The organism is Acinetobacter guillouiae (genome assembly GCF_002370525.2).
Lineage (GTDB): Bacteria > Pseudomonadota > Gammaproteobacteria > Pseudomonadales > Moraxellaceae > Acinetobacter > Acinetobacter guillouiae.
In genome coordinates this window covers 1,038,087-1,095,757 of sequence record NZ_AP014630.1, presented here as the reverse complement: position 1 = coordinate 1,095,757, position 57,671 = coordinate 1,038,087, and the positions used below count along the sequence as shown (strand labels likewise).

The window sequence follows — 57,671 nt, the reverse complement described above, 5'->3', positions numbered from 1 at the left end:
GTATGGCCATAACCTGAATGATAAACAACAGCGATTTTTGACATGATAAGTCCTCTGATCTAGATGATAGGTATATTAATGTTTGATATAACTTGGAGGGGTTGCAGTTAATCCTTGTTTGAGTTGTTGGGTAGATTCCCCAACCAACACTTCAAAGGCATTTTGTTGAATTCCATCAAATACGTGTTGAGCCACTGTATGTGGAGAAATTTTGGCAATATCCAGTGATTGGGTTAAATCTGTGTCGATAAAACCAACATGTACCCCCATCACATGAACATTGGCTTTTGCTAACCATTGCCGAGTTGAATTGGTAAATGACCATGCTGCCGCTTTAGAAATCGCATAACTGGCTAACATCGTGCTGGGTTCCCAAGACACATCCGATAAAATATTGACGATATAACTTTCAGCATGGCTTGCTAAAATTGGAGAGAATTGCTGAGTGGTATTGATCACACCATAAAGATTGGTGTCTAAAACCGTCCGTGTCACTGCTGCAATATTTGCATCTACAGGACTTTCATTTAAGCGTGCAATACCTGCATTGTTGATTAATAGATTGACATCACCACATTCTGCAACAGCTTTCTGAATAGATACGGGATCTGTGACATCTATAACAATTGGAATAATACCCTGTTGATTAAAATCTTGAAGATTACGCATACCTGCATAAACTTTCTTGGCACCACGTTGTATCGCTTGCTGGGCAAGTGCCAAACCGAGACCACGATTTGCACCTGTAATAAAAACGACCGCATCTGTTATTTTCATTAAAACTACGCTCATAAATATAAAATGGTCTTTCAACGCTATCAATCAGCAGAAGTTTTATTGACCTGATTAATTTCTGATATACTTTTGAAATCTAGTATCAATTAGTTACTACATGGTAACTGGTCTATTTTTTAAAATCCATTTACAAAATTAAGGTATATATTGATGACTAATGTATTCAATTTTAATATTTTTCATCCAAATTGCCCGGCACGATCTTTTTTTGAAAAATTTGCAGATAAGTGGGTTTTGATGATTATTTATCGACTTCATCAGCACTCTCAACACTTCAATGAACTGAAAAAAAACTTAACAGGCATCTCCCCTAAAGTACTTTCTCAGAAATTAAAAATTCTAGAAAGAGATGGGTTTATCACTCGTACAATTCATGAAAACAATGTGATTCGTGTTGAATATGCCTTGACCTCTCTGGGTTTTGAGTTTGCACAAACTGCTTTATCATTTAAACTCTGGGCTGAGGGTAATGTGCAACATGTGATTCGTGCACAAAAACAATTTGATGCAATTCAAGCAAAAAATGAGCCAGCACTGTTGCAGGAAGCATAAACTTTAATACTCTCAATATGCCTTATATTCAGCTCAATTTGTTGTAAGCCTGATATAAACTCAGCATTATTTGAATAAAAACATATCAAAAGGGAAAAAATAATGAGAATTCCACTGCTCTTTATCCTAACAATCCTCAGCCATAGTGCTTTTGCGTCCTATGAAAATTCTTGTGATTTAGAGGTTAAACTTTTAGAAAACACGTCTACACGTACGTTATATATCAATAAAGATGGCTTAGGTGAAATCGAGGAAACAGCACTGCTTATAAAGGGCATTGTAAAAAAAGCACAAGCCGCTGGCCGAGCAGATAGTGGTTGTCAACACTATATCGGCAAAGTCATAGAAGAAAATTTAAGAGATTTCCCAAATCGCTCAGAATTTAAAAAAGGACAAAAAATTAAACTGAATATCTTAATCACAGATTACAAAGGTATACCAAAATCTGAAACGGTGACCTATTTAGGACCGAATAAATAATTAATCAGCTCTGCTATGAAATCAGTCTGATACAAGCTGTGACCCTTGCAACAAAGACACTTTGATACAATTTAAGCAGCAAAGCGTCATTACTTTGGTATGAATCATCAATTCCAATGCTATAAGTACAATGTGTACTCAACTAAAAATTTTACCTAATGCAATACACTGAGCATCTTATAAATAAAACATGTTAAATGGAAAAAATAATGAAAATACTATTCCTCTTTATCCTAATACTATGCAGCCATCGTGCATTTGCTTCTTATGAAAACTCTTGTGATTTGGTTGTTAAACTTTTAGAGAATACTTATACACATACTTTTCCCATCGATAGAGGTAAAGAGCTACTCAGGGGGGAAATACATTTTATTTATTTTAAAGGCCTTGTAAAAAAAGTACAGGCTTCTGGTCGGGCTGATACAGGCTGTCAACACTATTTAGGAACGGTTATAGAAGATAGGATCATCTTAAACATTCGATACTCAGCAAAGAAAGGCAGAAAAATTAAAATAAATATTCTGATTCAGGATTTTAAAGGTAAATCCCAAACAGATGAGGTCGCTTATTCAAAGCAAATTACCTTGCTCCCTCCACAAAGGAAATTATAAATTAATAAGAGTAAAAACCCATCTATGCGATGGGTTATGATTTTTATTTTAATTCTTTAAATCCTTGCTGACGCCATGCTTCATATAGAATTACTGCGGTGGCATTTGATAAATTCAGACTACGTGAATTCGGTGCCATAGGTAAACGAATCCAATGCGCCTGAGGGAACAGCATACGAACATCTTCTGGTAAACCACGTGTTTCTGGCCCCATCAGTAAAGCCACAGGTCGATTTAAATCTGAGGTATGTGGGGTTTCAGTGCCTTTGGTGGTTAAAGGATAGATCGCATCAAGATCAATCCCCTGTGCTTTTAAATGAGCCAAACACTCAGCAAAGTTTTCCCAAACTTTCATATGTGCCCATTCATGATAATCCAATCCCGCACGGCGCAACTTCTTATCATCCAGTTCAAAACCTAAAGGCTTGACTAGATGTAATTGTGCACCAGTATTGGCACATAAACGAATGATATTCCCTGTATTTGCAGGAATTTCAGGCTCGTATAAAACAACATGAATCACGGGAGATCTCTACTTATCAGAATACAACCTAAGTACTTTAAAAAAGACCATGTCTGTTTTTTAAAGAAAAATTTAGGCAGATATTATTGCCACTGTAACTGTTCGCGTAAACTCACCACTTCACCAATAATAGTTAAAGTAGGTGCTTGAATATGGTTTTCTTCCACTTTTGATGCAATGTCTGCCAAAGTTCCAATCACCACCTTTTGATCAGGGGTTGTTCCTTTGGAAATCAAAGCCACTGGCATATTTGGACGTTGACCATGTGATATTAGATTTTCACAAATTTTTTCTAGTCCCACCAAGCCCATATATAAAACCAGTGTCTGATTTTCATAAACTAGCTCATTCCATGGTAACTCAGGTGAACCTTCTTTTAAATGCCCGGTCAAAAAACGCACGCTTTGTGCATAATCACGATGTGTAAGTGGAATCCCAGCATAGGCTGAACAACCTGATGCAGCGGTAATACCCGGAACAACTTGGAATGTAATATTGGCGGCAAAAAGCTCTTGTATTTCTTCACCACCGCGACCAAAAATAAATGGATCCCCACCTTTTAGACGGCAGACACGTTTGCCTTCGGTGGCATATTTGACCAGTAGTGCATTGATCCCATCTTGTGGTACAGAATGATTTGAACGTGCTTTACCCACATAGATTTTTTCAGCATCACGGCGACACAACTCTAAAATCGCGGGGGACACCAAGCGATCGTAAATCACCACATCCGCTTGCTGCATCAGTCTAAGTGCTTTTAAGGTTAATAGCTCAGGATCACCTGGCCCTGCACCAACCAAATAAACTTCACCTTTTGGTTTTTGCCATTTTGTTAAAGCTTGTTCAATTAAACGATCCGCCTCTATCAGGTTGTCATTAAATACCTGCTCTTTTAAAGGGCTGGCATATAAATCTTCCCAAAAGATTCGACGTTCATCAGGATTGCTAATCTGTTCTTTAACTGCTTTACGCCATTTCCCAGAAAAATCAGCAAGTTTACCCATTCCATGTGGAATAGACGCTTCAAGCTGAGTACGAATCTGACGAGATAAAACAGGAGAAGCGCCATTGGTGGCAATTGAAACCACCAGTGGTGAACGATCAATAATCGCAGGCACCATAAAACGACAATGTGGAGGATCATCAACACTGTTGACCAATACATTTAAATCTTCACAAGCTTCAAAAACAGCTTGATTGACAGCTTTATCATTGGTTGCAGCAATCACCAAACGATAGCTACTTAGGCTAATTTGAGGATCAAATTTATCTGGATGATATTGCCCATGGGTTGAATGGACAATATCTAAGAGATTTTGCTCTATATCTGGTGCAACCACATGAATCACTGCACCTGCTTTTGCAAGTAATACTGCTTTGCGGTAAGCAATATGCCCACCACCCACAATCAGACAAGGTTGCCCTTGTAGTTTTAATGAAATTGGGAAAATTTCCACAGTGTTCCTCAAAAGTTCAAATCTGATTGTACTAAGCAATATTTATGCACAAAACTAAACCAAATATCGAGTTTTCGACATTTAGTCGATGAATGTTGCACCAGCCATGTACGGGCGTAACACTTCTGGCACTTCAATAGAGCCATCTGCACGTTGGTAGTTTTCCATCACAGCCAATAAAGTACGACCTACCGCCAAGCCTGAACCATTCAAGGTATGTACCAGCTCAGTTTTCTTTTGGTCTGCACGATAACGCGCCATCATACGGCGTGCTTGGAAATCGCCCATATTTGAACATGAAGAAATCTCACGATATGTATCTTGGCTTGGTACCCAAACTTCTAAATCATAAGTTTTGCACGCACCAAAGCCTATATCGCCACCACATAAAACGATTTTACGATATGGTAAACCCAAAGCTTGTAAGATCCCTTCTGCATGACCTGTCAATGCTTCCAAAGCATCCATTGAGTCTTCAGGTTTTACGATTTGAACCATTTCAACTTTGTCGAATTGGTGTTGGCGGATTAAACCACGCGTATCACGACCATAAGAACCCGCCTCACTACGGAAACATGGCGTATGTGCAGCATATTTCAACGGTAAACGGTCAGCATCGATGATTTCATTACGGACAAAGTTCGTCACTGGAACTTCAGCAGTTGGAATCAAATAGTATTCTTTTTCGCCTTGTAATTTAAACAAATCTTCTTCAAATTTAGGCAGTTGACCTGTACCACGCAATGAGTCTGCATTAACAAGATAAGGGACATATGCTTCGGTATAACCATTTTTCAAGGTATGGGTATCCAGCATGAATTGGGTCAATGCACGTTGTAAACGCGCCAATGGGCCTTTCAATACGCTGAAACGCGTGCCCGTTAACTTGGTTGCAGTTTCAAACTCCAAACCACCCATCATTTCGCCAAGGTCAGTATGGTCTTTGATTTCGAAATCAAATTGGCGCGGTGTGCCCCATTTTAATACTTCAACATTATCACTTTCATCTTTCCCTTCTGGTACAGACTCATGTGGCATGTTTGGGATTGAGAGTAGTTTTGCTTCTAATTCAGCTTGAAGTTCATTCAATTCAACTTCAGCAGCTTTAATTTCATCACCAATCGCACCCATACGTGCCATGATTTCTGAAGCATCGCCACCAGATTTTTTGATTTGACCAACTTGTTTCGCACCCGAATTACGCTCTGCCTGTAAGTTTTCAGTTCTAGACTGAATTTCTTTACGGCGAGCTTCTAGTGATGCCCATTCTTCAACGTTGAGTTGTACACCACGTTTGGCTAAGGCTAAGTTTACAGCCTCGATATTATTTCTGATTAATTTCGGGTCGATCATAGTCAATCTAAAGGGTGAGAAAAAAACTGACTATAGTGTAAGCTCTTCACTGTAAAAAATACAGTGACAGAGCATTAGACATACATGAATTGTATGATTTGAAGACAATTAAGGTGTAACAGGTTTTTCTACAGTCGCTTCGACTTGAGGTAGACTTGGTAAATACTCAGCTTTAATCAAATCTTTTGCCACTTGATACGGCAGCTTTAACTCAGGCATACCTTCTGCATAAGAAGTAAGTTCATACAACGGATAAACAAAAACCAGACCATTTACACCATAATAATAATTATCGCTTAACTGTAATTTATCACGCGTAATATCTTTTTGAATCAACCAATTCGCATTGGCATCATAAAGCTGTTCAGCAACTTTTGCTTCCACGTTTGGTTTTAAAATATCAGTTAAGGCGAGGCGCTTTTGCGTGCTTAGATCGAATGTCACATATTCATTGTGATACATCCCATGTGCTGCACCTGCCGCATAGGTATAAGTCTGGATCACAAAAGTGGCTAAATTATTTTGTTGTGAAATAAAACGAACATAGATTGAATTTTGATTTAAACCTTTAGGTGAAGATTGTGCTTCACTTTCAGCTTGGGCATGATTTTGATCTTTCTCAAATGCCCCAGGTACATCTTTTTTAATGCGATTTAGAAAATACTCATCTAGCCAAGGCACATTACTTTTAACAGTCTGCAAATCATATTGGGTACAACCATCTTCATCACAAAACTGTTTTTTTACTACATTGACGCGTTCAACTTTGGCTTGAATCAGTGGTATTTGTGCAGTTTTAGTCGATGATACATTTGCTTGTTCTATTTGTGACTCGGGTTTCTCTTGACAACCAGACATTATCAAGACGGTTAAAAATAGTCCAGATGCTAATAAGCTTGATTTTAAATTCACATGCATGATCATGTCTTTCAAACAATTATTACGATAAAGCTATCATAAATCTTGTCAGTCAAAATAAACATTATGAATTGTTAATTCAAATTTTTACTTTCCTTATTCTTTTATTTAATCATACCAATTTCTTTAACAAAACAAAAAACGAAATCAATCTAAAACATTGGGTTTTAGCCGTTGCATTACTTTCCTTAATATTTAGCTTAAAAATTGTACTCAATATTTCACCATGCAATATTTTAATTTTTAAGGAAGTTTATACCCCCATCAAAAATAAAACCTATAAAAGTTGGATTTATGTACAAATTTTAGCTTATTATAAAATATCAACTTACAATAATGAAAACAATCAAGGATGAGGCCATGCAAGCTATTTCACACAACATTCCAATACAACACGATCAAATTCAAGCTGACCTATATGTGAATGACCATCCCAATACCGCAACTATCGTCATGGCACATGGGCTTGGTGGAGAAAAACTTTGTGGATTAGCTGATTTTGCTGAGCATTATCATAAACTTGGCTTTCAAGTTTGTGTTTTTGACCATCGCGGTTTTGGACAAAGCACAGGAAAAATTAAAAACTTAGTCGATAAGAATAGTCAATTACAGGACTGGAAAGCTGTTATCGATTTTTTTAAGACCCACTACAATTTAAAAGATGATCAGTTAATCTTATGGGGCTATTCATTTAGTGGTGCGCATGTCCTTACACTTGGTAGTACAGCAACTTATAAAGGCATTATTGCTAATTTCCCACATGTAGATGGTTTAGCAAGTTTGACGCTTTATCCAAAAAAGTATTTACTTTTAGCTTTATTGAAAGCAATACAAGACTTGATTTATATTCCCTTTGGTAAAGTCAAAACCATGCCTGTGGTTTCTGAAAATCGCTTTGCAATATTAGCTGGTGAAGACTGTCATGATGGCTATCATTCAATTATTCCAAATGATGTAACTTGGGAAAATGCAGTACCAGCACGCATTGTTGCTACAATTGGATTTTACCGCCCAACAACTGTTGCTCATAAAATAAAATCTCCAACATTGGTGATTGGTGCAGAGAATGATTCACTTATTCCAATAAAATCAACACGAAAGCTTGCTCAAAAAATTCAAAATAGACAATATCATGAAGAAAATTGTGGTCATTTTGAGTTATTTCACGAACCTTATAAAAATCGTATTTTAGTGATACATACAACTTTTCTGAAAAGTCTATAATCAGAAAAATCATCAAATCAATCAATTTTATGACCTTTACTTTTTAAATACATATGACAAAGATCCACCACCTCTTTCTGAATATCAGTTGTAATATATTGATATTTATAAAAACTATGCTTCATTAAAGAAAAAATCATTTCGGTTAGATATACCATTTCTTCAGGTTTTGCAAACAATAAAGGCTCGGTTTTATTCTTAAGTAATTCAATAATATCGTAGGCAATTTTCTCAATGACAATTTCAAGCATATTAAAGCCATCCACATTAACTGGACCACCAAGAATTAAAATACTGGCCGCTTTATTGCTGTTATAAAACAAAGAGGCTTGTAGTATCAAATCTTGGGTAATTTCCTTAGTATTCCAATTCTGATAACGATTGTTCCGAATATTGATAAATTTCTGCAAACTGTCTAAATATTGCTTAATAATCAAAATAAAAAGATGATTTACTGTTGGAAAATATTGATAAATGTGAGCTTTTGGGACATCAGATTGTACCGATACCTCTGGAATCGTACATACATGAAATCCCTGACGCTCTAAAATTGAAATCGCCGTTTCAATTACTTTTTCGAGCCGTTGTTGACTTCTTTTTTGTACAGGGAGTTTGATCTCATCCAGTAACATTTTTATCGTCCCACATACTTGATGGTTAAAAATAAATCTATTATATTTAAATAAAACCAACTGTAGTTGGATTTTATAAAAATAATTTCCGAGGATAGTATTATGAAAACAGTATGTATCATAGGTGCAGGACCATCAGGAATTTCCGCAGCAAAAAACTGTAAACAAAATGACATTGCTTTTGACTTGTATGAAAAGAATGACAAAGTTGGTGGCAACTGGGTGTTTAACTCGGCAACAGAACACTCATCGGTTTATGAAAACACACATATTATCAGTTCAAAAACCATGTCTGAGTTTGAAGATTTCCCAATGCCAGATGACTATCCAGACTACCCTCGACATGATCAATTACAAAAGTATTTTGAAGATTATTCCAAACATTTTGAAGTATACGATCAAATCAAGTTTCATCATACTATTGACCATATTAAAAAAAATGATCGAGGTTTATGGTCGGTAGACTATACTGATGCCGAAGGCAATAAGAACAATAAAATCTATGACTACCTCATGGTCTGTAATGGACACCATTGGTTCCCTAAATATCCGACTTATGATGGTGAATTTACAGGGAAATGGATGCACTCGCACGACTTTAAACGTGTCACAGATGATTGGCGTGAAAAGAAAATTTTGGTAGTTGGTGCTGGAAATTCAGGTTGTGATGTTGCTGTTGAATCTACTCGAGTCACCAAAGATGTTTATATCTCTATGCGTAGCCCACAATGGTTTGTACCTAAGTTTATGCTTGGACATCCTGCAGATATTTTAGTTAAGGCTGTTGCAAAATTTTCACCAAGAATACGTCAAAAAATACTAACAAAAATGGTCAAAGCTTTCACTGGAAACTATGCAGACTTTGGGTTACCTGTAAATAATAAACCAATACTTTCACAACACCCGACTGCAAATTCAGATTTTATTGACTATGTCCGTCATGGCAAAATCAAACCCAAGCCCAGTATCAAACACCTAAATGGACATGAAGTAGAGTTTAGTGATGGTACTAAAGCTGAATTTGACATTATCTGTTGTTGTACTGGATTCTGGACTGTATTCCCATTCTTTAACAAAGACTTTATTGACTTCCAGCATGCAGCAAAAATTCCGCTTTATCGTAAGATGATGCATGCAGAGCATGAAAACCTATACTTTATCGGATTATTCCAACCACTTGGTTGTATTTGGCCTTTATCTGACTATCAAGCGGCTGTTGCTTGTCAGGAGATTATGGGCAACTACAAACGTCCAAAAGATATGAGAAAAGCCGTTCAATATGAAATGGATCATCCACATCATCCTTTCGAAGGTGGTCAACGCCATGCAGCCGAAGTCGATTACAATGACTTAAGAAGTGAACTGGTAGCCGACCTGAAAACTTCGGGTATAAATATTCCTGATCGTAAAGTAAAAGTCACTTTGAAACAGTTAATTGGTTCCTTATTTGCAGCTTAAGACATAAACCCGTTAATTCATCATTATAAAAAGTAAACAAGTGAAATGCTTGTTTGCTTCAGTCTATATTCATTTAAATTAGAAATTTATGTATTCAAGACAGTTCAACAGAGTAAAAATTATATAAAAAAAACATAGGCTTGAATTAAATAAGAGTATAAACCAGCATTTAAATAATCATTAATTTCTGTATTTTAATATTTGAAGGAGTGCTAAATATTACGCATTACTATTAACCACTGCCAAATCTACCCAATTACAATGAAACCCCAGTGGTATATGTACGCCCAAATCAATTTCAGCTTGTGGCTGAATTTCCAATCCATTTACTTTTAAAATAACAGCTTTGGCTGCTTCTCCCTCTACATGATGCAAATAGGCCATCAAATATCCATGCCCTTCTGCACTGTGTTCATGCTCAGCCACAAAAGTGACTTCACCAATTGCCCACTGTATACCAAAATCATAACTCACAGATGTTTGCATTTCTAAATCATGAATATATAAACAATTGAACAATGCAGTTTCAGCAAAACCTAAAGTGTATAAATAGCGATATGCAACCCCAGTAAAACGCGCATCAATTTTCGGAAATTCTTGAATTCGAGAGTCGAGTACAGTTCTATGTAGCGTTTGTAAGCTTAAATCAATGCGCCAACGTTCTAACTGTGCATGTTGCAATTCATAAGCTGCGTGTTGGGAATGTTCAAAATCGTCCTGATGTACCAAAACATCTAAAATAATTCCATTTTCATGATCACGAAAAGCATTTGCTGCATGAAAAACAAAACACGGTTCAAGCTCAATCCACTGAATCTGTTTAGCATTTGCATATTTAGGCAATATTCCGATACGTGCTTGATGTTGTTTATTCCATTGATAGGGAACACTTGCACCATGCAATAATCGAGTCATTGAAAAAGTAAGCGGAAAATCAAAAACCAAAACTTCATGTTGTGTAATGAGACAATCATGAATCATGGGACCATGTTGTAATAAAATTTGCGTCACATGAATTAAATCACCATGTTGATCAATCACTTGGTAATAGGCATTTTTACGATCTAAGGCATCATAACTAATCGCATGTAAATGCCCTGTTTTAATATCTTTACGAGGATGTGCGGTAAACGGTAAATCAGCATCACTATTAAACAACTGATAACGTTCTGCATTTAACTCATCATCTAGGCAGATCGGAAACGCGCCAGCTTCAATCACCGCCCAAAGCTTTCCCGCATGCTTAAAAATATTGGTATTTACAACATCATGTGCGCCACGGCGAAAGCCACCTATTGAGGGACGTTGTTTATATTTCTGCACCGTATCTGTGGCCAGCATACTGCTTTTAAAGCAGATTGCTTTACCCGCTTGTAATTTAAGCGCGTGAATCATTCCTTGACCAAGATACCACTCATATAATGTAGGCTTTTCTACTCCAATCGGATTTGAGCCAATTCTTAACAATAAGCCATTTAAATGCGGTGGGATAATTCCTGATATTTTTAAAGTTGTTGTGATGATTTCTTCAACTGGCTGGTAAAGCTTTTTGTGATAAAGATTCACTTCCTTCTCACGACGATGTCGTCTTAAAAATCGCCCAATCATGCAGATTAACTTTTGCCTCAAAACATTCAAAAATGACTTTTGCGCAGTCATCCTTGGGTAATGTTTGAGTTTCAATTGTGTTTTGCGATACATACAGCATCTCAATTTTTATATTCAAACCCTTGTTTGAGCATAAAATAATCTCGTATTGAAAGCCACTTTATTTGCTAGTAGGTATTCATCATTCGCCTAATCAACATGACTGAGTTTATTGCTGTGTTCTGTTTAATCGGCATAAAAAAAGCAACCTTACGGTTGCTCTTCTATTCAATCAAAATCATTTATTGATCTATGATATCTGTACCTTTTGGCGGTACAAAATTAAAGGTAGATGCAGGGATTGCGGCATTGACCTGTACATTGTTAAAACGCACAGTGGTTGTTTGGCCCAATGAATCTTGCAAGATCATTAAAGTCGGTGCATTTTTCGCCCCGAAACTGATCGTCAAGCTTTGGAAAGCACCATCTTTTTGTTTTGGGTACAAGGTATAGTAGGTTTTACCTGCATTTGGCTGAGTAATACGATAAGCCTTTTGAATTTGCTCAGTATTACCACTGAGGAGTAATGCTGGTGTATTGGCCACCTGCTCATCTAAACTTTGGCGTACAGCCTGCTGTAAGTCAGGATCATAGATCCACACTGTACGACCTGAGGTCACAATAGTCTGTTTTGCGGGTGTGGTGGTTTCCCAATAGAATTTACCAGGACGCTCAACCTTCATTGTACCTTTAAAGGTTTGATTCATATGCTGAGCGGTTAAACCCTTTTTCTGTGCAACTTTACCTGTTTGAGTCGCTTTTGTGCTTTGCTCAAAATTTGCAGTAAAGCTTTTTACACCACTGAGTTGTTTAACCAGATTTGCAGTTGCTTGTTGCTCCGAAGCAGCAGTTGCTGCAAAAACTGTTGTGCTCATTACAGGTGCAAACAGCGCTGCACTTATAGCCACTGCACCCATCGTTTTACGAAGCATATTCATATGTTCACCTTTTCTATGTCTGTACCTCAATTAAAATATTCAGATAATATTTGGCACAGAATGTAATTTATTAGATTGCTTATCTTAAACCAAATTGAGTCAGTAATAATTGAGAAAATAAGAAGTTTTGTATTGTTATTGGTGCAATATGTAGAAAATTATTCATCATGATGAAGATGGTTTTTTCTTTAATGATTAAAAAAACTGATAAAAAAACCCGCAATAAAGCGGGCTTTTCCGTACCATTAAAACTTACGCTTCAACAGATACATAGCGACGGCCAAATTGACCTTTCACTTCAAATTTGATTACGCCGTCAGCAGTAGCAAATAAAGTATGGTCACGACCCATACCAACATTTGTACCCGCGTGGAATTCTGTACCACGTTGACGAACGATAATGTTACCAGCAGTCACAGCTTGACCACCGTACATTTTAACACCTAACATTTTAGGATTCGAATCACGACCGTTTTTGGTCGAACCACCGGCTTTTTTAGTTGCCATGTCTATATACTCCTAGTGATTAACCTGCGATCGTAGTAATTTTCAACTCGGTAAACCATTGACGGTGACCTTGTTGTTTACGGTAGTGCTTACGACGACGCATTTTAACAATACGAATTTTGTCATGACGACCGTGACCAACCACTTCTGCAGTTACTTTTGCGCCAGCTACAACTGGAGCACCGATTTGAATGCTTTCGCCATTCACAACCATTAATACATCATCAAATGTAATAGTCGCGCCAGTTTCAGCTTTTAACAATTCTACTTTAAGGGTTTCACCCTCAACAACACGGTGCTGTTTACCACCGCTTTGGATTACTGCGTACATAATGTACTCCAACTTACCCGTGTCGTCGTGCCGATAAAGGAATATATCGATCTTAAGACGAACGCCACTGGGGGTTATTCAAGGGCAAAGATTTTAAGTGATAATGAATTAAACAACAAGTCATTTCCAGCAAATATTATCATTGTATAGAAAATAATCTACATATATTGGTTTTTTTAAGATTTCCCCTTTGATAATATGAATTTTTTTTTAAGATACAGCGAAAATTGAAATAGATTTTTTAAACAAATCCGCTACTATGTAGCTCAAAAGAATGATCGATTGAATGTTCAATGCTTTATTCATCTTTGGACAAAGAAAGAACAAATCATTAAGATTCAGGCACGATGTCTGCTTTCAAAAGCAACATTCAGACATGTTAATTGTTACACTAGCAACTTATAACGCATTTGCATGAGGCTCCCACCCGATGACCATCGACTTTAAGCAAGATATTCTCGCTCCAGTTGCAACCGACTTTGCTGCAATGGACAAGTTTATTAATGAAGGGATTACCTCAAAAGTTGCTTTAGTGATGGCCGTCAGTAAACATGTTGTTGAAGCTGGCGGTAAACGCATGCGTCCAATCATGTGCCTACTTGCAGCAAAAGCATGTGGTGCAACAGATCTACAGATGGACCCTTATCGCAAACTGGCAGCAATCATTGAAATGCTACATACCGCAACCTTGGTACATGATGATGTTGTAGATGAATCTGGTTTACGTCGTGGTCGTCCAACTGCGAACGCAACTTGGAACAACCAAACTGCTGTGTTGGTGGGTGATTTTCTGATTTCTCGGGCTTTTGATCTTCTGGTTGATCTCGACAATATGATTTTGCTCAAAGACTTTTCGACGGGCACTTGTGAAATTGCCGAAGGTGAAGTGTTACAGCTTCAAGCACAACATCAACCCGAAACGACTGAACAAACTTATTTAGATATTATTCACGGTAAAACTTCTCGTTTATTTGAGCTTGCAACTGAAGGCGCGGCCATCATTGCAGGGAAACCTGAGTATCGTGAACCATTACGTTTATTTGCAGGTCATTTTGGCAATGCCTTTCAAATTATTGATGATATTTTAGACTATACTTCTGATGCTGAAACATTAGGTAAAAATATTGGTGATGATTTAATGGAAGGTAAACCCACTTTACCTTTAATCTCTGCCTTAGCAAATACCCAGGGTGAAGAGCACGAAATTATCCGTAAAAGTATCGCAACTGGTGGAACAAGCGATTTGGATCGTGTGATTGAAATTGTGCAGACCTCAGGTGCTTTAGATTATTGTAGTCGCCGTGCCACAGAAGAAACTCAAGCTGCGATTCAGGCTTTGAACCAATTGCCTGAATCTGAGTATCGCCAGGCATTGTATAATTTAGCGCAACTTGCCTTACATCGAATTCAATAAAATTTAACAAGGCTTATGCATATACAATTTAATGATCTTTTCCTCCTTATGCAGGAACAACTTGATAGCATAAAAGTTGTTCCCAATCCTGATATATTAATTGAGTTAATCAATCGTATCAGACCCAGTGACAGCCACAATTTAGAAGAAAGTCAAAATAAATTTGATGCTTTAATTCAAGCACTGCTCACTACACCCAATGCATCTTCTGCATTTCAAGGTTATTTACTCAAGCTGGTCAATCACTATAAACAAGCAGGATTGTATGCAGATAGTGGGATTTTATCTTTAGACGGCTTCTGGAATCAGCTTGGGCAACGGATTGGCGCACATTTTCTACCTTTATTGACAGACGAATCAGATCTCAAAGATTTGGTTGGCAAAGTGTTTCACCAACGTAGTGATAAATATTGGCTGGAAAATATCAGTGAAAAGAAATGGGAACAATTGTTCCGATTACTCAATCAAGGTCATCGTTATAAAAACGATAAATTGGGAATTAAACGCGATATTGTCAAAGCCATTACTGTGCTTTCCTATCGAATCAGTGGTATTGGCTTATATCCTGAATTTATCAATGCCTACCCCGAGCTTCAAGAATATGAATCGCCTTTTTTAGTTCAAAACCGTGAAATTGTTGAGTTTATAGAAGCCTATAAAAAGCAGCATCGCGATGAAGATGAGTTTGCTGTGGGTATTCCTCCCGATGCAGACCAAGCATTGGTCATGATTGAACAATGTCGTGATGTGGTACAGAAAATCCGTCGAGCAATCAAGCGGATTGGGGTGAGTTTAAGCCTGACTTATTTACTCTCGCTACTAGAACAATGTATTGATCGAATCGAACTCTTACTCAATCTTCTGGTCGAAGATGATCAGATTCGTTATCAGCTCTGTGGTGAATTGCTCACTGACTTAGTCAATGCACACTATAGTGAAACCAGTGTGCGTGATTTGCTTAAAACCAACAGTGAGTTAATTGCACTACAAGTCACTGAAAACGCCAGTAAGACAGGCGAACATTATGTAAGTACCGATAAGAAAGGTTTCTTTGGTATGTATAAAGCAGCTGCAGGTGCAGGTGCGATTATTGCAACCATGGCAACCCTGAAAATACTGACTGCACGTTTAGTCCTTGCGCCATTTTTGCATGCCTTTCTCTACAGTATGAATTACTCATTGGGTTTTATCCTAATCCATGTTTTGCACTTTACTGTAGCAACCAAACAGCCTGCGATGACGGCGGCTGCACTTGCATCAACAGTTCAGCACCAAAAAGGTTCAAAAACGGCGCAAATTGCTGAACTTGCCGGACTGATTATTAATATTATCCGGACTCAGTTTATTGCAATTCTGGGAAATATTTCGATTGCGATTCCAACTGCCGCCTTAATTACCTATCTATGGCAGCTGTCAATGCATGAACCACTTTTGACGCATGCTAAAGCCACAACCTTACTCGCCAGTCTAAATCCATTTACCTCATTGGCAATTCCACATGCAGCAATTGCCGGTGTTTGTTTATTTTTATCGGGATTAATCGCTGGATATTTTGACAATATGTCAGTCTATCGAAAAGTCGGTCCCCGCTTAAAAGCTCATGTAAAATTGAAAAAAATGATGGGACAAGCCAGACTGGACAAGTTTGCAGACTATATCGAGCGAAACTTAGGCGCTTTAGCGGGTAATTTTATCTTTGGGATCATGCTTGGAAGTATGGGAACCATTGGTTTTATCTTAGGTTTACCTTTAGATATCCGCCATATTGCGTTTGCTGCTGCCAACTTTATTCAAGGCTTAATGACCATCAATGGTTCACCTGATATTGGCCTTATCATTGTGTCTTTCCTTGGCGTATTGTGTATTGGTTTGACCAACTTATTTGTCAGCTTCACGCTCACCATTATTGTGGCACTCAGAGCAAGACAAGTTCGTTTTTCGCAATGGAAACCTTTGGCAAAACTTATATTTACCCATTTTTCGACCCGCCCTCTAGATTTCTTCTGGCCGCCAAAACAACCCTTACAACTTGAAGATGAGGCAAACTCACAAAGCAAACTAAATCACTAGGATTTTTGTTATTTTTTGTGCAAATTGTTAAATATTTCACAAAAAGAAATTAGTATAAATTACCTAAATTTACTCACTTGAAAAAAAGTGTACTGGCTAGTACACTTCGGTTGATTAAATAAACTTAACGTACGCAATTATATACTCTAGGTTAACTTATGCCTTACGTATTGCTCCTTATTGGCTGTATAGGTTTACTTATTGGGAGTGTTGGTTTAAACATTAACCAGGTACAACAGTTTGATTTTTCAAGCGTTGTATGGATGAGTTCACACCGTTTAGAGGTCTTAAATGGTCTAGCACTCACCCTATCCTATCTGGGCGGCTTACCGTCAATGATCGTGATTGCAGGGCTATGTAATTTATATTTCATACGCCTAAAACAATATGCAAATGTGCTGATGATCAGTATTGGACTGCTCGGTGCTGCGGCAATTGGTTGGATACTCAAATATCTGGTTAATCGTCCTAGACCCGATGAAATCTACCAAATGGTGCAAACCTATGGTGCTTCATTTCCTAGTGCTCACAGCATTTATGCAGCGATTGTATGCTGTTCGATTATGTTTATATTTCAAAAGCATCGCCAAGTTAAATGGATTAGCTTGGGGGGCTTTTTATGGTTTCTAAGCATGGGGGGCTCTAGAATTTATCTAGGGGCACATTTCCCAACTGATGTACTCACTGGATGGAGTATAGGTGTCATATGGGTTGCAGTTTTATGGCTCATACTGTCACGAGAAACGTTAAGACAGAACAAATTATTTTTAGATAAGAATCTAAACGAGGTGGAATAATGATGTCGGCAAAGCTTTGGGCTCCTGCCCTTACTGCTTGTGCTCTCGCAACAAGTATTGCACTTGTAGGCTGCAGCAAAGATCCTAAATCAGCACAACAAGCTGGTGGTGCTGCCCAAAAAATGCCGCCGACTGAAGTTGGTGTCATTGTTGCTCAGCCACAAAGCGTAGAACAAACTGTTGAACTTTCGGGTCGTACTTCAGCGTATCAAATCTCTGATGTTCGCCCACAAACAAATGGTGTGATTTTAAAACGTTTGTTTACGGAAGGTAGTTTTGTTCGTGAAGGTCAACCTCTTTATGAGATTGACTCGAGCATCAATCGTGCAAACTTAGACAGTGCAAAAGCAGCTTTAGTACGTCAGCAAGCAAACTTAAATGCCTTGCAGGTTAAAGCAAATCGTTATCGTCAACTTGTCGGCATCAATGCTGTTTCTAAGCAAGAATTTGATGATTTGCTTGCACAAATCAAACTTGCTGAAGCAGATATTGCAGCGTCAAATGCTTCTGTTAAAAATGCACAAATTGACCTAGGTTATTCGACTGTTCGTTCACCTATTTCAGGTCAATCTGGTCGTTCTTCAGTCACTGCTGGTGCTTTGGTGACTGCAAACCAAGCCAATGCTTTGGTTACAATTCAGCAACTTGACCCAATTTATGTAGACATCAGCCAATCAAGTGCTGAGTTATTACGTCTACGTCAACAGTTAAGTCAAGGTAGTATTGATCGTAGCAATAACACCAAAGTTCGTTTAAAACTTGAAGATGGTAGCTTCTACAGTGTGGAAGGAAACCTTGCATTTTCTGATGCAAGTGTAGACCCAAGCACAGGTTCTGTAACTTTACGTGCAGTCTTCTCAAATCCTAATCATTTATTATTGCCAGGTATGTTTGCCAATGCGCAGATCGTACAAGGCGTAATTCCAAATGCTTACTTAGTTCCACAAGCAGCAATTACACGTACCCCAACTGGCCAAGCAATCGCGATGATTGTAAATGCTAAAGGTGTAGTAGAAAGCCGTCCTGTAACAACTGTAGGTGTTCAAGGTAAAGATTGGATTGTCACTCAAGGCCTCAATACTGGCGATAAAGTGATTGTTGATGGTATTGCCAAAGTAAAACCAGAACAAGCTGTGGTTGCTAAACCGTATCAGCCTCAAGCGGCTGCACCCCAAGCAGGTGCTAAACCAGGTACAGCAGCACAACCTGTTCAACAAAATAAATCTAGTGAACAAAAAGCTACTTCAAATGCATAAGGGGTAGACGAATATGGCTCAATTTTTTATTCATCGCCCCATTTTTGCGTGGGTGATTGCACTGGTAATTATGTTGGCGGGTATTCTGACGCTGACAAAAATGCCTGTTGCTCAGTATCCAACAATTGCTCCGCCTGTGGTGACAATTTCTGCAACTTATCCTGGTGCTTCTGCACAAACTGTTGAGAACACGGTAACTCAGATCATTGAACAACAAATGAATGGTCTAGATGGTTTACGTTATATCTCATCGAACAGTGCGGGTAATGGTCAAGCATCAATCAACCTGAATTTTGAACAAGGTATTGATCCAGACATTGCACAGGTTCAAGTACAGAACAAATTACAATCAGCGACTGCACTATTACCTGAAGATGTACAACGTCAAGGGATAAAAGTGACCAAATCTGGCGCGAGTTTTATGCAAGTACTTGCATTTTATTCACCAGATGGCAGCCTGTCTGGGGCTGACATTAAAGACTATGTAAACTCAAATATTTCTGAACCACTCAGTCGTGTTGCAGGTGTAGGTGAAATTCAAGTCTTTGGTGGTCAATATGCAATGCGTATCTGGCTAGACCCAGCTAAAATGACCAGTTTGCAAGTTACACCAAGTGACATTGCTGCTGCCATTCGTGCGCAAAACTCACAAGTGGCTGTAGGTCAATTGGGTGGTGCTCCAGCAGTGCAAGGTCAAGTCCTCAATGCGACTGTCAATGCACAAAGCATGTTGACGACACCTGAACAGTTTAAAAACATTTTCCTGAAAAATACTGCTTCGGGTGCTCAGGTTCGTTTAAGTGATGTTGCACGTGTAGAACTCGGCTCAGATAACTACCAATTTGATTCTAAATTTAATGGTAAGCCTGCTGGCGGTGTAGCGATTAAATTGGCAACAGGTGCAAATGCACTTGATACAGCCGCTGCTGTAGAAAAACGCCTCACTGAACTCCGTAAAAACTACCCAGATGGTCTGAAAGATAAGCTTGCTTATGACACCACACCATTTATCAAACTTTCAATTGAAAGTGTGGTACATACGTTAATTGAAGCAATCGTTCTTGTATTCTTTGTGATGTTCTTGTTCTTACAGAACTGGCGCGCAACGATTATCCCAACAATGGCAGTTCCTGTGGTTGTACTGGGGACCTTTGCGGTTATTAACATTTTCGGATTCTCAATCAATACCTTAACCATGTTCGCCATGGTACTGGCAATTGGTCTATTGGTCGATGATGCCATCGTTGTGGTTGAGAACGTCGAACGGGTGATGCAAGAAGAGCATACGGGTCCAGTTGAAGCCACTGAAAAGTCGATGAAACAAATTTCAGGTGCTTTGGTGGGTATTACCAGCGTATTGACTGCCGTATTTGTGCCTATGGCATTCTTCGGGGGTACTACAGGGGTAATTTACCGTCAGTTCTCGATCACGCTCGTTACAGCAATGGTTTTATCATTAATCGTTGCTTTAACTTTTACCCCTGCGCTTTGTGCGACATTGTTAAAACAGCATGATCCAAATCAAGAACCAAGCAATAACATTTTTGCGCGTTTCTTCCGTTGGTTTAACCGTAGCTTTGATAAAGTAGCTGAGAAATACCAAGGTGGTGTCAATCGTATGACCCATCATAAGATCTTCTCTGGCGTGATCTACGTTGCTGTAATTGTTGCCTTAGTCGGACTGTATAAAATGCTCCCCTCTTCTTTCCTACCAGAAGAAGACCAAGGGATGGTTATGACATTGGTTCAGTTACCACCAAGTGCCAGCCTTGAACGGACAGATAAAGTCATCACAACCATGACCGATTACTTCTTAAACAAGGAAAAAGCAAACGTAGATACTATATTTACAGTTTCTGGTTTCTCGTTTACTGGGGTTGGACAAAATGCTGGTTTAGCGTTTATGAAGTTGAAAGACTGGAGTGAACGTACCACACCTGAATCACAAATTGGCGCCATTATCCAACGTGGTATGGCACTGAATATGATTGTCAAAGATGCATCTTACATCATGCCATTGCAATTACCAGCAATGCCAGAATTAGGTGTTTCATCAGGTTTTGACATCCAATTAAAAGATGCAAGTGGTCAAGGCCATGAGAAATTGGTTGCTGCACGTAATGCTGTTTTAGGTATGGCTTCTCAAGACAAACGTCTTGCTGGTGTTCGTCCAAATGGTCAAGAAGATACACCTCAATATCAAATCAACGTTGACCAAGCGCAAGCTGGTGCAATGGGGGTTAGTATTGCGGATATTAATTCAACCATGAGCATGGCTTGGGGTGGTTCTTATATCAATGACTTCGTTGACCGTGGTCGTGTGAAAAAAGTTTATGTTCAAGGTGAATCAAACGCTCGTATGATGCCTGAAGACTTAAACAAGTGGTATGTACGTAACAATAGCGGCACTATGGTTCCATTCTCTGCATTTGCAACAGGCCAATGGACTTATGGTTCACCTCGTCTCGAGCGTTATAACGGTGTAGCTTCTGCGAACATTCAAGGTACACCAGCACCGGGCGTAAGTTCGGGAGATGCGATGCTTGCTATGGAAGAAATTATTGGTAAGTTACCATCTATGGGCTTAACAGGTTTCGACTATGAATGGACGGGTCTGTCTTTAGAAGAACGTGAATCTGGCAGTCAAACTGTTCCACTTTTAATTCTTTCATTGCTTATTGTGTTCCTTTGCCTTTCAGCTTTATATGAAAGTTGGTCTATCCCTGTTTCAGTATTGCTGGTCGTACCATTAGGTGTTATTGGTGCATTTACCTTAACTTGGTTGGGCATGGTCATCAAAGGTGATCCTAACTTATCATTTAACATCTACTTCCAAGTCGCAATCGTTGCAGTCATCGGTTTGTCTGCAAAAAATGCGATTTTGATTGTAGAGTTTGCAAAAGAGTTGCAAGAACAAGGCGAAGAATTGTTTGAAGCGACATTGCATGCTGCAAAAATGCGTTTACGTCCAATTATCATGACAACATTAGCGTTCGGTTTCGGTGTATTGCCACTTGCTTTATCAAGCGGTGCTGGTGCTGGTAGCCAACACTCAGTCGGTTATGGTGTATTGGGTGGTGTAATTAGCTCAACACTTTTAGGTATCTTCTTTATTCCTGTGTTCTTCGTATGGATTCGTAGTATCTTTAAGTACAAACCTAAAAATCAAAATATTCAGGAGCATAAATCGTGATGCAAAAAGTATGGTCTATTTCAGGTCGTAGCATTGCGGTATCTGCACTTGCGCTTGCTTTGACAGCATGTCAAAGCATGCGTGGCCCAGAACCCGTAGCTCAGGCGAACATACCAACTGGTTATATTCAAAATAACGGTGGTACATCTATTGCTGAACAAGGTTATAAAGAGTTTTTTGCAGATCAACGCTTACTTCAAGTGCTTGATCTTGCTTTAGCCAATAACCGTGATTTACGTACAGCAACATTGAACATTCAACGTGCTCAACAAGCCTATCAAATCACTGAAAACAATCAGCTACCAACGATTGGTGCAAGTGGCGGTCTGTTACGTCAAGATCAAGGTGTAGGTGCTCAAACACGTTATAATGTTGGTCTTGGTGTAACTGCTTATGAGTTAGACTTCTGGGGTCGGGTAAAAAGTTTAAAAGACAATGCGCTTGATACTTATTTATCGACTGCAAGTGCTCGTGATGCAACACAAATCAGCTTAATTAGCCAAGTTGCACAAGCTTGGTTAAATTATTCATTTGCCAGCGCACAACTTAAGCTTGCTGACCAAACATTAAAAGCGCAGCTTGACTCTTATAACCTCAACAAAAAGCGTTTTGATGTCGGTATCGACAGTGAAGTGCCTGTTCGTCAGGCTCAGATTTCTGTTGAAACCGCACGTAATGATGTTGCCAATTATAAGACTCAAATTGCACAAGCTCAGAACTTGCTCAATCTGCTTGTTGGACAATCAGTTCCAGATAATTTATTGCCTACACAACGTGTAACGCGTATTACCTCGAATGCTGCGTTCGCATCTGGTTTACCAAGTGACTTGCTGAACAACCGTCCAGACGTAAAAGCGGCTGAATACCAACTTTCTGCTGCTGGTGCGAATATCGGTGCTGCGAAAGCGCGCTTATTCCCAACCATCAGTTTGACGGGTACTGCGGGTTATGCATCTACTGATTTAAGTGATTTATTTAAATCAGGTGCTTTCGTTTGGTCTCTAGGTCCTAGTCTTGATATTCCATTATGGGATTGGGGCACACGTAAAGCGAACATTAAGATTTCAGAAACAGATCAACAAATTGCGTTATCTGACTATGAAAAATCAATCCAATCTGCTTTCCGTGAAGTCAACGATGCATTAGCGACTCGCCAAAATATTGGTGATCGCCTTTCTGCTCAAAAGCGTTTAGTTGATGCAACTAATACAACCTATAAACTTTCAAATGCCCGCTTCCGTGCTGGTATTGATAGTTATTTAACTGTTTTAGATGCTCAACGTACTTCTTACTCTGCTGAACAAGGTTTATTGCTATTAGAGCAAGCAAACTTAAACAATCAGGTAGAAGTTTATAAGACTCTTGGTGGTGGTCTAAAAGCCAACACTGCGGATCAAATTGCACAACCGGCCTCTTCATCTGAATTGAAATATCATTCAAAAGATAAAAAAGTCAGTTAATCTCAGTTTGATGATCAAAGCTCACTTCGGTGGGCTTTTTTTATTGCTTTTTGATGGATAATTTCCTATGTTTGAAGCAAGACATCATCAATGAATATTTAAAATGAAACTCAGTAATTTAGAAACTGTTCCAGCACATGTCATAAAGCAACAACTCGATGTCGTTTATGGAAGTACCGTCCGTAGCAAACATGTTGGACGTGACTTTATGGCTGGTCTAAAAAATATTGTCGGTGGTGAACTCAAAGGCTATACCGAGTTATTAGAAGAATCACGCCAAGAAGCCATGAATCGTATGATTGAAAAAGCACATGGTTTAGGTGCCAATGCAATTGTTGGAATCCGTTTTTCCACCTCTAATATTGCGCAAGGCGCATCAGAACTTTTTGTCTATGGTACTGCGGTCATTGTTGAACCGACCACAACTCAACTCCCTGACCCATTTTCAAAATAGGCGAAACAGATGGATGGTTTAATTTTTAAAATTGGGCTCACACTGGTTCTGTTTTTTATTGGTTGGGGTTTTGGACGTTTTATCGAACAAAAGCATTTAAAACAATTGACAGACAATGAACAACGGCTTGCTCATATTCGTATTGATACCAATAAGTTCCAAGTCTCTGAAAATCATGGACAACTGATCAGTAGTAATGTGGTGATTTCGCATGATTATTTTAAATATATTATCGCGCAAATTCAGAACTTCTTTGGTGGTCGTTTAACCACATATGAAAGTGTCGTAGAACGTGCACGTCGAGAAGCGATTGTTAGATTAAAACAGGAAGCTGAAAATATTGGAGCAACGCATATCATGGGCTTACGCTTAAGTACCACAGAACTCAGTATGCAAGGTGGAATGGTTGAAGTCTTTGCCTATGGAACAGCAACTTAATCTCACTCCTCTTTTTAAATAATCATCATGATTTTTTCATTAGAATACACGATCTTTGTTGGACGGTTTGATTTTGTATTCTGGTGATGTAAAAATCTGGGAATACCTTGACCATAACAAAAATGAAAGAATCTTAACTTCATGAACAGGTTAGACATCATGAAAGCTTTAGCACTTAAAATAAGTATCGGATTACTGTCTATGCTTCCATTCACAATAAATGCAGAATTGATTGTATTGGCTTCACCACAAAGTCAGGATAAATACTATGCAGAAAAAATCGATGATATTTTTGATTTTCACGTCGATTATGCAAAGAAAATTATTCAAAACGGTGACAATGTGATGATCTTAACCGATCAACAACTTTACCCTGATTATGTCAAAGCATTGGGTAAACAGCATGTCACCATCGCACCTATGCAAGATATTTGGATGCGTGATTTCAGTAGTGCCAATCCCAATCAACCAGTTCTTTTTCGTTATACTGCGGCAGGACAAGGCGGAACCAAAAAAGCCCAAACCATCTCTGATGATGTTCAAGCAGACTTTAAAGCCTATAGCCAAAAGGCTGGTTTAAAATTTACCCAGACCCAACTGCTCAATGATGGTGGTAATTGGGTTGAAGATGGTTATGGCAATGTTGTGTTAAGCACCAAGTTCTTAGCTGACAATCATTTAACCGAAACACAAGCTAGAGCACAGCTGATCCGTTTGACAGGTGCGAAACATATTGCATTTATTGAAGCGGATGAACAAGGTGGTTTAGAACATGCGGATGGTGTCGTAAGCTTTATAGATCAGAATACTTTAGTGATTAACACCTATCCTGAAGACCCCGACTACGCCAAACAGTTAAAAACTGATTTAAAACGCGGTATTCCAAATATCAAAATTCATGAAATCACCACACCTTATGATGGCAGTGAAATTTATGATGAAAAATTTGGTTCTGCTTGTGGTTTATATACCAATATGCTGGTTACGCCTGAACGTATTTATTTTCCGCAATTTGGTATTAAACAAGATGCACTGGCATTACAGCAAATTCGTCGTCTAACCAAACGAACTGTCATTCCAATTCACTCTGCACAAGTGTGCCATATGGGCGGTGGAGTACGCTGTATGTCATGGCAATTAAGGGGCAAAAATGCTGAATTGTTATTAAACTACTTCAATAGAATACATTAAGCATTCGATTTTTACCCTTTCAAATATCCTATTATTTTAAAAGCATTCATCTTTTAGCTCACTGCTATTTTTACTCGCGAACGAGAAGATGAATGTTCAATAATCAACATTACTATCCAACTGCTTATATTGCCTATCGGTACTGATATTCATCTTTAAAGCTTTTAGGAAATTGATATTTTTTCCCATCAAATTTTAAAACAAACCGTTGTTGCGATGAGTGATGATTAACTTCTTGGCAATCTTCGTTTATCACTTGCATCTGGTAGCGTTTAATTTTGCTATTGACCAAAATATCCGTATATTTCTTGGTTTGGGTTGACTGCATGACTAAGGTTGAAGCGCGTTCTTCAATATCTGCATTACACTGCATATCTGTTTCTGCCCGATCACGTTCAACTATCAGGCTATCTAAGATTTGCTTTTTATTTTTTAAGTCATATAAATTTAACACTTGCATAGAAAAAGGAAAGGGTTGTGAGTGACCTGAGTAATTTAATCTTAAACCCAAAGCTCGATTTGAATCAGTGACTTTATAATTTGCTGTATCGAGCTGGATTGAATTTAAGCTAATTGCATCCGAAACCATACGTTCTGCAACAACATAGTGATAAACAAGCTTTAAATTTTTTGGATTAAACTTAAATAAATTTAAAGCATAATCGCCTTCTTCTGGATGACCTTTTACAGGAATCCATTGCGCATAAGCCATGATCATATTTGAATTATCGACCGGATCGAGTTTACAGTCGATTAAAGACTGTTCAAGCTTTACAATTTTAGCCTGCTTCAATATTTGCGCGACAACTTGAGTATCATCACAAATATTTGCATAAACAGCACTGATCAATAGGAATTGTAGACTGATGATTTTAAAAATTATTTTCATTAGATTTCACATGGTTTTTTGTGCTTATAGATAGAGACGGAACATATTAAGAAAAAGCGCTTATAAATTTTATAAACGCCTTATCAATACATGCAAAATTTATGAATTTTCGATCACTTTACTTTCATCTTACGAATCATTTTATAAAGTGTCGATGGCGATAGACGAGAAACCAACACACCCAGTTTTTCTTTGCGCCCACCCACGACAATATATTCTTGACCCTTTAATAAAGCGGAAACTGTTTTCTGCGCAAAATCATCAGCTTCTAAACCATTTTCAATGGCTTCATCCTGATGTGCCTGTGCTTTTCCTGCACCATTTAAGGCATTGAAAGATACATTGGTTTTCACAAAACCAGGGAAAATAACAGAAACATTGACACCATCTTGTGCCACTTCTGCGCGTAAACTGTTTGCCCACATATGAATCGCTGCTTTTGCTGCAGAGTAAGATGCCCGATATTGCGTCCCCAATAAGCCTGCAACGCTAGAAATATACGCAATTCGCCCAGATTTTTGAGCTAAAAAGGTTGGTAAAACCAATTTGGTTAAAAACACTTGAGAGAAGTAATCAATTTCCATAATCGCACGTTCAGTTTGCATTGTGGTATCAGCAATCAACGCTCTTTGGCTTAAGCCCGCATTGTTGATCAACCAATCAATACGCCCTTTTTCATCTAAGACTTGTTCATAGGCATGGCGTACTTGCGCTTCATCAGTAATATCCATTGCCACGGAAATATGATGATCTGGGTTAAGAAGACTTATACGAACTTTTTCAAGTTCTTCTAAACGTCTTGCGCTTAAAACCACTTGTGCACCTTGCAAAGCACATTCAGCAGCCAAGGCTTTACCAATCCCTGAAGATGCGCCTGTAATCCAAACCACCTTTCCTTCTAAGCTTTCCATTTTATTATGCTCTTGAATATGGTGAATAAATATTAGACCACGTGACGCACCAAATCAATCAAACCTCCGTTTTTAGAGATTAAGCCTCAACTAAAAACTTTTTAAAGTGCACTGCATAATGTTGCGCCTTTTCTACATTGCGGGGATTGTATTCATCGCCAACTTTTTCTAAGCGCTTATAGCCTGTACTGGTGATCATATTGATCACACCATTTAAAGTTTTATCGACCACAAAGTTAAATTTTAATAAAGTCTTAGGATCACGGATAAACTCTGAGACACCGAGGTCAATAATTTTAACCAAGTTTTTCAGTGTCACTGGCAAAGCGCTGGTATCTCCTTGAATGACTTTTTGAATATTGCTGGTCGCTTCTTCCCCTAGGCTACGGTCTAATTGGTAATACATCACCACTTCAGTTGCATCTGAATCTTCAAATTTTTTAAGAATATGGTTTGCCACAGGTTTTAGACGATCATTACTAAAAAAAGAAATCGACCACGGCATATATTTTTTTAATGCCCCTTCAATCTGATCAAAAATCTGTTCAGCTTCTTTAAGCTTTTTCTTGCCTGTCACATCTAGTGCGTCATTTTTACGTTGTTCATCAAGTAAGGTTCCAAATACCTGATCTAAAACTTGGCATGACATTTCAGTAAAGACATTGCCTAATTGTTTTGCCAGATCTTTTTTTTCTCCATGATTCAAACTTTGAGTAATGCTTTTTAACTCTTGGTACGTCTGCTGTTTAATCAATAAATCGATTTTATACTGCATTGTTATCTGTCCTTTTGTTGTTTTGTCCTATTCAGTATTGATCTTAGCAAAACTTGAAATATCTTGCATTGTCTTTAACTGCTGCTATTTGTTGAATATAAACAACAAATACTCTTAATAAATCAAATATCTAAAACACGCATTTGTAAATATGACTCAGTTAAAACCTCACAATATCCAACATTTGTCATATTTAAGATCAATAAGAGCAACAAATGCATCTTGTATTTTCGTGATTTGCTTGCTGCATTTAATTCAAGGTAAATATGCCATAACAGGAATCAACATTCCTAATGAATATTTGCTACAATGAATGCAATTTTTTACTTACTTTTGATCTGTTTTTACTATGACTGATTCAGCGCAAAATATTGCTACAACCTACGATCCTACCGAGATCGAGAAAAAATGGTACAAGACTTGGGAAGAGAAAGGTTATTTCCAACCGTCTCGTAAAGGCGATTCATTCTGTATCATGATTCCGCCACCGAACGTCACGGGTAGCTTGCACATGGGTCATGGTTTTAACAATGCCATTATGGATGCCTTGACACGTTACAATCGTATGTCTGGTAAAAATACTTTATGGCAACCAGGTACTGACCATGCGGGTATTGCAACGCAAATGGTAGTTGAGCGTCAATTGGCAGCTCAAGACATTAGTCGTCATGACTTAGGTCGTGAAAAATTCATCGATAAAATTTGGGAATGGAAAGAACAATCTGGCGGTACAATTACCCGTCAAATTCGTCGTCTTGGCTCGTCCGTAGATTGGTCACGTGAACGTTTCACCATGGATGATGGCCTTTCAAATGCTGTTAAAGAAGTCTTTGTAAAACTGCATGAACAAGGTTTGATTTACCGTGGCAAACGCTTGGTAAACTGGGACCCTAAACTACAAACTGCACTTTCTGACTTAGAAGTTGAATCAGATAAAGAAGAACAAGGTTCATTGTGGCACTTCAAATACTTCTTTGAGGATAAGTCACTACGTACTCAAGACGGCCACGATTATTTAGTGGTTGCAACCACCCGTCCAGAAACATTACTGGGGGATACTGCTGTTGCAGTTGCTCCAGATGACGAACGTTATGCACACCTTGTCGGTAAAAATATTATCCTGCCGATTACAGGTCGTGCGGTTGCGATTGTTAAAGATGAATATGTTGATAAAGAATTCGGTACAGGCTGTGTAAAAATTACCCCTGCACATGACTTCAATGACTATGAAGTGGGCAAACGTTGTGAACTCGCAATCATCAACATTTTCAACAAAAATGCCGAAGTTTTAGCTGATTTTGAGTTTATCGCAAAAGCTGGCGAAGCGATTTCTAAAACTATCCCAGCACCAGCTGACTATATCGGTTTAGAACGTTTTGCTGCACGTAAAAAATTGGTTGCACAAGCTGAAGCTGAAGGTTGGTTAGACCAAATTCAGCCCTACACGCTGAAACCACCACGCGGTGACCGTTCAGGTGTGATCATTGAACCATTATTGACCGACCAATGGTATGTCAAAATTGCGCCTCTTGCAGAGCCAGCAATCAAAGCAGTAAAAGACGGCGATATCAAATTTGTGCCTGAGCAATACAGCAATATGTATATGGCTTGGATGAACAATATTCAAGACTGGTGTATTTCTCGTCAATTGTGGTGGGGTCACCGTATCCCAGCTTGGTACGATGCAGAAGGCAACATTTATGTTGGTCGTTCTGAAGAAGAAGTTCGTGAAAAAAACAATATCGCTGCTGATATTGAATTAAACCAAGATGAAGATGTACTGGATACATGGTTCTCTTCAGGTCTTTGGACCTTCTCTACACTGGGTTGGACCGGTGATGAAGCAAAAGATAAAGAAAACTATTTCTTAAATACATTCCACCCAACGGATGTATTGGTTACTGGTTTTGACATCATTTTCTTCTGGGTTGCCCGAATGATCATGATGACCATGCACTTCATGAAAAATGAAGATGGTACACCGCAAGTTCCATTTAAAACTGTGTATGTACATGGTTTGGTTCGTGACGGTGAAGGTCAAAAAATGTCTAAATCTAAAGGCAACGTACTTGACCCATTAGATTTAATTGATGGTGTAGATCTTGAAACCTTAGTACAAAAACGTACCACTGGTTTAATGAATCCTAAAGATGCACCAAAAATTGAGAAATCTACGCGTAAAGAATTCCCTGAAGGTATTCAAGCTTACGGTACAGATGCGGTTCGTTTTACTTTCTGCGCACTTGCCAATACAGGCCGTGACATTAAGTTCGATATGAAACGTGTTGAAGGCTATCGTAACTTTGCCAACAAAATCTGGAACGCAACCCGTTTCGTGATGATGAACTGTGAACAACAGCCAATTGGTCAGGAAATCCGTCAAGATCTTTGGGAACTTCCTGAACAGTGGATTGTCAGCCGTTTACAAAAAGCAGAAGCTGCTGTTCAACAAGCGTTTGCAACCTACCGTTTAGATTTAGCAGCTCAAGCGATTTATGAGTTCATCTGGAATGAATACTGTGACTGGTATGTAGAACTGACCAAACCAGTACTGAATGATGAAAACGTATCGGCTGAGCGTAAAGCAGAAGTTCGTCGTGTACTTCTTTCTGTAATGGAAGCGTCTTTACGTCTTGCACATCCAATCATGCCATTCTTAACTGAAGAAATTTGGCAAACCCTTGCACCAATGATTGGTATTAGTGGTGAAACCATCATGCTTGCGCCATACCCTGTTCCGAACCCTGAACGCATCAATGAACAGGCAGAAGCAGATATGCTTGGGCTACAAGGCTTGATTGGTGCTGTACGTAATATTCGTGGCGAAATGGGCTTAGGTAATGCACGTTTATTGCCTGTATTGCTTCAAAACGCGACTGATGCTGAAAAAGCACAAATTGCACGTATTGAACCATTGTTTAAAGCTTTGGCTAAAGTTGAAAGCATTACCTTCTTAACTGATGCTGAGCAACCACCGTTGTCTTCATCTTCTGTTGTTGGTCATGTGTCTGTATTTGTACCAATGAAAGGCTTGATTGATCCAAAAGCAGAACTTGCTCGTTTGCAAAAAGACTTAGACAAGGTTCAAAAACAGCATGACCAAATTGCCTCTAAACTTGCAAATGAGGGCTTTGTGGCTAAAGCACCTGCTGCTGTTGTTGAAGGTGAAAAAGTTAAACTTGCTGAGTTTGTAGATCAGTTAGCCAAGATTAAAGCCAATATGGAACAAATTGCGGCGCTTTAAGCGAAGCTTGCAATTTTGCCTCTAAAGAAGGAAGCTTAATTAAGCTTCCTTCTTTTTTGAGTAAAATAATTATGGTTATTCAAAAATTAAAACAACATTTCATCAATCAAAATGTACGTATCAATCAACCGACTACATTCTTAGAAACTTTAGAATTTGAACAAAAATACGGAGTTAAACTTCCACAAATTTTTAAAGAATATTTTATTTTCTTCAATGGTACAGGTGAAGCCAATTTTGGTGATGAGGGCTATTCTTTCTTTTCTTTAGCTGAATTTAGACCTGTAAAAGATTTAAATGGGACTGAAGACTTTCCTCATGCAAATTGTTTTGTCATTTCAGAATTCTTACTCTGGATGACTGCATATGCAGTAAAACTAGATGAATATGGTAATGAATTCGGCATTTATGAAATCTGTAATACGCATAATAAAGTTTGTAATAGTTTTGAAGAGTTTATCTCAATGATGATCACAAATGATTGTGATCATCATTCATGATTCTAAAAAACGTAATTGAATAATTTCTTGATTTATATCGGGTCAGTATAACTTTCATCAATTTCAAAACCATTTTGTCTCGCTTCTTGCTCTGCTTTGTGGCGAAGTAGTTTCGCCTTTACTTTGTAATCTTCAATTTCATTCACATCATCAAGACCTTCTGGACAATAACTTTTATAAGATAATAAATTATTTGCCTTATTTATTTCGAACGAAACCGAAAATGCATTATCATAAAAAACACTCATATAGATCCCATCTAAATATAGATTAAGATCAATTGCATGAAGATCACCCTCTAAACAATTACAAAATTGTTCAAAAGATAAAATGGATTGATTAGGTAAAATTGTATGCTGTTGCTCTTTTAATAAACGTTCTTCGCATGAAACTGCATATCTAGCATCATGTGGTAAATAATAATTTTTCCATCCCTGTTTAAGTAAGATTGCTAACTTTTGAGTAAATTGCTTATAGGCTTGTTCCAAAGTTGCATTTTCATCACTCCAGCGATCAGAAATATTGTATGAATAAATCTCTCGATCCGCCAAGTAAAAACAACAAAAAAAAGCCTGATCAAAATTTAACGTAACACTCTCTGTAGAAAGCTCTACAGGTACATAGCGGACATCTTCGTCACCATCATGATCATAGACACACCCAAAATCTATAATCAATCGATTAAGCGACTTAGGAGCTTCTTGAATCAATACATCCATTTGTATATTTGAAAGATTAAGTTGATGCTTTAAATCAATCAAACCATCGTCTTTTAAACTCAGTTTTAAAAAGCCAATTTTTTCAGCATCAATCATGTCTTTACGCTTTTCATCTGATTGGACTTTGAAACTTTCAGTCCAATATGTTGATTGCGAATCATTCATTTCTTTTTGATGAGGATAAGACGTATCTTTTGAACTTTTATTATTTTTTATTACGATGACAACAAGAGTGATAAAAATCAACAAAGCCAAAATTATCAACAAATTTAAAATCATAGTACTCACTTTTTATTAAAAAATTTAAATTATCGCAAAATTATAATTTAAATTATTAAAAATAAATATTTGTTTTTTAAAAATATTAATCAGCCTCACCCCAGCCCTCTCCCATAGGGCATTGGTATCTACACATCTTTTTGTAGAGACTCTAATGCAATTTCAGGAGAGGGTTAGGGAGAGGTGTCTTTCAATTCAATACAGATATTCCGTAAACCATCCAACACCGCCTCAGTTTGATTTAACACATCATCATTCCAATAACGAATAACGTTAATGCATAGAAAATAAAAGACTTTTCCTGAGTAAATGCCACAAAAAGAATTAAAAAAAAGTAGATCCTCTGATCTACTTTTACCCTGAATTACTCCAAAATCAACCGCGCACCAATCGGTTGTATCGGGCGATTATTTGGATGTCCCATTAACTCCATAAACGACTCAATTTGCTCACTAGATGCCTGCTGAATTTCCTTAAACACCACCCATCGTACTCCTTCTGAACACGGCGGTGTTGTTAAAGACCCATTAAAACGGTAATACTCTAAGTTATTGGGTAAATAGCTGTCTGCTTTATTTTTTGAATATAGCTGATTACTTTCACCCACTTTTTTTGGCAAAGAATTCCAGATATGTTTTAGTTTTTCATTCTCCAATCCATGTTGAAACATTAATGCGACAACTGCCAATTCACCTTTATCGGAAGCATGCACTAAATGTAATTCCATGGGATAGCTTTGGCCATTAATATTGTTTTCACTTGGACTATGTACATGAAATTGTTCCAGTAAAAATGTCTGTCCATCTAAAACTAAACTTGCTCCTTGATTAAACTCAATCTGCATCGTATGACCAATATTTTGCACAGACTTTGCTGTAGTGTGATAATTAAATTCCAATGGTGGTAAATTCGCAGTCACCGTATCTCGAATATCAATTGGAGATTGATTTATTCCTGCACACGCTTGGTATTGTTGATTTGCACTTGCCCAATCTTTAGGGTTTTGATAATCCCAATCTGATCCTGCCCAAAGTATTGTTGTAGCGCATAGACTAATTATTGTTAAACCGTATTTAATAAACATAAGAGCCTCTTAATTATTCAAATATTTTCAGCACTGAATGCTCTATTTATAAATGCTCTAGTTACTGGTTATATGAAAGGCTGTTGAACTGAAGAGCATGATGTGATGTTGGTAAAATTTTTATTAAGATTTTCTACCAAATCTTATTAGATTATAAGAAATATACTTATCCAAGTTCAAGCCCTTTATTTTTTCCTAAAACAGATGCATGCACTACTCTGTATTTTATAAGTGCGTCATACTGAATTCAGCTTTTTCATTGTTATTTTTCTAATCAAACTCCATATTTAAATCCAAAACACTATTCCTTAAGCTGATCCAAAGCCGTCCCCTGTACAGGATTCCTTTTCCAATAATAAGGTTGGAAAAAACGAAGTAACAAACGCCATGGTGTCATCCAGACAATACGCGCATTGCTCTTCTTATTCTTACTGATGCGTTGCGCCAAATAACCACACACTTTCTCAGGTGAGTCAATCACAAACATAAATAACCATTTCATTTTATGCCAGTTTTTAACTTCACCCTGCTGCCAAGAAGAAATCAATAAATCTGTTGCCACCATTCCGGGGCTGAGCGTACCAATCAAAATATCACTATTCTTGGTTTCTTTATTTAAGGCATGATTCAGGTAAGCAACTGCTCGTTTACTGGTTGCATAAGGCGTCATCCCTACACTCCACTCGCCACGACTGCCCCAACCTTCCATATTAAAAATTTGACCAAAACCTTGCTGCATCATTCCTTTTAAAGCCACTTGCGAACCCAACATTGTTCCAAGCACATTGGTTTTGATTACACTTTCCAAATCTGAGCTGGCAATCTCGGTAAATGCTCTTGCTGCATTACAGGTACCTGCATTGTTAATCCAAACATTGACCTGACCAAACTTTAAAACTGTTTCTTTCCATAAATTGTGTAAATCTTCATATTGAGCCACATCACAAGCCACCCCATAAATTCGATTTGGTGCATAGCGTTGCGCAAAATCTGCAACAACCTGATTTAACTGCGCTGCATTTCGTGCCGAAATCATCACAGACCAACCTAACTTTAAAAAAGCTTCTGCCAGAGCAAAACCAATTCCCCGTGTACCCCCTGTAATCACGACAGACAAAGCTTGATCAGAATTTGATGCGTTCAAAATATTCCCCATTGTGGTGATAAATCAGTATAAACAGCAAACTGGCACATATAAAACACACGACTATATCTCCAATTTAGGACATTGAGCATCAAAAAATCAATTTTTAGGATAGAATCTTCAACATTCAAAATCATTGAATGATTCAAATTATATGAAAAACAAATTTTTATTATGCATCACCCTTATTTTTCTCATTGGATGTCATGAGAATCCCAGCACTTCAACTGAAAGTAAGCCAGCCAAACAAGAAACCTCCCAACCTACTCAAACAAAAGCAGAATCTATTGTAATTGCTGCTCAGCCAGAGCCAGACCACCTTGTCAATAATCCAACACAACGCCCTCAAGGTTATTCAGTCGATACGACATATCTCAAAAAGCCATTACTCATCGATTTTGATGGAGATGGAAAACGAGATGCTTTCCAAGTCTTAAAGAATCCCAATAAAAAAGGTATGAAATATCTGTTTGAATTCCGTATTTCGGACAGTGATAAAGTTTATTACTATCAAAATAATGAAGAAGGTGATGATTTAGATATTTTTGCTACATTCAAGGTCGCACCTAAAACAAATATCTATGTCGATGAAGAATATCGCTTTGGAGAAAATGGCGATATTATTGCTGACGAACAGATAGACCCTAAACATTATTTAAAGTTTAAAGGTGATGGTGTTTCAGTCAATGTCCTCGAAGAAACTTGTGCTGCATCTGCCTTCTTCTTAACAGATGACAAAATTAAACGGATTTATCTCTGTTAAATCTATTTCTCATCCGCAAAAATTGCATTTGCACCAATCACTTTAGAAATCTTCACTTGATCTTGCTTTAACAAAGCATAGATTTTTGCTTTAAGTGTTTCACTAGTAAAAGTTCCGTTTAAATTCAGCAAAATGGGTTCATCACTCAATGAACCTTTGCCGTGATATTCTTGATTAATATCGTTGGTGGTTGCCTGATTGACCACCACAAAATGTCCTGCAATACCAGCGGCTTGACCACAAGCTAAACTTTGTGGTGACCAATCCCCTACTTTCATCTCAGGTTTTAAAGCATAGCCTTTACTTGCTAATATTTTCTTCTGTTGTGCTGTTGCCATGGGAAAATTCAGTATCTTTTGCTGACCTTTCCAGTTTACCGCTAATTGACTGGATAAACATGACGCTCGAAAAGGTCCTGCACTACCTGACTCTGCACCATCATTAGCATCATCGCATTGTGAAATAACTTGAAAAGTTGCTTCTCCACACTGCAACAGTTTAGATTTATAGATTTTATATTGGCTGGGTTGTGCACTCACTGATTCAGCAAAAAGACAGAAACCAAAGAACGCCACCAAATAGACTAAAAAATTGCAATATGTTTTAGACACCATCATTTTTATACACTTCATTCATCGTTTAATCGCAAATTGATTTTATATTAAACATTTATTTACAACTGATTAAATCATACAATAACACACCAACCATTTGAAATTAAAAACAATATAATTTTAATCCCTTTGACATATTGCTTGAATCAGAAGATGAATACAATAGCATGACAACAAAAGCTTGATAAAAATACATATTTTTAAAATAATGTTAATTCAATCACAAAATAATCGATATGATGATGAAAAATATAATAATATTCAGCAGTGGTGTTCTATCACTATTTTTGGCCTCGCTTAATTATGCAGCGGCTCCGCAAGTCCCTGAGGAAACGGCAACACAAATTTTTAAAAGCGCAAAGTTTCAAAAAACCAATCTTGGCTGGGAAAGCCGCTGTAGTCTTGGCAATATCTCCTATTATGGTGACCTTAATAAAGATGGTCGCCCTGATGCTGTTGTAGTCGATGGTGGTGTCGGCTGCTATGCAAACACAGGAATTGGATTTTATATTGTGACCCAACAGACCAATAAACAATGGGTGAGAATATTTAACAGTCATGGAACGCCTGAGTTTCTATCAACTTTAGGAAAGCATGGTTGGCCAGATATTGCCATCAATGACTCAAGTAAATGCTTTGCTGTGTATAAATGGAACGGTCAAAAATTTCAAAGAAACCGTTTCGAATACAAAAATCAAGCTTGCAGTGTGGGTGTTTCCAAAAATTGATCATTAAGTTATTTTTTAATTTTAACTCAATCATTTTATCGGTTTATTTTTAGATTAAAATTTGACAGCGTAGGTTTAAGGTGAAATACAATAAATAAAAATCAATAATTATCAGTATCTTAAAAATAAGCCAGAATATCTTATTGCATCAAGTTAGTGCATAAATTCCAATTTAGTGCATACTTTTGCTTTATATCGAGTCTTAATAATATTTTGAAATTGTTGATCTATTTTTTCATACAGCCAAACACTTCACGGATTCAAATCGTTGGTTATACTTGAACCAATTTGTGACAAATAGCACCAAAAAGAATCGTATATGCAAAATGTTGATCTACTCTTTCTCTTGCTTGGCGCAGTGCTTGTACTCGCTATGCATGCAGGCTTTGCTTTTTTAGAGCTGGGAACAGTTCGCCATAAAAATCAAGTCAATGCACTCAGTAAAATCATTACTGACTTTTCAATCTCAGCAATCGCCTACTTCTTTGTCGGTTATTATATTGCGTATGGGCAACACTTTTTCCATACCGGTGCTACGCTTTCAACTGAGCATGGCTACAATTTGATGCGTTGTTTTTTCCTTTTGACCTTTGCTGCAGCAATTCCCGCCATTGTTTCTGGCGGTATTGCAGAACGTGCCAAAATGCGTTCTCAAGCCATTGCAACTCTATTTATAGTAGCGCTGGTTTATCCTTTTTTTGAAGGGATCGCATGGAATGGTAATCTCGGCCTACAAAAGTGGTTAACGGATACGTTTGGTGCAAGCTTCCATGATTTTGCGGGCTCTGTTGTGGTCCATGCGATGGGCGGCTGGATTGCGCTTGCAGCAGTATTACTACTTGGTGCGCGTAATGGCCGCTATAAAAAGGATGGTCGTGTCAGCGCACATCCACCCTCTTCTATTCCTTTCTTAGCACTCGGTTCTTGGATCTTAATTGTGGGCTGGTTTGGCTTTAATGTCATGAGTGCCCAACGCTTAGATGCAATCTCAGGTTTAGTTGCCATGAACTCACTCATGGCAATGGTAGGTGGCACACTTTCTGCAAATTTCTTTGGAAAAGAAGACCCTGGTTTTTTACATAATGGTCCCTTAGCAGGTTTAGTAGCAATTTGTGCGGGTTCTGATGTGGTTCATCCGATTGGCGCTTTATTTATTGGTATCTGTGCAGGTTTTCTGTTTGTTAAACTGTTTACCTATACACAAAATAAACTCAAGATTGATGATGTACTCGGAGTTTGGCCATTGCATGGGGTTTGTGGTGCATTTGGTGGTATTGCTGTGGGTCTATTTGGTCAGCAATGGTTGGGAGGAATCGGCGGAGTATCTTTGATATCTCAGCTGATAGGTACGCTACTTGCCATTTTACTGGCTTTAGCAGGTGGATTTGCCGTATATGGTATGCTTAAAGCCACTATGGGAATTCGTTTAACACAAGAAGAAGAGTTTCGTGGTGCAGATCTCTCGATTCATAAAATTTCTGCAAACTCTGAAGATGCAATGTTTTAAGCTTTTACAAGGTCCAGTTTTAACTTTATACATTTTGCGGCTGAAAAGCCGCTTTTTTATAGCCTAGAAATGACAATAAAATAATTTTCACCATAAAATTTTAAAATAGAATATCTTCACCTTAAAGACATTGATTCAAAATAGCTATCTTAAAATAATCATAGATATTCTTCTTCCGTATCGCCGCCCAATAATAAGACTGCTCATTATTCAACAATTAAGTCTAATTTAAGGTTGTTTTTTTCTAATAAGCGCAGATTAAAATGATTATATTGAGTGACTCGCCTCATGCCCTATTCCGATACAAATAAATTTTTCATAAATAACAGTTTATTGTTAGGAATATTATTTTTAATATTGTTCTTTGTCTTTCCTGTTGGCGGCGCAATCGATATGTATTTTATCCAGCCGTGGATAGATAGCACTGGTCATTTCCCACTCAAGAACAATTGGTTTCTTATTGAAATTAATCACAAGCTACTTAAACATATTGTCATTGCCTTTTATATTGCAGTCCTAATTTCATGGATTGCATCTTTTAAAGTTGCAAAATTAAAAACCTATCAATGGCAATTGGGCTATTTATTTTTTATTAGTGTTTTATCCACTGCACTGATTGGTATTTTCAAATCCCACTCAGCACATGCCTGTCCTTGGTCCATGACAGAACCAACTGCTTTAGGCTATGTTTGGGATTTTTCTGCAAGCAATGGACATTGTTTTCCGGGTGGCCATGCCAGCACAGGTTTTTCACTGCTCACAGGCTTTTTTGTATTTAGACAGTCAAATTCTAAAATTGCTTATTTTTTCTTAGTCTTAGGTCTGGTGCTTGGTTTGATTACGGGTTGGGGGCAAATGATGCGTGGTGCGCATTTTCTTAGCCATAACCTTTGGACAGGCTGGATTATTTTCACTTTTAATTTAATTATTTATCGTATTTTTTATAAAAAATTTACAACCTAACGATCCAAAATATTCAGCCATATACTATTATCTTTATTAAAAATGCGATTCTAAAAATAAGCTTCTTGCATGCGTCAAAATGAGCATTCAATACTGACATCGTTTTAAATATCGATGAAACAAAGGTGGTGTTTCTAGCGTGAAGCATCGCCTACACAAAGTGATTAAAACTTTAAACGTAAAACGTGACATTGCAAACTTGATCTTCATACAGTTAATTTCGATGTCATGATAAAAGTTTCATGCTTGATAGAGCTTAGCCACATTTAAAAATCATTCCAAAGCTTACTTTTACAAAAGCAATCATGTATTAGACTTTTAAAAACAAATTACTCGTCATTGTCGCTTATTTAAGCGCTGATCTGCTTTTTATTCCAATCTAAAAATATCAAATCAAATGATGTATCGCTATATGCAACATTCAGGTATTACATTTTTGTCAGAATTTAAATATTAAATTATTAAAGCAATCTTAATTTTTACAATTTTTTATATTTTGTTTATACTTGTGCCAATTTAGTAATCTTATACGTGCAAAATATGAGTAATTTTTCTAAATTTCTCCGCAATTCGCTTAAGATTCAAGACCAGAATATTCAGTCTTATCAGTTGGGTGATGGCAAAGTGTGGCTTAAAAAAGCCTCTGAACGCCACTCGGCTTGGATTTATGTCCCATTAAAATGGGTTGCACGTATACTCAATATTGAAGCACTCACCCCTATTCCAAATTATGGTGGTAGTAAATCGATTTATTGTGAAGTTCATCGTCTGACAGAATTAAACTCCCTTGGTATTCCAACGCCACAAATTTTAGCCAATTGTTCACAAGGAATCTTGATTGAAGATGCTGCTGATCATGGTGAAGATGTCATGCAACTTGATCAGGCATTGGCACAAATGGAAGGAAATACAGCTAAAAAACTCGAATTTTATCGTGAAGCAATCTTTGCCATTCAAGCTGTACACCACAAAGACAGTTATTTAAGCGAAGCATTTGCACGAAATATTTTAGTCAATAAGGACAAAACATTTACTTTTATTGACTTTGAAACAGATCCCGGTGAAGTGCTGGACTTAGAAACCTGCCAAATTCGAGATTGGTTATGTTTTATTTTCTCAACAGCATTCCGTTTTAATGATGATGAGCTTGCTCAAGCTTGCGATATTTTTATTGGAGAAATTTATCCAAGTAAATCAAAATACAACGAAATTTGCCGTATCGGCAATAAACTCAACTGGGTTGCGAACTTTAATTTGGGTAAACTTGGTAGTGATGGTCGTAGAATGCAAAAATGTTTAGAATTTTTTCAGTATATGAAGAAAAATGAACCACTTCCATTAATGTAGAAATGGGATCATTTATTTTCCAATCATTTTACTTCTCGGTTTTGATATCACACTGGATTGGGATTTTGACCAAGACACTGAGTCCGCCCAATTCTTCACTACGGGATAAAGACAGTTCACCACCTAAATGTTGAATGGCTTTATCCACGATCGACAATCCCAAACCACTGCCCACTTCTAAGTGATGATGTACGCGATAAAAACGTTTTAAGACTTTATCGTACATCTCTGGGTCAATTCCTAAACCACTGTCTTCAATCAAAACATAGGCAGAATCATGAATATCTTCAAACACTGATATATTAATCATGCCTGAAACAGGGGTATATTTTATTGCGTTATCAATTAAATTAAAAATGATTGAATGAAGACTATGTTCTACACTTTTTAAAATCACTGTTTCATTACGCACAAAGCCAAGATCGATATCTTTTTCCATCGCAAGATTCATCAACTGTTCTACACAATTGAGTGCCACATCATTCAACTTAAATTGAGTCACTTGAACTTCATGACTTAATGAAGAATCTTGCTTTGCTAAGGCAAGCAGTTGCGTAACCAAATGCTGCATCCGTGCCAAACCTTTGCTTAAATTTTGTAGATTTTCCTCTTCAGGAAACTGACTCATCAAAATTTTAGTTTGCAGATTCAATGCAGTGATGGGTGTGCGTAACTCATGTGCTGCATCTGCCACAAATTGTCGCTGTTCTTGTTGAGCAACAGAAATTCGCTCAAACAAATGGTTCATTTCATGGATCGTCGGCAGTAATTCTTCTGGATAGTGGGCATTTTGAATTGCCACCAAGGAGTTTGAATCACGTTTTGCAAGTTCAGATTTAAAGTCCTCGAGTGGCTTTAAACTGCGACGTATAATATAAACCAAGCCCAACAACGCAAATGGAATGATCAGTAAATATGGAAGAAACATACTGCCTGCAAGCTCTAAAGCCAAATGCTCTCTGACTTTTTCCTGCTGGCTGATTTGAATCTGATAATTTGCAGTCGGTAGGATGTAGGTAATCCATGTGCCGTGTGCAGTTTCTTGACTATAAAAACCCGCTTTTTGCTTAGGCTCAACAATGACATGATGCGGCGTATTTTGGGCTTGTTTAGGTTCAGCATACGCCCAAACATCTATAAATAAATCTTCTTCATGATAGCGTTTGTGTATATCAAAATGACTTTCAATGGGGCGTGGATTTAACTCCACCCGCTCTGCCAGATAGACCATCTGAGCATCTAAAATTTCATTGATCTCTTCTAAAGAAATTTTATATGCTGAAAAAACCAACACACAACCAAGTAAGATACTAAAAATAGACGTATAACGAATTAAACGCTTTCTTAAGGAAAATGCAGTTTCCATATCATTCCGCTTTTTGTGGTTGCCCCAAACGATAACCTAACCCACGAATTGTACGAATAATATCTTTACCCAATTTCGATCGGATATGGTGCACATAGACTTCAATTGTATTGCTGTTGATTTCGCTATCAAAAGCATACAATTTATCTTCTAAATTAGATTTAGAAAATATTTTATTGGGATGAGTCATTAACGGAATGAGAATCGCCCATTCACGGTTTGATAACTCCACCGTTTCGCCTCTAATTGTGGCGATATGCTGTTCAACATCTAAAACAATTTCACCATTTTTCAACAGATTTGAAGTACTTCCTGTTACTTCTTTCGCTGTATCGCCTGTGCGACGTAATAATGCATGGATACGAGCCACCAGTTCATCAAACTCGTAGGGCTTAATCAAATAATCATCTGCGCCTTGATTTAAGCCTTCAACACGATTTTGCAATTGATCACGTGCTGAAATAATCAGAACAGGCAAACTCGAACGCTGGCGAATTTGTTTTAAGACCTGCATCCCATCCATCATAGGCAAGCCTAAATCAAGTAAGACCAAATCAAATGGTTTCTCCGAAATAAGCTTTAGGCCATCTAAACCATTATTCACCCATTCCACATCAAAGCCTTGATATTTCAATAATGTTTTAGATGATTCTGCAATCATAAAATCATCTTCTATCATCAAAATTTTGGTCATGGTTTATATCCTTTCAATCAGCTTTGTACAGCACATTGCTGCAACATATTATTTTTTTGATCTATGACTTGAGTCTGGACATTTAACAAACTCAAAAGACTTGGAAATAAATTATCTTGACTCAATGTTGCCCCTTTTTGTTGATTTAAACAATTGATTTGTTTTGCAGCTGCAGATTTCCATGCATCTGAAAACCACATCAGCATAGGTACATGGGTCTGTTGAGTAGGTGCAATCGCATAAGGCGCACCATGTAAATACATACCACGTTCACCTGTAGACTCACCATGGTCAGATAAATACCAAAAACCTGTGCGATAGTTTTCTTGCTGTTTTAAAGTTTCAATCAATTGATTCAAAATATGGTCTGTATAGACAATCGAATTATCATAGGTATTAATCAATTCAGTCGATGAACAGCCTTGTATCGCATTGGTTTCACAGGTCGGTTTGAATTTTTTAAATTGTTCAGGTGCGCGTTTATAATATGCAGGCCCATGACTTCCCATTTGATGCAATACGATCAAATGTGGTTGCTTATCATCTTTTGGTAATTGACTTAAATATAGGTTTAAGCTGTCTACCAAAATACCATCTTGGCATTCGCCCCCTTGACACCATTTTTTCTCTAAATCTTGAGGGATAACAAATTTCTCAACACGATCACATGTTCCTTTGCAACCTGAGTTATTATCAATCCATGTCACCTTATAGCCTGCACGTTGTGCAATATCCAGCAAACCTTCTCGGTGACTGGCAAGTTGCTCATCATAATCTTTACGCGGCATGCCGGAGAACATACAAGGTACTGAAACTGCGGTTGCGGTACCACAAGAGCTGACTTGAGAAAAATTAATTAGATCAGCCTGCTTTGACAATTCAGGATTGGTATTCTTTGCATAACCATTTAAAGAAAAACTCTCTGCTCGTGCGGTTTCACCAACCACCAAAACCATCAGTTTAGGTTTATGTTGTAAAGTCGCATCGTTGACTAAATGTGCATCTTCACCATAACGAATCAAAGGTAGATTCTTTTTCGGTGCTTTTTTATGGAAATAAGACAGTGTTGAAGCCACTGTATTTTGTGGAGAGATCATGCCTTTTAAGTCACGATGCTCACGAAATATAGCAGCATAATCCACATAGAAAACAAATAATAATGCTGCTATAACAGCGAAAGAGCCCGCAATATTTAGGCTTTTAAATAACAGTACTTTGCCAATTTTCTCTGGTTTAATTTTTATCCATAGAATCAAGATGATGGGTAAAATAACAAAACCCAGTGTCCAAATAAAAAATTGCAAAGAAAGTAAGTCTGTTACTTCACCAGGATCTGTTTGTACCATATTCTGAATTTGATCAGGCGAAATCACGACACCCAATGAGTTAACAAAATAAGCACTAAAGCCACCGATGAAGACCAAGACAATTGCAAAAAATTTTGCTGTCCATTTCCAATCTAAAATTTGCAATAACAGATTATATAAAGCAACCAGTACAAAAGCTGTCGCAATCAGAAAAAGTTGTGCTTTAACTCCCTGATAAGGCGTTAGAGACTGAACTTTATTTAAAAAGCTAAAATTTAGGCACAAGCCTAACCACACTGCGACAATAAAATTAAAAGCAGTCAGGGAAATGGAGACTTCACGTCGTTTTATACGCTGTATTAAGTTAGACATTACTGTGGTGATACTCTTTTCAATGGTGTTAAGTTAAAAAATGAAGCTTAAACTGAACTTAAAAAGCACTTTCCCAAGCATATTGCACCACTGATCTTAATTGTAATCGCCTTTCTATTTCTCATAATCTGAGAAAATTAAAATCAAATAAAGCATCCACAAAAAAAATGAGTATTATTTTATAGCCCGTAGATTATAATACTGCTTATTCCATTCAAAATAATTCATTTAAAGTTAATAATTTGGAGCTAAAGTTATTCTAAATCCAACAAAAGAATAATACACGAATTGCTTTCTATACGTAAAAAAATGACGAAAAAGTAATTTTTTATTTCCCAATCAATGTAAAACACATCAAACTTTTATTAAAAAATAAAGGTAAAATCACATTAAATCAAAGAGATTCATGTATTAAGTCAAACCGCACTAATCAAACAATTTATTTTACATCATGACAATATATTATAATCTTAACTATCCTTAATGAAAATTATTTAATCTATTTCATTCAATCAAAAAAATCCTAATCATCGCACCACATACTCAATAGTAATTATACTCATTATCAAACCCAAGCTCACAATATTATGTATACTGTATATTTTTAATCCAATACATAATCGGGATTAGGCAAAAAACACCAATCACTAAAATCAAACTTAAAAAATTTAAATATCCCAATTGATCGCCAATCATGCCGCTTAATGTATACAGTAACCCACTGATTGTTGCCATAACAGAGACCTGAAAAGTGAAATCTGTACCTGCATGTTCATGACGACTATATTGCATCACTAAAGTTAAGATCACGACTAGAAGCATTGCAGCACACATATCTTCTAAAGCGTTGATCAAATAAATTAACCACGGCGCTACAAAGTGCGATTGTTCATATTGAGCTGCTAACCATACGAATCCAGCTAAACTGATCAATTTCAAAATAGAAAATAAGATTAAGGCTTGGTGACGCTTTAGTTTTTTTAGCAATAAACTGGCCAAACCTGCACCGAATAATGCAGAAAATGCCCCCAACATAGTGATATAAATGCCGATTTGAGAAAGACTTAAGTTAAGATCAACCAACAAAGGTTTGGTAATGGGACCAGTAAAGCCATCGGTTATTTTGATGGTACAAAGCACAAAGAACCACGTTCTTAATTTCTTATTGGCAAAGAAGTAGCTTAAGTAGGTTTTAAATTTTTCAATAAAGTGCTTTGCAGCTTGATTCTGTAAATGTGGTGAAGCAGCCTTTTTCAAGTGTTCTGGTTCTTGATAAAACCAGATAGGAATTGTATTTAAAGCCACAATGCCAGCCAAAATCAAAAATGTATTTTGCCAACTTAGCCAGTCCATTGCCCATAAAATTGCCCCGCCCCCAACAATAAATCCTAGACGAGAACCAATGACTTGAAACATATTCCCGATATGTTGCTGATCCCCTTTTAAAATACTCACCGCTAAACCATCCGTCGCGATATCTTGGGTTGCACCAATACTGTTCATACAGAGCAACGCCATGAAAAACAATAATAAATAAATCGGTTCATTCAGGGATTGAATCGGTAAAAAAGATAAAATGCTCAGGATAGCAATGGTTAAAACTTGGGTTGGAATAATCCAACTTCGATAATGCCCTTTGGAACGATGTCCAAAGCTATCCACAAAAGGTGCCCATAAAATTTTAATTGCCCAAGGCACCATGAGTAATCCAAAGCCACCGATATGGGCCAAAGACACCCCTTGTGAACGTAAAATCACTGGTAAAGCATGGGTCATAAAACCTACAGGTAAACCTTGCGCCCAATACAGTGAAAATAACAACAAATAGGTGTTTCGCATGTAATCTAAGCTCGAACGATGTCTATATAAATGGGCCTAATTAGATCTTGTATGTATTGCTTTAATCTACGAATTTTGTAATATTTGCATTTTGCAGATAGTTACTATTAAGCAAAAAACTAAAATCAATACAAGAGCAGTCATATAAAAACACAATGTCACAAAACTTTCCGATCATACCAGATCAAGTACCCCAACGTGGTACCAGCACCAGTCGTAACATCTTTAAAAACCTTTACTTAGTTCAAGGCTGGGGATTTGAAGGTGAATTTCCCAACTTACCCAAAGCAGTGGTATTTATTGCACCACACACTTCAAATTATGATGGTTTATATGCTTTCCTCGCCATGTTAGGTATTGGTGTTAAAGTCACAATTTTTGGCAAAGATAGCTTGTTTAAACCACCACTCAAAGCACTTTTTGAATGGATTGGTGTGATTCCTGTGCATCGTGATTCTCCGCATGGACTCACTCAACAGATTGTTAAGGTTATACAACAACAAGATAAAATTTGGATTGCAATCGCACCTGAAGGTACCCGAAAAAAAGCGGAAAAAATTAAAAGTGGTTTTTATCATATTGCAATGGGCGCCAATATACCGATTGCAATTTTTTCGCTCGATTACGAGAAAAAGCGAATTCACTGTTTGGGTACATTGCAACCTACTGGAGATTATGAGCAAGATTTAGCAGAAATTTTATCGCGTTTTAAAGGTAACTTTTCACCTAAAAGACCTAAATTATTATCGATTCCTTTACAAAAACTATTGAAAAATGGCTAGAAAAAACAGAGACAATCTGTTCAGATGTGCAACATATATTTTGATCAAAAGTAATACCCCCATGCGTTTTAAACAACTCGGTTTTATAGGCTTATTGGGTCTAGCCCTTGTTGGCTGTGACAAAACCACCAAAACACCAACTCAGACCACGGCAATTAAAGCACGTGAGCCTGTTATTGCGATTGCTTTAGGTGGCGGCGGTGCAAAAGGTTTCGCTCATATTGGTGTGCTCAAGGTTTTAGAATCTCATGGGATCAAACCTAAAATTGTGACTGGAACCAGTGCTGGAAGTTTTGTCGGCAGTATCTATGCCAGCGGTAAAACACCCTATCAAATGCAGCAAATTGCCCAGCAACTAAAAGAATCTGATCTGCGTGATTTGACTTTAAATAGCCAAGGTATTGTTCTTGGTCAAAAACTACAAGATTATATCAATCGTAATGTTGCCAATAAACCGATTGAACAATTTCCAATCCGTTTTGCAGCAGTTGCTACACGCTTAGACAATGGTAAAAAAGCAGAATTTATTAAAGGGAATGCAGGCCAAGCAGTTCGCGCCTCTTGCAGTATTCCCAATGTTTTTGTACCCGCAACCATTGGCAATACCAAATATGTTGATGGCGGCTTAGTTAGTCCAATTCCGGTCCAAACTGCACGTGATATGGGGGCAGATATCGTGATTGCGGTCGATATTTCTGCACGTCCAAGTGGTAGCCAACCGATGAATATGTGGGGCTTATTGGATCAAACCATTAATATCATGGGACAACAAAGTATTAACAATGAGTTGGCTCAGGCCAATATCGTGATTCAACCTAAAGTTGGTCACTTAGGCACGCTTGATCTTAAGTCCAGTAACCAAGCGATTTTAGAAGGTGAAAAAGCAGCCCAAGGCAAAATCATCGCCATTCAAACGGCAATCAATAACTTTAAGAAAACACCTGCTGCATTAAAACCTGCACCGCGAGCAAAATTTTAATAGCGCAAAAGGGTTCATATCATCAAGCATGATTGAAAACGAGAATAATCACGTTTTTATATGCATCACTTAAATGATCTGCTACATTGATATAGATGATCCGTCATCTATATCAATGATAATCACTAGAGTAGATGTATGAACTTTATTTTTGAACCGTGGCATTGGTTTGTACTTGGCATATTGCTGATTCTATCTGAACTCGTGTTACCAGCGTTTGCTGCTTTATGGTTTGGTATCGCTGCAGTTGTGGTCAGTATTTTGTTGTGGTTATTTCCAAGTATGAGTTTCACCCTGCAAGTCGTATGCTGGATTATCTTATCCATCATTTGTACTGTGGCGTGGTTTAAATTCATTAAACCTCTATCTGTAGATAAAACCAAAGCTGGGCTTTCTCGTGAAGCAACCATTGGTCAAACGGGTATGGTCATTCAAATTGGGCTTAGCCATGATCAAATTCGTGTTCGTTTTCCAATGCCTGTTTTGGGTTCTGATGAATGGAATTGCCGTACTTTATCGCCTGTACAAGTAGGTGACCGTGTACGTGTGACTGATATTTTAGGTAATGATTTAGTGGTACAACTACATTCATCATCTTAATAATGAAGAATAAAGAGGAAAATTAAATGGGTTTTGGTTCTATTGTTGTTTTAGTCCTATTTCTGTTTGTGGCTGTGACCATTTTCAAAGGCGTACGTATTGTTCCTCAGGGTTATAAATGGATCGTACAACGTTTAGGTAAATATCACACCACACTAAGTCCGGGTTTAAACTTTGTCATTCCGTATGTGGATGAAGTGGCTTATAAAGTCACCACCAAAGATATTGTTTTAGATATCCCATCACAAGAAGTCATCACCCGTGATAACGCGGTATTGGTGATGAATGCTGTGGCTTATATCAATTTAACCACACCAGAAAAAGCGGTGTATGGTATTGAAAACTACACTTGGGCAATTCAAAATTTGGTGCAAACTTCACTCCGTTCAATCGTTGGTGAAATGGATCTAGATGATGCATTGTCATCACGTGATCATATCAAAGCGAAATTAAAAGCGGCGATTTCTGATGATATCTCAGACTGGGGTATCACACTAAAAACCGTGGAAATTCAAGATATTCAACCATCACACACCATGCAATCAGCGATGGAAGCCCAAGCTGCTGCGGAACGTCAACGTCGTGCAACTGTGACCAAAGCAGATGGCGAAAAACAGGCCGCTATTTTAGAAGCGGATGGACGTTTAGAAGCCTCTCGCCGTGATGCGGAAGCTCAGGTTGTATTGGCTGAATCTTCACAGCGTGCCATTGAAATGGTGACCTCTGCTGTGGGTGATAAAGAAATCCCTGTTGCCTACTTACTCGGTGAGCAATATGTCAAAGCAATGCAAGACATGGCCAAATCGAATAATGCCAAAACTGTTGTGCTACCTGCGGATATTATGAACACAATACGTGGTGTGATGGGTAGAAACTAATTTAGCAATTTTAAAAACGTTCAAAAATAGGCAGCCGATGGGTTGCCTATTTTTTTATTTTTAAAATGCCGCTTAAGTTTTAAGATTGAACAATTGATCCTTTTTTTCCGTCATCTATAGTTAAATTTCACGCTACTAAAAATCCTCTCTTTGCATCTGCATTCGAGATTTAAAGATCGATATTAAAATGAAATTATATTAAATACAGAAAGATGAAGAGTTTGAAGATGATGGGCTTTGCTCTATTACCTTTTGGTTCGAGGATGACCCACCAAGATATATAACCCTATGTCGGGATGAACTAGAGTGTCCAAGCAGTATTTACATTGAGTATACTGATCAAATATATGGATTTGAAACCAGAGACATCGAATATTCATTTGAGAACGGACGATTAACCCTAAAGCTATTGGTTAATTCGTTCAGATGGAATAATTCCAGTGATGTTGAAATTTATATCCCCGAGGCAGAAATTGACTCAGTGACATTCATCATGAAAAAAATATTTGATCTCTATTAAATTAGCTTTGTCTTGCCAACAAAAATTGCGAAATTTGATTCAACTCCTGAGCATCCTCACCAAAATATTCTAAGGCTTTAAATGCTTGGTCATGTAATTGTTGCGCATAAATTTTGGCATTTTCTAAGCCCATTAAAGCTGGGTATGTCGACTTATCCACTTGTTGATCTTTGCCGGCAGTTTTGCCCAAAGATTCAGTGTCAGACACTACATCTAAAATATCATCTTGTACTTGAAATGCTAAACCAATCGCTTGACCATATTGACGTAATTGTGGAATGGCTTGATCTGTACCTGAAAAAACTGTCACGGCAGACAGCATAATTGCAGCTTGGATTAAAGCTCCTGTTTTATTGCGATGGATATTTTCTAACTGTGCTTGATCAACATGTTGGCCTTCGGCTTGTAAATCCAAAACCTGACCACATACCATTTTTGAACTTGCTGTAGCTAAGATTTGCATCTGTTTAAGAATAATGCCCTGTTCAACAGCCTGCCCCTGATCGAATAGACGGCTTCCTAATACCTCAAATGCCATCGATTGCAAAATATCACCAGCTAATAGCGCTGTATCTTCACCAAAAGCCACATGACAGGTTGGCTGTCCACGACGCAATAAGTCATTGTCCATACAAGGCAAGTCATCATGTGCCAATGAATAACAATGAATAAACTCAATCGCAACAGCAGCTCTACGCACGGCTGCAAAATTCGGATTATTTTGTTTTAAATGTGCAGTTGCATAACTTAAAGCAGGTCTAACTCGTTTTCCACCTAACATCACCGTATGATGCACTGCAGATTTTAATGGTTCTGGCAATGAAAAAGCATCTAAAGCAGCTTGTAAATCTTGCTGAATTTGCACTTGCGCTCGTTTTAAAATTTCTGCATTTACATTGGGAATAGAAGTCACATCTGCCTCGGTTTGTACGAATCGCTAAAACTAAAATCTGCAGTTTTAGATAAATTGGTAAATTTGATGAGTCAGAACATTCTACTATGAGTCACTATAATTCTCATCCTTTAATTCCAATGCAATCATTTGAATATATGCAAAGCATTTATAATTCGTTTTTTAATAGAAACAGTGAGTTTCGACCTTTTTCTTTGGCAGAACGTACTGCAAACTCTAATTTTTGTAAGACATCAACCTCAGTCGGCTTATGGTGTGGATCTAAATGGTAAATCCCTATTGATGCAGTAAGATATTCATTATTACTACCAAACAATATCTTTTCATTGGTGACTGCAAATTTAAGCCGTTCCGCAAGCGTCACCACCGCCCACTCGGTCAGATGTTCAATCACAATAACAAAACTTGCTGAATTTAAGCGAAAAATTTCTGCTTCTTCAGTTTGAACAATCGCTTCATTTAATACAGAACCGAGCTGTATTAGAACCTCATCACCTGCAGTATAGCTATTGAGTTGATTAAATCGTTTAAAATTATCCAAATCAATTTTAAGAAAAGACAAATGCGAGTCACGACTTTTTTGCCAGACTTTATTTAAATAATGCTCAAAAGCAAAAGCATTCTGTAAGCCTGTGACAAAATCTAAATAGAGATGATCGTGCAATTTTTTATTATTTTGCAAAAGTACATTTTCACGACGCTTCAAACGCGTTATATCCGAACATACGACTACCACTGTTTCAATCTCATCACATTGGTTACGTATTGCTTTAAAATAAGAAAGATAAAATTTTCCTTTGACGTAGAATTCTTGTTCAAAATAATTTTTATTTTTTGAGAAATAACGCATTGCCTCATTAAAATGTGCATAAACAACGGTCGAAAATGTATTGAGTAACTTATCAAACAAGTACAGCGCATCACTTTCATAAATATCAGCAAATTTTTGATTTACTCCTAAAAACCGCGCTTCCTGATCAAATAAAGCGATGGGTAAAGGAATTTGTGAAATAAAAGAAACCAGATGCAATTTATCGATATCTTTTAAATATTCAAAAACTTTGATGTCTTCAAGGCTATCTCGTAGTTTTTTAGACTCTTGTTCCATACGCCACCTCGAAGCCAATAAATTTTTAATCTATTGAAATCAGCATTTAATGTATTAATTTTTTACAACAGCAAATCATCAGAATTGCTATCACATAAAGTAAGTATGATAAAATACTGTAACTATTTTGCCACACACAATACAAAATTAGTACTTTTATTGATATAAATCACAAAAAAAATAAACCTTGCGAATGCAAGGTTCTAAAAATTTCAACGATCAAATCACTTAAATGTTATTTGAAAGCAGATAAAAACGATTAAAAACTATCTGCTGGCACTCGAACCCAACCCTCCATCAATACGCGTGCACTACGACTCATGATGGCTTTCTTAACAACCCATTGCCCTTTTTCATTTAGAGCTTGTGCACCCACTCGAAGTGTTCCAGAGGGATGTCCAAAGCGTACTGCTTCCCGTTCACCGCCTCCAGCAGCTAAATTCACCAAGGTATTTGGAATTGCTGCAGCTGTTCCAATCGCGACCGCAGCTGTTCCCATCATGGCATGATGTAATTTACCCATCGATAATGCACGCACCAATAAATCTGTATCGGCTTCACTCACCTGTTTACCACTAGAAGAGATATAGCTTTTAGGTTTGGATACAAATGCCACTTTCGGAGTATGTTGACGATTAGCCGCTTCACTGATGTCTTGGATTAAACCCATTTTTACCGCACCATAAGCACGAATTTTTTCAAAACGTGCTAATGCTGCTACATCACTGTTAATATCGTCTTGTAATTCAGTTCCGTTGTATCCAATCTCTTCGGCATTTAAGAAAATTGTAGGAATACCTGCATTGATCAAAGTTGCTTGAAATGTACCAATTTCAGGAACCTCTAAGCTGTCTACAACATTTCCCGTAGGAAACATTGCTCCACCATCTTCCCCGTCATCAGCAGGATCTAAAAATTCAATTTGAACTTCTGCCGCTGGAAAAGTGACACCATCCAATTCAAAATCACCCGTTTCTTGAACTTGTCCCTGAGTAATAGGCACATGGGCAATAATTGTTTTATGAATATTGGCTTGCCAAATACGAACTGTACAAATACCATTTTCTGGAATCCGATCAGCTGCAACCAAACCATTACTGATTGCAAATGAACCGACAGCAGCGGTTAAATTACCGCAGTTGCCACTCCAATCTACAAATGCTTTATCAATAGACACTTGCCCAAACAGATAGTCAACATCATGATTTGGCTGTGAACTCTTGGCTAAAATAACTGTTTTACTGGTACTTGAAGTCGCCCCGCCCATCCCATCAATCTGTTTTCCATATGGATCTGGACTACCAATCACACGGAGTAATAACTGATCACGAGATTGCCCCGCTATTTGTGCACGTTCAGGCAAATCATCGAGTTTAAAGAAGACACCTTTACTGGTACCACCACGCATATAGGTTGCTGGGATTTTGATTTGTGGTGCAGCGCTCATTTTATCGTATTCCTTTCAATTCTCTTTGTTGTCTCAAATAATGAATCTTCATTCAGTTTTATACTACCCTTTTTTTAAGTAAAATACTGACAGATTGACTTAAGTCTTAAATAAATCTTGGCATAAAGCTTAAATATTAAACAGATTTAGTTTGCTTTGAAAATTTACAATTAATCTTATTTTATTGAAAATGAATAAAAAAATTCAATATATTATTTTTTGACTTCACAGTTCCTTTCCATACATCTATCGCATACTAGGCTAAAAGTAACCAATCTATTACAATAATTAAATTCGCATAAATAGAGTTGTACACATTGAGCAACGAGTCTACACAATTACAGCGTGGACTTAAGAATCGTCATATCCAATTGATTGCCATGGGCGGTGCAATTGGTACAGGATTATTCTTAGGTTCAGCACATGTGATCGAAAAAGCTGGGCCATCCATTATTTTGGGTTATGCCATTGGTGGTTTGATCGTTTTTTTAATTATGCGTCAGCTTGGGGAAATGATAGTACATGAACCCGTTGCTGGTTCTTTTAGCCATTTTGCCAATAAATATTGGGGTAAATTTCCTGGTTTTTTAACTGGTTGGAACTATTGGATGCTGTACATCCTAGTTGCAATGACAGAATTAACTGCTGTCGGTAAATACATCAATTATTGGTGGCCTGAAATTCCAAACTGGGTGTCTGTACTTTTTTTCTTCGTTGTGATTACACTGGTCAACTTAGGAAATGTGAAATTTTACGGTGAATCCGAATTTTGGTTATCCATCATTAAAGTCACTGCTATTGTTGCAATGATTGTATTTGGTATTTACTTGGTTCTGACCGCAGATGTAAGTTCAGGGATCGCTTTTTCAAACTTATGGTCTCATGGTGGCTTTTTTCCAAATGGATTTGACGGCTTATTCTATATGCTGGCTTTCCTTATGTTTGGTTTTGGCGGTATTGAATTAGTTGGTATGGCTGCGGCCGAAGCCAAAGACCCAGAAAAAACTATTCCTAAAGCGATTAATCAAGTTGTGCCACGTATCCTTATCTTTTACGTAGGTTCGATGATTATTCTGTTGTCTTTGGTGCCTTGGAATCAGTTAAATTTTGGTGGTTTAGATAAAAGTCCATTCGTTATGGTCTTTAGTATGATTGGGATTGCATGGGCAGCTCATCTGGTTAACTTTATTATCTTAACTGCTGCATTATCTGTTTATAACAGTGGGATGTATGCCAATAGCCGTATGCTTTATGGTTTAGCAAAACAGGGCAATGCACCTAAAATTTTTACCAAAACCAATAAGCATGGTGTACCAATTCCATCCGTATTACTTTCTGCATTTTTAATTTTGGGTTGTGTGCCTTTAAATTATTATTTACCAGAAGATGCTTTAAGTCATTTGATGTATGTGGTGGTTGGTGCTTTAGTTTTAAACTGGTTAATGATTACACTCACGCATTTGAAGTTTAAGCGTGCTCTACGTTTGACCAATCAAACCAGTAAGTACCCTGCACTTTGGGCGCCTGTTAGTAATTTTGTGGTGATTATTTTTATTGGTATCGTTTTATATATCATGTGGGATCAAGGATTTAAAGAGTCCGTATTGATGATTCCAGTATGGATTACCCTGATGTTAGTCCTGTTTGATATTTTAAATCCAAATGAAATAAAGACTGAAGAAAAATAAATCTAACACAAAGCTATTATTTCGATAATAGCTTTTTTTTCATATGCATATACGGTAAATTATTTGCTTATTGTGCCCTTAGCTTAACTGGATAGAGCAGTTGCCTCCTAAGCGACAGACGTGGGTTCAAGTCCCGCAGGGCGCACCATTGAAGAAAAATAAAAAGTGAATTTCTCTTTACCAAAATTAAGACAATAAAAGTAAGTCTTACAAAAGTTTAAAAGTTTTCGAACGGTAATTTTAATCATGTCTAATACTGATGATAAAAGCTAAAAATTAGGCAACTTGCACTCATATATTAGAAAAAACCAAGTATATAAAATTATAGTTATGGATCTAGATCGATATAAACAAGCTAATTTAACATCACATTCAACTCATACAGTGAGCCGAATATATGCTATATTTAGCTCATCTTGGAAAAATTCTAAGGGGAGGTTTAAGATGCAAGAGTGGATTTGGCAAACCAACAACTGGACAAACTTCACATGGGATGATGAAATCATCTTACCCAAAACCAGACAGATTCATCAAAAAATTGGAATTCTACTTGGGCAAAGTCAACATGATTTAGCCAAACAACAATTCACATTAGACACTCTACTTGCCAATCTTATTGCATCTTCAGCAATCGAAAATGAGACCTTAAATGTGTACTCATTACGTTCCTCACTTGCTCGTCGTTTGGGCGTTACGCTTGACCAACCTTATCCAAGTTCAGACCGATCTGAAGGTTTGGCCAATATCATGCTAGATGCACTAAACAATGTGGAGCAACCACTTACTGTTGAACGCCTTATGCAATGGCACCAATGGCTTTTTAATGAGCCTGATTGGACGATGCAGCGCTTAGGCATTGGTCAACTTAGAGGTTTAGAACCGATGCAGGTTGTTTCTGGTCGATTGAATTATCCAACAGTTCATTTTGAAGCACCACCTAGAGAAGGACTAGAAAAACGTTTAGATGCCTTTATAACTTGGTTTAATCATAGTTTAGCCAATGCTTTGCTTGATCCCATACTCCGTGCGGGTATTGCTCACTTATGGTTTATCACACTGCATCCTTTTGATGATGGTAACGGGCGTATTACCCGTACACTAACAGACCTGGCCTTAGCACAAATGGATAAGCAGAGTATTCGCTTGTATGCGATGTCCCCTGCTATTTTAAACAAACGCAAAAGTTACTATGAAATCTTAGAACAAAGCCAAAAAAATGATTCCAATATCACAGATTGGCTTGTTTGGTTTTTAAATACCTTAAATGACAGCCTTGAAACAACATTAAAGCAAATCAATCGAACGGTATTTAAGCGTCAGTTTTGGTATAAATATTCAAATTTAGATCTTCATGAAGGACAACGCAAGATATTGAATCGCTTATTAGATGGTGGTGAAAATGGCTTTGAACATGGTATCAGTGCCTCGCAATATCAAAAGGTTGCTAAAGTCAGTAAAGCAACAGCTACTCGACATTTATCCGACCTGTTAGAAAAAGGATGTATAATCAAATTGGAAGGTGGTGGGCGCAATACTCGCTATCAAATCAATATCCTATTATAAAAACAGTACTTTTATTTTTAAGATTTAATTTGCACTAAAATCAATTTAAAATACAAATATTTTTATTATTTTTCAACCATATAAATCAGTAATTCAAGTCCTACCAAACGCACAATTGAACAAGAATAAAAAATGAATTTCTCTCTTTACAAAAATTTAATATTGAGCCACTTCTATTGCCGAATAAACTCAGCTTTATTTTGACCATCTGGTTATATTTTACGCAGCCCATCAAGTCCCAAAATATCTATATATTATTATTTTCAGTTTAACTTTTTTCAATATCTCTATAAATAATCTCATCTTTATATTTTTTTCTACATTCTCTCTCTGCAAACTAAACTACATAGTTCATTTTTTTTTCACTAATTCACACCCTAGAGTATTTACTCTTATTTTTTATATGTTATTTTGTAAATAGAAGTAACTTTGAGTTGTATATTTAAGTA

At 37.5% G+C, this 57,671-nt stretch carries 52 protein-coding genes and 1 tRNA gene (1 of these 53 only partly in view); 28 read left to right on the top strand and 25 right to left on the bottom strand.

Going from position 1 to position 57,671, the window contains the following annotated elements; all coding sequences use genetic code 11:
- A protein-coding gene (locus tag AS4_RS05075; protein WP_096733422.1) for a flavodoxin family protein crosses the window boundary here: on the bottom strand, window positions 1–44 show its beginning. The gene continues 514 nt to the left of window position 1, outside the view; the window shows 44 of its 558 coding nt (coding positions 1–44); the start codon lies at window positions 42–44; its stop codon lies off the left edge, out of view.
- 31 nt (window positions 45–75) lie between these two features.
- Window positions 76–777, bottom strand: a complete 702-nt coding sequence (locus tag AS4_RS05070; protein ID WP_096733421.1) for an SDR family NAD(P)-dependent oxidoreductase — start codon at window positions 775–777, stop codon at window positions 76–78.
- A gap of 168 nt (window positions 778–945) precedes the next feature.
- Here AS4_RS05070 and AS4_RS05065 point away from each other — a divergent pair, with 168 nt between their 5' ends.
- The 3 genes from AS4_RS05065 to AS4_RS05055 all read left to right on the top strand — a co-directional run bounded on the left by AS4_RS05065 (window position 946) and on the right by AS4_RS05055 (window position 2,438).
- Window positions 946–1,347, top strand: coding sequence for a winged helix-turn-helix transcriptional regulator (locus AS4_RS05065; protein WP_096733420.1), 402 nt, complete (start codon window positions 946–948; stop codon window positions 1,345–1,347).
- Between the two features lie 102 nt (window positions 1,348–1,449).
- The gene (locus AS4_RS05060; RefSeq protein ID WP_096733419.1) at window positions 1,450–1,827 is read left to right on the top strand and encodes a hypothetical protein; all 378 of its coding nucleotides are present in this window, start codon (window positions 1,450–1,452) and stop codon (window positions 1,825–1,827) included.
- Between the two features lie 209 nt (window positions 1,828–2,036).
- The gene (locus AS4_RS05055) at window positions 2,037–2,438 is read left to right on the top strand and encodes a hypothetical protein (RefSeq protein ID WP_096733418.1); all 402 of its coding nucleotides are present in this window, start codon (window positions 2,037–2,039) and stop codon (window positions 2,436–2,438) included.
- A gap of 43 nt (window positions 2,439–2,481) precedes the next feature.
- Here the strand turns inward: AS4_RS05055 and AS4_RS05050 are convergent, their stop codons facing one another.
- From AS4_RS05050 to AS4_RS05035, 4 genes are all read right to left on the bottom strand, one after another.
- Window positions 2,482–2,961 (bottom strand): tRNA (cytidine(34)-2'-O)-methyltransferase, encoded by a 480-nt coding sequence (locus AS4_RS05050; RefSeq protein WP_096733417.1) that lies wholly within the window; start codon window positions 2,959–2,961, stop codon window positions 2,482–2,484.
- Window positions 2,962–3,044: 83 nt separating this feature from the next.
- Entirely contained in the window at window positions 3,045–4,418 is a 1,374-nt protein-coding gene (gene cysG / locus AS4_RS05045; protein ID WP_096733416.1) for a siroheme synthase CysG, read from the bottom strand.
- 81 nt (window positions 4,419–4,499) lie between these two features.
- Window positions 4,500–5,771, bottom strand: a complete 1,272-nt coding sequence (gene serS / locus AS4_RS05040) for a serine--tRNA ligase (protein ID WP_096733415.1) — start codon at window positions 5,769–5,771, stop codon at window positions 4,500–4,502.
- Between the two features lie 108 nt (window positions 5,772–5,879).
- The gene (locus AS4_RS05035; RefSeq protein ID WP_096733414.1) at window positions 5,880–6,689 is read right to left on the bottom strand and encodes an RsiV family protein; all 810 of its coding nucleotides are present in this window, start codon (window positions 6,687–6,689) and stop codon (window positions 5,880–5,882) included.
- A 360-nt stretch (window positions 6,690–7,049) separates the two neighbouring features.
- On the opposite strand from AS4_RS05035, the gene AS4_RS05030 reads away from it, so the two are divergent.
- A complete protein-coding gene (locus AS4_RS05030) occupies window positions 7,050–7,913 on the top strand; it encodes an alpha/beta hydrolase (RefSeq protein WP_167468930.1) in 864 nt (287 codons plus the stop codon).
- Window positions 7,914–7,930: 17 nt separating this feature from the next.
- On the opposite strand, the gene AS4_RS05025 is transcribed toward AS4_RS05030, so the two are convergent.
- Entirely contained in the window at window positions 7,931–8,545 is a 615-nt protein-coding gene (locus AS4_RS05025; RefSeq protein WP_096733411.1) for a TetR/AcrR family transcriptional regulator, read from the bottom strand.
- Between the two features lie 102 nt (window positions 8,546–8,647).
- Between AS4_RS05025 and AS4_RS05020 the strand changes: the two genes are divergently transcribed.
- Window positions 8,648–10,003: a flavin-containing monooxygenase gene (locus AS4_RS05020; protein WP_096733410.1), complete on the top strand. Its 1,356-nt coding sequence runs from the start codon at window positions 8,648–8,650 to the stop codon at window positions 10,001–10,003.
- 219 nt (window positions 10,004–10,222) lie between these two features.
- Here AS4_RS05020 and AS4_RS05015 read toward each other — a convergent pair whose 3' ends face one another.
- The 4 genes from AS4_RS05015 to rplU all read right to left on the bottom strand — a co-directional run bounded on the left by AS4_RS05015 (window position 10,223) and on the right by rplU (window position 13,426).
- Window positions 10,223–11,704, bottom strand: coding sequence for a carotenoid oxygenase family protein (locus AS4_RS05015; RefSeq protein ID WP_096733409.1), 1,482 nt, complete (start codon window positions 11,702–11,704; stop codon window positions 10,223–10,225).
- Window positions 11,705–11,892: 188 nt separating this feature from the next.
- Window positions 11,893–12,588 (bottom strand): outer membrane lipoprotein chaperone LolA, encoded by a 696-nt coding sequence (gene lolA, locus AS4_RS05010; RefSeq protein ID WP_096733408.1) that lies wholly within the window; start codon window positions 12,586–12,588, stop codon window positions 11,893–11,895.
- Between the two features lie 252 nt (window positions 12,589–12,840).
- Window positions 12,841–13,095, bottom strand: coding sequence for a 50S ribosomal protein L27 (rpmA, locus tag AS4_RS05005; protein ID WP_004722560.1), 255 nt, complete (start codon window positions 13,093–13,095; stop codon window positions 12,841–12,843).
- A 19-nt stretch (window positions 13,096–13,114) separates the two neighbouring features.
- Entirely contained in the window at window positions 13,115–13,426 is a 312-nt protein-coding gene (gene rplU, locus AS4_RS05000) for a 50S ribosomal protein L21 (RefSeq protein WP_004722561.1), read from the bottom strand.
- A gap of 430 nt (window positions 13,427–13,856) precedes the next feature.
- On the opposite strand from rplU, the gene sdsA reads away from it, so the two are divergent.
- The 9 genes from sdsA (at window position 13,857) to AS4_RS04955 (ending at window position 25,699) form a co-directional block, all read left to right on the top strand.
- Window positions 13,857–14,840: an All-trans-nonaprenyl-diphosphate synthase gene (gene sdsA, locus AS4_RS04995; protein WP_096733407.1), complete on the top strand. Its 984-nt coding sequence runs from the start codon at window positions 13,857–13,859 to the stop codon at window positions 14,838–14,840.
- Window positions 14,841–14,855: 15 nt separating this feature from the next.
- A complete protein-coding gene (locus AS4_RS04990; protein ID WP_197724425.1) occupies window positions 14,856–16,910 on the top strand; it encodes a site-specific recombinase in 2,055 nt (684 codons plus the stop codon).
- Window positions 16,911–17,068: 158 nt separating this feature from the next.
- A complete protein-coding gene (locus AS4_RS04985; RefSeq protein ID WP_096733405.1) occupies window positions 17,069–17,707 on the top strand; it encodes a phosphatase PAP2 family protein in 639 nt (212 codons plus the stop codon).
- On the top strand, window positions 17,707–18,963 hold the full coding sequence (locus tag AS4_RS04980) for an efflux RND transporter periplasmic adaptor subunit (protein ID WP_004819551.1): 1,257 nt from the start codon (window positions 17,707–17,709) through the stop codon (window positions 18,961–18,963). The genes AS4_RS04985 and AS4_RS04980 overlap by 1 nt, the downstream gene beginning before the upstream one ends.
- 13 nt (window positions 18,964–18,976) lie before the next feature.
- A complete protein-coding gene (locus AS4_RS04975) occupies window positions 18,977–22,156 on the top strand; it encodes an efflux RND transporter permease subunit (RefSeq protein ID WP_096733404.1) in 3,180 nt (1,059 codons plus the stop codon).
- Entirely contained in the window at window positions 22,156–23,616 is a 1,461-nt protein-coding gene (adeK, locus tag AS4_RS04970) for a multidrug efflux RND transporter AdeIJK outer membrane channel subunit AdeK (protein WP_004722574.1), read from the top strand. Before AS4_RS04975 ends, adeK begins: the two co-directional genes overlap by 1 nt.
- A gap of 103 nt (window positions 23,617–23,719) precedes the next feature.
- Window positions 23,720–24,070, top strand: coding sequence for a YbjQ family protein (locus tag AS4_RS04965; RefSeq protein WP_004819546.1), 351 nt, complete (start codon window positions 23,720–23,722; stop codon window positions 24,068–24,070).
- A gap of 9 nt (window positions 24,071–24,079) precedes the next feature.
- Entirely contained in the window at window positions 24,080–24,508 is a 429-nt protein-coding gene (locus AS4_RS04960) for a YbjQ family protein (protein WP_096733403.1), read from the top strand.
- Window positions 24,509–24,667: 159 nt separating this feature from the next.
- The gene (locus AS4_RS04955; RefSeq protein WP_096733402.1) at window positions 24,668–25,699 is read left to right on the top strand and encodes an agmatine deiminase family protein; all 1,032 of its coding nucleotides are present in this window, start codon (window positions 24,668–24,670) and stop codon (window positions 25,697–25,699) included.
- Window positions 25,700–25,832: 133 nt separating this feature from the next.
- Here AS4_RS04955 and AS4_RS04950 read toward each other — a convergent pair whose 3' ends face one another.
- The 3 genes from AS4_RS04950 to AS4_RS04940 form a co-directional block, all read right to left on the bottom strand.
- The gene (locus AS4_RS04950; RefSeq protein WP_096733401.1) at window positions 25,833–26,588 is read right to left on the bottom strand and encodes a PA3715 family protein; all 756 of its coding nucleotides are present in this window, start codon (window positions 26,586–26,588) and stop codon (window positions 25,833–25,835) included.
- A gap of 113 nt (window positions 26,589–26,701) precedes the next feature.
- On the bottom strand, window positions 26,702–27,499 hold the full coding sequence (locus AS4_RS04945; protein WP_004722584.1) for an SDR family NAD(P)-dependent oxidoreductase: 798 nt from the start codon (window positions 27,497–27,499) through the stop codon (window positions 26,702–26,704).
- Window positions 27,500–27,578: 79 nt separating this feature from the next.
- The gene (locus tag AS4_RS04940; RefSeq protein ID WP_096733400.1) at window positions 27,579–28,274 is read right to left on the bottom strand and encodes a hypothetical protein; all 696 of its coding nucleotides are present in this window, start codon (window positions 28,272–28,274) and stop codon (window positions 27,579–27,581) included.
- Between the two features lie 349 nt (window positions 28,275–28,623).
- Here AS4_RS04940 and AS4_RS04935 point away from each other — a divergent pair, with 349 nt between their 5' ends.
- Window positions 28,624–31,518: a valine--tRNA ligase gene (locus AS4_RS04935; RefSeq protein ID WP_096733399.1), complete on the top strand. Its 2,895-nt coding sequence runs from the start codon at window positions 28,624–28,626 to the stop codon at window positions 31,516–31,518.
- Window positions 31,519–31,589: 71 nt separating this feature from the next.
- Window positions 31,590–32,018: an SMI1/KNR4 family protein gene (locus tag AS4_RS04930; protein WP_096733398.1), complete on the top strand. Its 429-nt coding sequence runs from the start codon at window positions 31,590–31,592 to the stop codon at window positions 32,016–32,018.
- Between the two features lie 32 nt (window positions 32,019–32,050).
- Here AS4_RS04930 and AS4_RS04925 read toward each other — a convergent pair whose 3' ends face one another.
- From AS4_RS04925 to AS4_RS04910, 3 genes are all read right to left on the bottom strand, one after another.
- Window positions 32,051–33,016, bottom strand: coding sequence for a hypothetical protein (locus tag AS4_RS04925; protein WP_096733397.1), 966 nt, complete (start codon window positions 33,014–33,016; stop codon window positions 32,051–32,053).
- A 364-nt stretch (window positions 33,017–33,380) separates the two neighbouring features.
- Window positions 33,381–34,100: a carbonic anhydrase gene (locus tag AS4_RS04915; protein WP_034616171.1), complete on the bottom strand. Its 720-nt coding sequence runs from the start codon at window positions 34,098–34,100 to the stop codon at window positions 33,381–33,383.
- Between the two features lie 301 nt (window positions 34,101–34,401).
- Window positions 34,402–35,244, bottom strand: coding sequence for an SDR family NAD(P)-dependent oxidoreductase (locus AS4_RS04910; RefSeq protein WP_406565191.1), 843 nt, complete (start codon window positions 35,242–35,244; stop codon window positions 34,402–34,404).
- Between the two features lie 154 nt (window positions 35,245–35,398).
- On the opposite strand from AS4_RS04910, the gene AS4_RS04905 reads away from it, so the two are divergent.
- Window positions 35,399–36,007: a hypothetical protein gene (locus AS4_RS04905; protein WP_096733395.1), complete on the top strand. Its 609-nt coding sequence runs from the start codon at window positions 35,399–35,401 to the stop codon at window positions 36,005–36,007.
- A gap of 2 nt (window positions 36,008–36,009) precedes the next feature.
- Here AS4_RS04905 and AS4_RS04900 read toward each other — a convergent pair whose 3' ends face one another.
- The gene (locus tag AS4_RS04900; RefSeq protein WP_227548128.1) at window positions 36,010–36,624 is read right to left on the bottom strand and encodes a hypothetical protein; all 615 of its coding nucleotides are present in this window, start codon (window positions 36,622–36,624) and stop codon (window positions 36,010–36,012) included.
- A gap of 239 nt (window positions 36,625–36,863) precedes the next feature.
- Here AS4_RS04900 and AS4_RS04895 point away from each other — a divergent pair, with 239 nt between their 5' ends.
- The 4 genes from AS4_RS04895 (at window position 36,864) to AS4_RS04880 (ending at window position 41,166) form a co-directional block, all read left to right on the top strand.
- On the top strand, window positions 36,864–37,349 hold the full coding sequence (locus AS4_RS04895) for a hypothetical protein (protein ID WP_096733393.1): 486 nt from the start codon (window positions 36,864–36,866) through the stop codon (window positions 37,347–37,349).
- Between the two features lie 319 nt (window positions 37,350–37,668).
- A complete protein-coding gene (locus AS4_RS04890; protein ID WP_096733392.1) occupies window positions 37,669–38,856 on the top strand; it encodes an ammonium transporter in 1,188 nt (395 codons plus the stop codon).
- A 288-nt stretch (window positions 38,857–39,144) separates the two neighbouring features.
- On the top strand, window positions 39,145–39,819 hold the full coding sequence (locus AS4_RS04885; RefSeq protein ID WP_096733391.1) for a phosphatase PAP2 family protein: 675 nt from the start codon (window positions 39,145–39,147) through the stop codon (window positions 39,817–39,819).
- A gap of 540 nt (window positions 39,820–40,359) precedes the next feature.
- The gene (locus AS4_RS04880; RefSeq protein ID WP_096733390.1) at window positions 40,360–41,166 is read left to right on the top strand and encodes a BUD32 family EKC/KEOPS complex subunit; all 807 of its coding nucleotides are present in this window, start codon (window positions 40,360–40,362) and stop codon (window positions 41,164–41,166) included.
- A gap of 28 nt (window positions 41,167–41,194) precedes the next feature.
- Here the strand turns inward: AS4_RS04880 and AS4_RS04875 are convergent, their stop codons facing one another.
- The 4 genes from AS4_RS04875 to AS4_RS04860 all read right to left on the bottom strand — a co-directional run bounded on the left by AS4_RS04875 (window position 41,195) and on the right by AS4_RS04860 (window position 46,744).
- Window positions 41,195–42,532, bottom strand: coding sequence for an ATP-binding protein (locus AS4_RS04875; protein WP_096733389.1), 1,338 nt, complete (start codon window positions 42,530–42,532; stop codon window positions 41,195–41,197).
- A 1-nt stretch (window position 42,533) separates the two neighbouring features.
- Window positions 42,534–43,226: a response regulator transcription factor gene (locus AS4_RS04870; protein WP_096733388.1), complete on the bottom strand. Its 693-nt coding sequence runs from the start codon at window positions 43,224–43,226 to the stop codon at window positions 42,534–42,536.
- A gap of 17 nt (window positions 43,227–43,243) precedes the next feature.
- Window positions 43,244–44,905 (bottom strand): phosphoethanolamine transferase, encoded by a 1,662-nt coding sequence (locus AS4_RS04865; protein WP_096733387.1) that lies wholly within the window; start codon window positions 44,903–44,905, stop codon window positions 43,244–43,246.
- A gap of 585 nt (window positions 44,906–45,490) precedes the next feature.
- Window positions 45,491–46,744 carry an MFS transporter gene (locus AS4_RS04860; protein ID WP_096733386.1) on the bottom strand — a complete coding sequence of 418 codons (1,254 nt, stop codon included), beginning with the start codon at window positions 46,742–46,744 and terminating at the stop codon, window positions 45,491–45,493.
- A 155-nt stretch (window positions 46,745–46,899) separates the two neighbouring features.
- Here AS4_RS04860 and AS4_RS04855 point away from each other — a divergent pair, with 155 nt between their 5' ends.
- From AS4_RS04855 to AS4_RS04840, 4 genes are all read left to right on the top strand, one after another.
- Window positions 46,900–47,526 (top strand): 1-acyl-sn-glycerol-3-phosphate acyltransferase, encoded by a 627-nt coding sequence (locus tag AS4_RS04855; RefSeq protein WP_034616143.1) that lies wholly within the window; start codon window positions 46,900–46,902, stop codon window positions 47,524–47,526.
- A 61-nt stretch (window positions 47,527–47,587) separates the two neighbouring features.
- Complete coding sequence (locus AS4_RS04850; protein WP_096733385.1) at window positions 47,588–48,505, top strand: patatin-like phospholipase family protein; 918 nt, start codon at window positions 47,588–47,590, stop codon at window positions 48,503–48,505.
- Between the two features lie 138 nt (window positions 48,506–48,643).
- Window positions 48,644–49,105: an NfeD family protein gene (locus AS4_RS04845; protein WP_004819499.1), complete on the top strand. Its 462-nt coding sequence runs from the start codon at window positions 48,644–48,646 to the stop codon at window positions 49,103–49,105.
- Window positions 49,106–49,131: 26 nt separating this feature from the next.
- Window positions 49,132–49,983 carry an SPFH domain-containing protein gene (locus AS4_RS04840; RefSeq protein WP_004722624.1) on the top strand — a complete coding sequence of 284 codons (852 nt, stop codon included), beginning with the start codon at window positions 49,132–49,134 and terminating at the stop codon, window positions 49,981–49,983.
- Between the two features lie 521 nt (window positions 49,984–50,504).
- Here the strand turns inward: AS4_RS04840 and AS4_RS04830 are convergent.
- The 3 genes from AS4_RS04830 to prpF all read right to left on the bottom strand — a co-directional run bounded on the left by AS4_RS04830 (window position 50,505) and on the right by prpF (window position 53,971).
- Entirely contained in the window at window positions 50,505–51,416 is a 912-nt protein-coding gene (locus AS4_RS04830) for a polyprenyl synthetase family protein (RefSeq protein WP_096733384.1), read from the bottom strand.
- A 148-nt stretch (window positions 51,417–51,564) separates the two neighbouring features.
- Window positions 51,565–52,524, bottom strand: coding sequence for a sensor domain-containing diguanylate cyclase (locus AS4_RS04825; RefSeq protein ID WP_096733383.1), 960 nt, complete (start codon window positions 52,522–52,524; stop codon window positions 51,565–51,567).
- A 259-nt stretch (window positions 52,525–52,783) separates the two neighbouring features.
- Window positions 52,784–53,971: a 2-methylaconitate cis-trans isomerase PrpF gene (gene prpF, locus AS4_RS04820; RefSeq protein WP_096733382.1), complete on the bottom strand. Its 1,188-nt coding sequence runs from the start codon at window positions 53,969–53,971 to the stop codon at window positions 52,784–52,786.
- A 317-nt stretch (window positions 53,972–54,288) separates the two neighbouring features.
- Between prpF and AS4_RS04815 the strand changes: the two genes are divergently transcribed.
- From AS4_RS04815 to AS4_RS04805, 3 genes are all read left to right on the top strand, one after another.
- The gene (locus tag AS4_RS04815; protein ID WP_034616126.1) at window positions 54,289–55,659 is read left to right on the top strand and encodes an amino acid permease; all 1,371 of its coding nucleotides are present in this window, start codon (window positions 54,289–54,291) and stop codon (window positions 55,657–55,659) included.
- Between the two features lie 72 nt (window positions 55,660–55,731).
- Window positions 55,732–55,807 (top strand) — tRNA-Arg (locus tag AS4_RS04810).
- 296 nt (window positions 55,808–56,103) lie between these two features.
- Entirely contained in the window at window positions 56,104–57,222 is a 1,119-nt protein-coding gene (locus AS4_RS04805) for a Fic family protein (protein ID WP_096733381.1), read from the top strand.
- Window positions 57,223–57,671 lie beyond the last annotated feature (449 nt).

Coding starts and splice junctions, on each gene's coding strand:
- AS4_RS05030 (WP_167468930.1), top strand. CDS start 7,050: ATGCAAGCTATTTCACACAACATTCCAATACAACACGATCAAATTCAA.
- AS4_RS04860 (WP_096733386.1), bottom strand. CDS start 46,744: ATGCGAAACACCTATTTGTTGTTATTTTCACTGTATTGGGCGCAAGGT.
- AS4_RS04975 (WP_096733404.1), top strand. CDS start 18,977: ATGGCTCAATTTTTTATTCATCGCCCCATTTTTGCGTGGGTGATTGCA.
- serS (WP_096733415.1), bottom strand. CDS start 5,771: ATGATCGACCCGAAATTAATCAGAAATAATATCGAGGCTGTAAACTTA.
- AS4_RS04935 (WP_096733399.1), top strand. CDS start 28,624: ATGACTGATTCAGCGCAAAATATTGCTACAACCTACGATCCTACCGAG.
- rplU (WP_004722561.1), bottom strand. CDS start 13,426: ATGTACGCAGTAATCCAAAGCGGTGGTAAACAGCACCGTGTTGTTGAG.
- AS4_RS04825 (WP_096733383.1), bottom strand. CDS start 52,524: ATGGAACAAGAGTCTAAAAAACTACGAGATAGCCTTGAAGACATCAAA.
- AS4_RS04925 (WP_096733397.1), bottom strand. CDS start 33,016: ATGATTTTAAATTTGTTGATAATTTTGGCTTTGTTGATTTTTATCACT.
- AS4_RS04905 (WP_096733395.1), top strand. CDS start 35,399: ATGAAAAACAAATTTTTATTATGCATCACCCTTATTTTTCTCATTGGA.
- prpF (WP_096733382.1), bottom strand. CDS start 53,971: ATGAGCGCTGCACCACAAATCAAAATCCCAGCAACCTATATGCGTGGT.
- AS4_RS05015 (WP_096733409.1), bottom strand. CDS start 11,704: ATGTATCGCAAAACACAATTGAAACTCAAACATTACCCAAGGATGACT.
- AS4_RS04840 (WP_004722624.1), top strand. CDS start 49,132: ATGGGTTTTGGTTCTATTGTTGTTTTAGTCCTATTTCTGTTTGTGGCT.
- AS4_RS04960 (WP_096733403.1), top strand. CDS start 24,080: ATGGATGGTTTAATTTTTAAAATTGGGCTCACACTGGTTCTGTTTTTT.
- AS4_RS04980 (WP_004819551.1), top strand. CDS start 17,707: ATGATGTCGGCAAAGCTTTGGGCTCCTGCCCTTACTGCTTGTGCTCTC.
- AS4_RS04950 (WP_096733401.1), bottom strand. CDS start 26,588: ATGAAAATAATTTTTAAAATCATCAGTCTACAATTCCTATTGATCAGT.
- AS4_RS04855 (WP_034616143.1), top strand. CDS start 46,900: ATGTCACAAAACTTTCCGATCATACCAGATCAAGTACCCCAACGTGGT.
- AS4_RS04985 (WP_096733405.1), top strand. CDS start 17,069: ATGCCTTACGTATTGCTCCTTATTGGCTGTATAGGTTTACTTATTGGG.
- AS4_RS04965 (WP_004819546.1), top strand. CDS start 23,720: ATGAAACTCAGTAATTTAGAAACTGTTCCAGCACATGTCATAAAGCAA.
- AS4_RS04895 (WP_096733393.1), top strand. CDS start 36,864: ATGAAAAATATAATAATATTCAGCAGTGGTGTTCTATCACTATTTTTG.
- sdsA (WP_096733407.1), top strand. CDS start 13,857: ATGACCATCGACTTTAAGCAAGATATTCTCGCTCCAGTTGCAACCGAC.
- AS4_RS04930 (WP_096733398.1), top strand. CDS start 31,590: ATGGTTATTCAAAAATTAAAACAACATTTCATCAATCAAAATGTACGT.
- AS4_RS05025 (WP_096733411.1), bottom strand. CDS start 8,545: ATGTTACTGGATGAGATCAAACTCCCTGTACAAAAAAGAAGTCAACAA.
- AS4_RS05020 (WP_096733410.1), top strand. CDS start 8,648: ATGAAAACAGTATGTATCATAGGTGCAGGACCATCAGGAATTTCCGCA.
- AS4_RS04880 (WP_096733390.1), top strand. CDS start 40,360: ATGAGTAATTTTTCTAAATTTCTCCGCAATTCGCTTAAGATTCAAGAC.
- AS4_RS04915 (WP_034616171.1), bottom strand. CDS start 34,100: ATGTTTATTAAATACGGTTTAACAATAATTAGTCTATGCGCTACAACA.
- AS4_RS04940 (WP_096733400.1), bottom strand. CDS start 28,274: ATGCAGTATAAAATCGATTTATTGATTAAACAGCAGACGTACCAAGAG.
- AS4_RS04945 (WP_004722584.1), bottom strand. CDS start 27,499: ATGGAAAGCTTAGAAGGAAAGGTGGTTTGGATTACAGGCGCATCTTCA.
- AS4_RS04875 (WP_096733389.1), bottom strand. CDS start 42,532: ATGGAAACTGCATTTTCCTTAAGAAAGCGTTTAATTCGTTATACGTCT.
- AS4_RS04900 (WP_227548128.1), bottom strand. CDS start 36,624: ATGATGGTGTCTAAAACATATTGCAATTTTTTAGTCTATTTGGTGGCG.
- rpmA (WP_004722560.1), bottom strand. CDS start 13,095: ATGGCAACTAAAAAAGCCGGTGGTTCGACCAAAAACGGTCGTGATTCG.
- lolA (WP_096733408.1), bottom strand. CDS start 12,588: ATGAATATGCTTCGTAAAACGATGGGTGCAGTGGCTATAAGTGCAGCG.
- AS4_RS05070 (WP_096733421.1), bottom strand. CDS start 777: ATGAAAATAACAGATGCGGTCGTTTTTATTACAGGTGCAAATCGTGGT.
- AS4_RS04870 (WP_096733388.1), bottom strand. CDS start 43,226: ATGACCAAAATTTTGATGATAGAAGATGATTTTATGATTGCAGAATCA.
- AS4_RS05065 (WP_096733420.1), top strand. CDS start 946: ATGACTAATGTATTCAATTTTAATATTTTTCATCCAAATTGCCCGGCA.
- AS4_RS04865 (WP_096733387.1), bottom strand. CDS start 44,905: ATGTCTAACTTAATACAGCGTATAAAACGACGTGAAGTCTCCATTTCC.
- AS4_RS05035 (WP_096733414.1), bottom strand. CDS start 6,689: ATGCATGTGAATTTAAAATCAAGCTTATTAGCATCTGGACTATTTTTA.
- AS4_RS04850 (WP_096733385.1), top strand. CDS start 47,588: ATGCGTTTTAAACAACTCGGTTTTATAGGCTTATTGGGTCTAGCCCTT.
- AS4_RS04890 (WP_096733392.1), top strand. CDS start 37,669: ATGCAAAATGTTGATCTACTCTTTCTCTTGCTTGGCGCAGTGCTTGTA.
- AS4_RS04990 (WP_197724425.1), top strand. CDS start 14,856: ATGCATATACAATTTAATGATCTTTTCCTCCTTATGCAGGAACAACTT.
- AS4_RS04885 (WP_096733391.1), top strand. CDS start 39,145: ATGCCCTATTCCGATACAAATAAATTTTTCATAAATAACAGTTTATTG.
- AS4_RS05055 (WP_096733418.1), top strand. CDS start 2,037: ATGAAAATACTATTCCTCTTTATCCTAATACTATGCAGCCATCGTGCA.
- AS4_RS05060 (WP_096733419.1), top strand. CDS start 1,450: ATGAGAATTCCACTGCTCTTTATCCTAACAATCCTCAGCCATAGTGCT.
- adeK (WP_004722574.1), top strand. CDS start 22,156: ATGCAAAAAGTATGGTCTATTTCAGGTCGTAGCATTGCGGTATCTGCA.
- AS4_RS04845 (WP_004819499.1), top strand. CDS start 48,644: ATGAACTTTATTTTTGAACCGTGGCATTGGTTTGTACTTGGCATATTG.
- AS4_RS04805 (WP_096733381.1), top strand. CDS start 56,104: ATGCAAGAGTGGATTTGGCAAACCAACAACTGGACAAACTTCACATGG.
- AS4_RS04955 (WP_096733402.1), top strand. CDS start 24,668: ATGAAAGCTTTAGCACTTAAAATAAGTATCGGATTACTGTCTATGCTT.